Below are 55,180 nucleotides of genomic sequence, written 5' to 3'. Positions count from 1 at the left end.
GACCGGCCTCACCGCCTGCCTGATCAGCCCGGTGACCTGGGTGCACCACCTGGTGTGGGTGTTTCCGGCCCTCGCGGTACTGGTCACCGCCGGTCTCGACCACGACCGGGACGACCCGCGGCGACGCCGGCTGCTGCGCCGGGCCGCCGTGATCTACGTGGTGCTGTGCAGCAGCGTCGTCTGGCTGTGGAGCTGGGACGCCACCGGCATCGACGGGTTCATCGGCAGCAACACGTACGTCTGGATATCGCTGGGCCTGCTGCTGACGCTGCCGGTGCGGGGAGTGACGGCCGAGGTACCCACCGCCCACCCGTCTCTGCAACCGGCGGGGTCTGCCACCATGGGCAGATGCGCGCACGATACGGGATCCCCCTGAAAATCACGGCAGGAATCGCGGCGGTCGGCGCTGCCGGCATCGCCTACGCGGCGGGCTTCGAGGCCCGGTCCTTCCGTCTCCGACGACTCACGGTCCCGGTCCTGCCGAAGGGCATGCGGCCCCTGCGCGTCCTTCAGGTCTCCGACATCCACATGGTGAGTGGCCAGCACAAGAAGCGCGCCTGGCTCCAGTCGCTGGCGGGCCTCCGCCCGGACTTCGTCGTCAACACGGGCGACAACCTCTCGGACCCCCAGGGCGTCCCGGAAGTCCTGGACGCGCTCGGCCCGCTGATGGAGTTCCCCGGCGTCTACGTCTTCGGCTCCAACGACTACTACGGCCCCACGCTCCGCAACCCGGTGCGCTACCTCTTCGAGAGGGCACAGGGCCGGCACGGCCTCAACGGCAACCCACCGGCGGTGGGCGTGGTGCACAACCCGTGGCAGGACCTGCGCGACGCGTTCGACACGGCGGGCTGGGTGGGCCTGAGCAACAGCCGCGGCCGCCTGAAGCTGGAGGGCTTCGAGCTGGCCTTCACCGGCCTGGACGACCCGCACATCAAGCGCGACCGCTACGAGAAGGTCGCGGGCGGCCCGGAGAAGGACGCGGACCTCTCCCTGGCGATCGTGCACGCGCCGTACCTGCGAACCCTGGACGCGTTCACGGCGGACGGCTACCCCCTGATCCTGGCGGGCCACACGCACGGCGGCCAGGTGTGCATCCCCTTCTACGGCGCCCTGGTCACGAACTGCGACCTGGACACGGACCGAGTGAAGGGCCTGTCCACCCACGAGTCGTCGGGCAACACCTCCTTCCTCCACGTCTCGGCGGGCTGCGGCGCGAGCCGCTACACCCCGGTGCGCTTCGCATGCCCGCCGGAGGCGACGCTGCTGACGCTGGTGGAGCGGGAGGAGTAGCCCTGCGGGACGCGCCCGCGCCCCGGCCACCGGGCCCGTGTGACGGACCCGCTCGCGTGGCCGGAGGCCGGGAAAACCGGATTTCGTCTGGGAGCGCGGGTGGGCTAAAGTAATCGATGTCGCCGCGACGCCGGTGACATCGGGGTGTAGCGCAGCTTGGCAGCGCGCTTCGTTCGGGACGAAGAGGTCGTGGGTTCAAATCCCGCCACCCCGACAGTTGAAACACCAGTTCAGGCCCGGTCTTCCGTTGAGGAAGACCGGGCCTGAATTGTTTCCAGGGTCTCCCCGGGAGAAAACTGGGAGAAGATCTTGGAACCCCTCTCCCAGACCGTCTCTGACCACCATGTCGATGAAGATCGTCACGGCAGGAATCGACTCGGCCCGGACACCCCTAGTCCTCCAGGGTGATGGTGGTCAGGGCACGGAAGGCCTCGACGGGGAGGAGCAGGCCTGCCCGCCCGTCGTCGCTACGTGCCGCGACCAGGCCCGTCAGCGCGCCCGTGCTGGAGAACGCCGGGGCGCCGAAGAGGCCGACGACGATTTCGCCGGACACGCGCAGCCAGTCTCCCGAGCGGCCTTTGACGTCGAGGAGGCACGAGTACCGCCCCTGCCTGGCGTGCGCGCTCACCAGGCTCTGCCTCCCGGGCGTATGACGCCAGTCGAAGACCAGCACCTGGTCAGGGAAGTCGACGGGCTCGGTCAGGCGCAGCACCGCGAGGGACGGGCGGACCTCCAAACCATATGATCCGAATCCGGGGAGGTCACAGATCTCGACCTGCTCGGCCCGGACCCTGTGCTCACCGATCACGACTTCCATCACGTGACCCGATGCGCTCTTTCCCAGGGCACGCTCCGGCACTACGCCCATCGTGATCACCGTCTCGGCGTCGAAGAGCAGGCCGTTGCCCACGTGCTCGTCCCCCGCGCACAACCGGGCGCTCACCGAGGCGACGAACTCCTCGTCCACCTGCCAGGTGTCGGTGACGACACTGACGTCGCCGTGGATGTGCCCAAACTGGTACACCGAGTTGAGAGGTGGTGCGCCGGGGGTGTTCACGACCTCGTTCCGTACGTCGGCAGCGGAGCGGAAGGCCTCACCTGACCCGTCAGGGACGGGCGGCAGAAGCTCCGGCAGCAGAGCGGCCTCGCCCTCCCGCTGTGCCGTCTCCTCCGCGCCGGCGAGCTGGCGCTCCAGCTGCTCGCAGCGCTCCTGCGCCTGCCGGTGCAGGGCCCGTACACGTTGCAGCTCTGCCTGCAGTTCACGCATCTCCGCGCTCAGCCGGGCGTGTTCGTCGGCCCCATCGCCGGACGGGGCACCGGTCACCGGCTCTGTCAGCGGGGACGCCGGCATCGCCTGCAGCTCGCGAAAGCGCATTTGAAGGTCACGGATGCGGTGTTCGCGGTCCTGGAGGGTGTCCTCCAGCCAGCGTTCTCGCGCAGCGGCCCGCCGTGCCTCCTGATCGGCTTCCGCGAGCTTCCGTTCCAGCAACTGCACCTTGTGGACCGGACTGTTGCCCGCCTGCACCGCGGCGGTGTGCAGCGCGCGGAGCATGCCGATGGTTTCCTCGGTCGGTACGGTGCCCCGTTCCTCGGCAACGTCGTGCAACAGGTTAAGGACGAACTCCCACGGCGGCAGGCGGTGTCCGCCGAGAAAGCGGGACACGGTGGAGGAGTCGTACGTGCGACGGGCCGCGTAGCGGCGGGTCGAGATACCCAGGCCCGCGAAAAGATCCCGCAACGCCTGGGCGAGAGCGACTACTTCCGGCGGCAGGCCGTCGTCGACCGGCTTCAGTTCGCTCATCGTGCTCCGCCGCTCCGTTCCCGAACTCGTATCCCGTGCCCGTGCCGTGCTTGTACCCGAGTGTGCTGCCGGTCGTCCGGCAGCACTGCTGCATCTGCCGCAGCACCCCGCCCCTCCGTGAGGGTGGACGTCCATCGTCACAGATGCGATCAGCCGGACAGGCCCTCACCATGAACGGGGAATTACCCATGCCGCAGCGCACCAAGCGGATTCAGGATCTCGTCGTCTTCCTCGCTGTACTCGGCGTCGGCACGCTGCTCGTGCTGCGCGGCGTGCCGGCGGAGTCGCTGGCGACGATCGCCGTCGCCGTCTCCGGCTTGTACGCCGCCTGGCGCGGCCACGGCGGCCCTCCGCAGCCGCCGGCCTCCCGTTGACATCCCCGACCCGACCGCGAGACGTCCCCAATCTCTCGAGGCCTGTTTGATCTACTGCGGTAGGGCCTGTGGTGCTACGTAGCTGGGAGAAATCTGGGAGAAGATCTTCTCCCGACGTCTCCCAGATGCCTGGCGAGACCAAGTCACACCAAAGCCCTGGCCTGCGCAAATACCTTGAGTGCCAGATACGGATCTTGCCCTGACCTTATTCGGGACGAAGAGGTCGTGGGTTGAAATCCCGCCACCCCGACAGCTGAAACACCAGGTCAGGCACCTACTGACGTGGCGACTGCCCCAGCCCCGGGGGCGCGAAGCCGCATCCGTCCCCGAGTCGGGTCAACCGCCACCGCCGGCAGCAGCCGCCTCCGTCTCGTCCAAAGCACGGCGCGCCGCCAGGGTGAACCCGCCGATGCGTTCAGCGAGTCTGGTCACCTCCACAGCATGGCGCTCCACAAACGGGACGTTGTGGTCAGGGGCTCCCTCCGCGGAGTCACGCCAGGCGAGAAGAGTCGTGTGCATCGAGTTGAGCCCGGTCTTCACACCGTGGGCGGCTTGTTCCACCGATTCCGGGCCTTCCACTGCAAGGCTCGCCCGGGCCGCCTGCACCGCACGTAAGTGATCTTGGGCGACGTGGAGTTTGCGATCGGCCTCCTCGACGTCCACTTCGCCGATCAATGCGCGCGCAGCTGCCTTGAGGGCGGTCCGAGACTCGTTGGCGGGAGCCAGGAATGCGCTGTACGCATCACGGCGGACCTGTCTGCGCCAATGAGCGTGATCGACTCGCGCCTGTGTCTGCACCTGTCGGCGGTTCGACCAACCGGATATCGCTGAAGCGGCGACCGTGCCGAGAACCCCAACCGCCGCCCCGAGTAATGCCGCGACTCCTTGGTCCATAGGAGGATTGTGCACCGTCGGGCGTTCTCGAACGGCCTCTCCGCGAGAGGGGTTCGCCGTCCTGAGAGATCGACCCGCAGTGTCCTGAGAGATCGACCCGCAGTGTCCGCTTGACCGACCACGTGACGGATGGTCGCAGCTCACCCACGCCTGCGATTCCGCAGCCGGACGCGCGGCGCCGGCCGGACCGTCGTGACCTGACCGCCTCTCTTCCAGCGCAGGTTGAGGCGATCGCGACCCCGGCTACTGCGCCGGCGTGTGGACGTCCAGGTCGGCGACGAGGCTCCCGCCTCCCGCGTCGAGGATTCCGCACAGACGGTTGACCGGCGTGTACAGAGGCCTGGCGTCGGATTCGATGCCGTCCTCGTCCTCGAAGTCGAAGAGCCGGTCGAACGGCACGGTGACGAACGGCCACACCGCCGGATCCGCGTCGGCCGAGTCGGGGTGGAACTGCCACTGGGTGCCGCACGTGCGGTTGTGGACCTCACCGACGTACCAGGCAGCTGTCTGGAGGAAGTCGCTGCCGCGTTCGTCCCATGCCTGGTCGCTGCCGGCGTAGCGGGAGCGAACAAGGACCTCCACGCGCTCGAGCGAGGCGGGGGTGAAGTCCCAGTCCCCATCGTGCTGCTGGGCCCATGCGGGGAACTCTTGCTGCTGGATCTGGAGCCAGGCGTCCAGGACGGGGTTGCCGGCGCGTACGCGGTCCAGCTCAGCCAGTTCCTGGTATTCGTCGTCGGTCATCTCCATACCGGCCGACCCTACCCGGCGACCCCGACAGGGCAGCGGCGGCTTGTACGACGCGCCCTCAATTGGCTTGCGTAAACGGAGAGTTCGGGTACTAGGCTGCCTCGCTGACGGTGTCATGTCACGGGGGCTCACACCGCTCACACACATGTCCCCAAGCCCCCGCAGGTAAGGGACAAAGCACGTGAAATCCATACGTTTACGCGTGAGGGCACGCCTGGCATCCGCTGTCGCGGTCGCCGCAGCTGCAACCCTCGCGTTCACCGGCCTTCCGGGCCTGACCTCCAACGCAGATGCCGCACCGGGGAAGCCACCGAACCCGGGCATGCTCTGCCGCGACTACTTCGATCTCGCGGAAGACCTCGCCGCCATCGTCGAGATGCCCGACGGCGATGCGTCGCGAGCGAAGTCCCAGTGGGACACCTACGACTACGAGAACCCGGGCAAGAAGTGGGACGGCCTTCAGGCGCCGTCCGACGCGGACTACAAGCGCCTGGAGCTGGAGGCCAAGGAGCCTCCGAAGTCCCGGCCGGTCGACCGGGTCTGGTGGAAGTGGATCCGGGCCAGCAAGAACAACCCGAACGCGTTCGGGGACTTCACCTACTGGCGCGACATCATCCTGATCAAGAACGCCGGGAACGACCCGCGCGGCAAGGCGTTCGAGAAGAAGATCATCAAGGAGCACGGTCTCGTCAGTGACGACTGGATCTGCCAGAAGGAGTTCGACTACACCGACCCCGACACCGGCAAGACTCACCGGCGTCAGGCGGATGCGTGGAACAAGAGGACCGGACAGGCTCTGGAGATCAAGTCCAACGGGCATCCGGATCCGAAGCAGAAGCCGGGTGACATCGCCTGGTCGAAGCAGAAGGAATCCCCGGTCAAGTCGCTGAAGTACGTCTTCGCCGAGCCGCAGGAGAAGGCCGCCAAGGACCACCTGAACGAGCTGAAGAAGAACGCTCCGGGCAAGGTCACCGAGTACAACTACCGCTCTCGTAGGGTGGAGTTGGCCCCCGGCGGCGGCGTACGGGACAAGTCGACCACCATGCAGCCCCCCGGATCCAAGGGCGTGACCGGCGGCGGCGCGCAGGATCTGATCCGTGAGTCGCGGCCGAACCCGAAGGACATGAAGGAGTTCCTGGACCGCAAGAACGCGGCCGACCCCAATCGGCTCCAGCCCAAGGGGCCCGGCGGGGTGGACTTCACCACCCTGGACCTGCGGTACATCGGCAAGCCGGTCAAGGGCAAGGGCGTCGACTACAGCTTCTCCGCCAAGGAGGTCGCCGAGGACACCGCCGGCTGGGGAGGCAAGGAAAAGGCACAGCTCATCAACGACGCGTTCTTCACCTGGCTCGCCCTGAGCCCGGAGAAGTTCTGGGTCAACCTCAACCCGGACCAGCCCGACAAGATCATGGACAGCGCGTTCGGGAAGACGGACGCCGGACGGGTCCTGCTGGAAGCCGACCTGGAGCTGAAGAGGGACTTCGCCGATGCGATGAACCCGAAGAAGCGTCCGGAGGCCGACCAGTACTGGAAGTCGCTGCCCCGTAACGCCGAGGGCGTGCCCTGCTGGTTCCAGGTCCGCAACTGGATCGAGCCGGGCACCGCGGTCGTCCGCGAGGAGAACGGCGGCATCCACATCCTGGACACGCCCCTGAAGGTCAAGGCCCAGTACCTGAAGATCGACAACATGCCGGGCGACCCGTACCTGTGCGAGTTCAACGAGGCCGAGAAGAAGGCCACCGAGGACCGCATGAACCGGCTGATCATGCCCGAAGTCGAAAGGCGCGTGAACAACGACCCGCGCTACGCCGACCTGCGCCGCACCTACACGGCCCGGGTGGCGGCGGAGTTCATCCGCCAGCAGGATGCCAAGGCCCCCACTGACTACCGCAAGGTCATCAACAGCAACGACGTCTCCTCGTGGCCGCTGCGCGGCGAGAACAAGGACTGGACGCGGGAGAGCGTGTACCAGGCCTACTTGAAGTCGCTGCGTGAGGGCGAACAGCAGTGGGAGCACGACGCCGGCGGCGGTCCCTACACCATGAGCGTGGGCGGAGTCGACTTCTCCAAGCAGCCCAAGCAGAACATGACCAAGGTCCGCTTCGAGGCCGAGCACCGCTACCTTCCTCGCGAGACGAAGTCATCGGTGCGCACGCTGACGGACAATGCCAAGGACGGCGACGCGAACCTTCTGCTTCTGGGCGGTAACACCGTCTCCTCCGACATCTCCGGCGGCGACGACACTCCGGGCCCGAAGCCGACTCCGACGCCGACCAAGCCGGGTGAGCCGACGGACAAGCCCACCGACCCGACCGATCCCGCCACGCCTCCGGCTACCGGCAGCAGCGGCGGCACGGGCGGGAAGGACGCGCAAGGCGACCTCGCCGACACGGGCTCCAGCACGCCGTTCGGACTGATCGCCGGAATCGCCGCGGCTCTCGCAGCCGTCGGTGGCGGCATGGTGTGGTGGAAGCGCCGCCGCACCACCGCCGGACAGGAGTAGTCGACCACGGCGCTCTGATGACGACTTCGGCCTCGCACCCTACGACTGGGTGCGGGGCCGAAGCGGTCCATCTGTCCACCCCCGCGGTGCTGGACGGACCGTCGGCGTCACCCGCTTCACGCCTCCGCCGGTGTTGTTCCGGGTCGGTCAAGCCGTCGTCGCCCGGTGGGGTGCCTGACTCTGCGCCGGGCGGCGCCTCACTTCGATGGCCGTCGCTTCACGTCTCCGACTCGCAGCGCCCCTTCAGGCTCCGCAGCTCCGTCTCCATGTAGCGGCGCGTCAGCGACGAGGTGAACAGGCCGATCAGTCCGGCCAGAGGGCCTCGCTGATCGAGGGCGAGCGTCACCTCGACGGGCGCGCCGTCAGTGGCGGGGACGCTCAAGGCGTGGCCTGCTTTGGTGGTGACGCCGGGGGCGTGGGCCACCCAGGTGAACGACGCGTTCCGGCGCAGCTGGGTGACCTCCCAGACCGCGACGCGCAGTTGGGGCTGCTTGATGCGCACCTTGCTGCCGACCGCGAACTCACCCTGGTCCAGGCGGTGCAGGGTGGTCACCGTCGGCGTCCACTCCGGCCAGCGTTCGACGTCCGTCAGTACCGACCAGATCCGGTCGGGGGCGGCGTTGATCGGTAATGACGTCGAATACTTCACGGCCGAGCCATACCCAGCGCGGACCGCGGGCACGCCGACACGCCGGTGCGTGTCGGGTGGTCGCCACCGGTTCCGGCGCCTCAGGTGCTCGGCGGCGGTTCCGGCGCCTCAGGCACTCGGTGGCGGTTCGGGTGCCTCAGGTGTTCGTCGGCGGTTCGGGCGCGTAGCCCTCCGTCGTGGCGCTGACAGCCGCGGCCACCTGATCGGCCGGCGCGCCCGACGCGCGATACGCCACGCCCCAGGCCTCGCTGCTGCGGGTCATGAACGCACGCGCCTCATCCGTGGTCTGCCAGGCCGACAGATCGTCGATCATGTCGCCCTCCAGATACAGGCCGAGGCCCAGCAGTCCCAGGTCCCAGCCGACGCCGACCGCTCCCGGGCCGAACCGGTCCCACATCTCCGGCGGTACGACGGCCACATGCTCCAGTTCGAACACGGTGCGCTCGTCGGCCTCGGGCGTCAGCCGCACCTGCACCTCGCTGAAGCCGGGGTTCTCGCCGAACAGCCAGCTCACCTTGAGCAGTTCCGGCGGCTCGCAGCGCAGGATCTCGCCGCCCGCGTTGCCTTCCAGCTGGTACTGACCGCCCAGGCGGAGGTCGCCGCTGACGGGCAGGAACCAGCGGCTGATCCGCTCCGGGTCGGTGCAGGCGTCCCACACGTCCTCGACGGCGGCGTCGTACGTGCGCCGCAGCACGACCGTGCGCGCCTCGCCCGACGGCACGGTCCTGGAGCCGACTTCACGGTGGATGTCGTTGATCCGGTCGACGATGTCGCTCATCACTGCTCCTGACTAGTGGTGTGGTGCCGCTCGGTCATTCGTTGCTTCACTGTCCGGCGGCGGGTGGGCCGCTTCTCGCGCGGTGCCACTTCCGCGGCGCTCGCGCCTGCCGCGCGCCAGCTCGGTGCCGAGCGCGTCCAGTCGCTGTTCCCAGAAGCCTCGGAACCGGTCCAGCCACGCGTCCACTTCACGCAGCGGCCCGGCGTCGACGGCGTAGAGCCGGCGGGCGCCCTCGGCGCGTACGGAGGCGAAGCCCGCTTCTCTCAGCACCCGCAGATGCTGCGAGACGGCGGGCTGCGAGATCCCGAATTCCTTCTGGATCACCGCGCCGACCGTTCCCGACGGCTGCTCCCCTTCGGCAAGGAGCTCCAGGATCCGGCGCCGTACGGGGTCCCCCAGAACATCGAATGCGTGCACGTCACCCACTTTGCAGCCATCGCTTATATAAGTCAAAGCTTATGCGAAGTTTGGGGAACCGACACCCCTGGTCGCTCGTTGCCCTCGTGGGCAAAGGAATCGTCAAGAGAGGCGCGGCCCGCGCCGGATTGCGCAGGGGATTTCCATGGGTGTCAGCCTGTCCAAGGGCGGCAATGTCTCGCTCAGCAAGGAGGCCCCGGGCCTGTCTGCGGTGGTCGTGGGCCTCGGCTGGGACGTACGCAGCACGACCGGCACGGACTTCGACCTGGACGCCAGCGCGCTGCTGGTGGACGCCAACGGCAAGGTGCTCACCGACTCGCACTTCGTCTTCTTCAACAACCTGAAGAGCCCGGACGGCTCCGTCGAGCACACCGGTGACAACCTCACCGGTGAGGGCGAGGGCGACGACGAGCAGATCAAGGTGAACCTGGCGGGCGTGCCCGCCGAGGTCGACAAGATCGTGTTCCCGGTCTCGATCCACGAGGGCGAGAGCCGCCAGCAGTCCTTCGGCCAGGTGCGTAACGCGTTCATCCGCGTCATCAACCAGGCCGGCGGCGCCGAGCTCGCGCGCTACGACCTGAGCGAGGACGCCTCGACGGAGACCGCGATGGTCTTCGGCGAGCTGTACCGCAACGCTGCGGAGTGGAAGTTCCGCGCGGTGGGCCAGGGCTACGCCTCCGGCCTGCGCGGCATCGCGCAGGACTTCGGCGTCAACATCTGAGCCTGAGCCGAAATCGCCGCGGCATCCGCGGCACCTGCACGAGCCGAGGGCCCGATCCCCGCGCGGGGGTCGGGCCCTCGTCGTGCGTCCGAGGGCTTTCGTCGTACGTCCGAGGGCTTTCGCCGTACCTCGCCGGGCCGTCGTCGTATGTCCCGGCCCCGTCGTACACCCCAGGGACCTCGCCGCAGGTCGGGGGCGCTCGTCGTATGTCAGCGAGCTCCAGGATCGTCCACGACATACACCCCCGCGCGGGCGGCCGCCTCCGCCGCGGCCGCGGCCCGGTCCGCCGTCGCTTCGTCGAGCGGGTCACCGCTGGCGAGCAGGCGGTAGTAGAGCGGGGCGGACACGGCGCGGATCACTTCCCGCGCGTCGGTGCCCGCCGGGAGTTCACCGCGCGTCACGGCCGCGTCGACGCACGGCGCCCACTCCTCGATGCGGGTGGCGTAGAAGCGGTTCAGGGCCTGTGTCGTACGGTCGTCGCAGGTGGCGGCGGCGATCACCGCCTTGAACAGGGCGCCCTGACGGGGATCGGTGAGGGTTTCCACGACGAGGCGGGCGTTGGCGCGGAGGTCGTCGGAGAGGTTCCCCGTGTCCGTACGAGCCACGGACTGCTCGGCCATGTCCTCCAGCAGATCGGCGACGAGCCCTGTGACCGTGGACCAGCGCCGGTAGACCGTCGTCTTGCCGACGTTCGCCCGCCGGGCCACATCGGCGAGGTCGAGACCGTGGAACCCGTGCTCGACGAGAGCGTCGCCCGCGGCCTCCAGCGCAGCGGTCCGGACGCGGGCGGTGCGGCCACCCGGACGAACGGTCCCCGGGGTCCCGGCCATCTCCGCGAACGGTGTGCCGGCACCGTCCGACGGCGCATCCTCGGTCGCCATGTCGGCCGCCTTCGCGGTCGCCTTGTCGGGCGTCATCCCGGGCCCTCCTTCGCTTCGACGGGCCACCTCGATGAAGTGCGGCGATCGGCCGCGGCGATGACCGCCGGCGATCACCTCCCCATCCTAACGGCACCAAAGGTCCGTTAGTTCTGGACGATCGCTTGGCTACGCTTACTGGCCTGAGGAAGGGGACTTCATGTCGACGGGGATACCGACCGACCGCGATCCGGTGGCACCGCCCCCGGGTGTGGAGCTGCTGTGGTCCGGCAGGGTCGCGGAGCACACCGAGGACGCGCTCGCCCATCGCCACCTCCTCGACGCCGAGGAGTCCGCGCGGCTCGACGGCTTCTTCCGGCCGGCGGACCGGGACGCCTACGCCGTCGCCCATGTGGCCCTGCGCCGGATCCTCGGTGAGCGCCTCGGGCTCGCGCCGGAAGCGGTCACGATGGACCGCGAACCGTGCGCCCACTGCGGCGGCCCGCACGGGCGGCCCGTCGTCCCCGGCGGCGAGGTGCACTTCTCGCTCTCGCACACCAGCGGCATGGTGCTGCTCGCCCTCGCGTCCGCGCCGGTCGGGGTCGACGTCGAGATCGTCCCGAACGACGGCACGATCACCGATGTCGCGACGCAGCTGCACCCGCGGGAGCGTACGGAACTCGCCGCCCTTCCCGCCGGTGAACGCGCCTTCGGCTTCACGCGCTGCTGGACCCGCAAGGAAGCCGTGCTGAAGGCGGCCGGAGTCGGCCTCACCGAGGACGTGTCCGTCACCTATGTGGGGGCCGGGCCCCGACCGGCCGAGCTGGCCGACTGGCTGCTCACGGACCTGCCGGTCGACACCGGCTATGCGGCGGCGGTCGCGGTCCGCGCCGGCGGGCCGGACGCCCGACTGCCCTGAGTCACCGGCCGGGTGGCGCTCCGGTACCCGTTCAGTAGCGCTCGACCAAGTGCTCGCGGCCCGGCGGAGGCTCGTACGCCTCCGGCCAGAAGTCGGTGACCGTCGTGATCCTGCCGGCGTCGTCACCCGTGAAGAACGTGACCGCGTGTATCTCCTCCAGGCCCACCACGGCATGCACCCAGGTCGCCACATGGTCGCTCCCGGCGTCGGCGACCAGGCGGTGGACGCTGATGTGCCAGGTGTCCGGGTACTCGCGGTTGAACCGGACGTACGCGTCCTTGCCGCGTATTCGCTCACGGGTCTGCGGCAGCTCGTAGACGACGTCGTCGCTGAGGGTCGTCGCGAACGTCGACCAGTCCCGGGCCTCCGCGGCCGACCAGTAGGTCTCGACTGTCCTGCGCAGTTCGGTCATACGGGGAGTGTGCACCGGGGCACTGACAATCGGCCCGAGTCCTCGAACGAGTGGCCGGGGTGTCCACATGCGCCGCGTTGTCCACAGGCCGCGGGGGACGCCGACGGTTTGTGGAAGGTCCGGCGCAGAATGGGGTCATGACTGAGATCACTGACTCGATGCCCGACTGGGAGAAGCGCTTCCGTGCGCCGCGCGTCTCCCTGCCCGACTGGGCCGAGGACGCACCCCACCACGCACTCTTCGTGTCGAACGCCACCGGGACGTACGAGCTGTACGCCTGGGACCGCTCGACCGGCGAGCAACGGCAGGCGACCGACCGGCCGAACGGCACGACGGACGGTGTGCTGTCGCCCGACGGTGCGTCGCTGTGGTGGTTCTCGGACACCGACGGGGACGAGTTCGGCATATGGATGCGGCAGCCCTTCGCCGGCGGGGAGGACGAGCCCGCGGCGCCGGGTCTCGCGCCCTCCTATCCGGCGGGGCTGGCGATCGGCCGCCACGGTGCCTCGGTGATCGGCCGGTCGACCGACGAGGACGGTACGACGATCCATGTCGTCCGGGACGGCGAGGAGCCGGTGGAGATCTACCGGCACCGGGAGTCGGCCGGGGTCGGAGATCTGTCCCACGACGGGACAGTCGTCGCGATCGAGCACACCGAGCACGGGGACGCGATGCATTCGGCGCTGCGCGTCGTACGCATCGACGGCAGCCCGGTCGCCGAGCTGGACGACACCGAGGGAGGCACGAAGGAGCTCGGCCTCGAAGTCCTCGGCTTCGCTCCGGTGGACGGGGACACCCGGCTGCTCGTGGGGCATCAGCGGCGAGGCCGCTGGGAGCCGATGATCTGGGACGTGGCATCGGGCGAGGAGACCGATCTCGCGATCGACCTGCCGGGCGATGTGAACGCCGAGTGGTATCCCGACGGCTCCGGACTGCTGGTCGCGCACAGCTTCGAGGCCCGCGGCGAGCTGTGGCGCTACGACCTCGCGACACGCGAGCTGGTACGGATCGAGACCCCGGCGGGTTCGGTCTCCGGTGCGACGGCCCGCCCGGACGGCGAGGCGGAGTACCTCTGGTCGTCGGCCGCGCAGCCGCCGCAGGTGCGTTCCACCGCCGGCGGAGTGGTGCTCGACCCTCCGGGCATGAAGGCGCCCGAGTCGGTGCCGGTGGAGGACGCGTGGGTGGAGGGACCCGGCGGCCGTGTCCACGCGCTGGTGCAGCGTCCCATCGGCACCACGGGCCCGGTGCCGACCGTGTTCGAGATCCACGGCGGCCCGACCTGGCACGACAGCGACGCCTTCGCGGCCGGTCCCGCCGCATGGATCGACCACGGCTACGCCGTCGTGCGGGTCAACTACCGCGGTTCGACGGGATACGGGCGGGCGTGGACCGACGCGCTCAAGCACCGCGTCGGGCTGATCGAGTTGGAGGACATCGCCGCGGTCCGCGAATGGGCCGTGACCTCCGGGCTCGCCGACCCCGCGAAGCTGATCCTGGCGGGCGGCTCCTGGGGCGGGTATCTCACACTGCTGGGCCTCGGCATCCAGCCCGAGGCCTGGGCGGTCGGGCTGGCGGCGGTGCCGGTCGCGGACTATGTCACGGCCTACCACGACGAGATGGAGGCGCTGAAGGCAATGGACCGCACCCTCCTGGGCGGTACGCCGGAGGAGGTGCCCGAGCGGTTCGAGGCATCCTCCCCCCTGACGTACGTGGACGCGGTCCGCGCTCCGGTCTACATCTCGGCGGGCGTCAACGACCCGCGCTGCCCCATCCGTCAGGTGGAGAACTATGTGGACAGGCTGGCGGCGCGCGGAGCGGTCCACGAGGTGTACCGGTACGACGCCGGGCACGGATCGCTCGTGGTGGAGGAGCGGATCAAGCAGGTCGGCCTGGAGATCGCTTTCGCCGCCGCGCATCTGGGGGATGCGACCGCGCCTCTCGGAGAGGGGGTCGCGACGGAGTAGCCGCGACGGGTTCCGTACCGTGGAGGGGTGTACCGGTTCCTGCTGACTCCCCGCTGGTGGGGCATCAACGTCTTCGTCGTGCTGGCGATCCCTTTCTGCGTCTTCATGGGGTCCTGGCAGCTCGGGAAGTTCGAGGACCGGGTCGACACCCATCAGGAGGCCGAAAGCAGGCCCGCTCCCGGTGAACAGGTGGCAGCTCCGCTCGAGCAGTTGCTGCCCGTGGACCAGGAGACGTCGGGGCGGCCCGCCACCGCCACCGGGGTCTACGGGAAGCAGTTCCTGGTGCCGGACCGGGAGTTGGACGGCCGGAACGGCTCGTACGTGCTGACCCTGCTGAAGACCGACGGCGGTCGGACGCTGCCCGTCGTCCGGGGCTGGCTGGCCAGTGGCAAGCCGGCGCCGGCGGCCCCGGGCGGGCAGGTGACGGTGACCGGCGCGCTCCAGGCGTCCGAAACGTCGGGCACGGACGGGGTGCACACGGCCGGCGGGCTGCCGAGCGGGCAGCTGGGGATGATCAGTGCGGCCTCACTGGTCAACCTCGTGCCGGACGACGTGTACGACGGCTGGGTCACCCTGACCGCGGCGGACAGCGGGCTCGTCCCGGTGCCGGCGTCGGTGCCGGAGGGCAGTGGGCTGGACCTGAAGGCGTTCCAGAACCTGGGCTACACCGGGGAGTGGTTCGTGTTCGCGGCCTTCGTGCTGTTCATGTGGTTCCGGCTGCTGCGCCGCGAGGCGGAAGCGGCGAGGGACCGCGCACTGGGCCTGGAGCCCGAGCCGGTCTGACCCGCACCGAGCGGTCCGAGCCACACCGAGCCCGAGCCGCACCGAGGCGCACCGAGCGGTCCCAGCCACGCCGAGGCCCAAGCCGCACCGAGGCGCACCGAGCTGTCCCAGCCACGCCGAGCCCGAGCCGCCCGAGCCGGTTCGACCCGCGCCGAGCCAACCCGGTTCCTTGGGCGCGGCTCAGACCAGCTCGCTCAGACCCGCTAACTCAGACCGACTGGTGTCCCGCGCGGCTCAGACCGGCTCGCTCGCACCGGCTGGTGTCCGGCGTGGCTGGTGTCCGGCGTGGCTCGTGTCCGGCGTGGCTCAGACCGACTGGTGTCCCGCGCGGCTCAGACCGGCTCGCTCGCACCGGCTGGTGTCCGGCGTGGCTCGTGTCCGGCGTGGCTCGGACCGGCTGGAAACGCCACCGTCGCTGACATGCCTGTGGGCCCGCTCCCCTGACCGGAACAGGCCCACAGAGTCCATGGCCCGCCGCCCCTGCCGCCCGTCGGGGCACCGGGGCACAGCCACCGCACGCCGACCTACGACGCGTTCAGCAGGCCCGTCCGGTAGATCGTGCCCGCGCACGCGTTCGGGACCGTCACGCCCGCGCCCGGGGCGCCCGCCTCCGGGACGTGGGTCACCTCGACGCTGCCGTCCGAGACACCGTCCTCGGTGAGGAGCTGCGTCTGGGCGTTCTCCGCGGACGCGCCCGTACCTGTGGTCGTCGCCCCGGAGCCGCCGTCCGTGGGCGTCGGCTCGGGCGAGCCGGGGGTGGGACAGGTATCGCTCGGGACCCAGGCGAACTTCACCTCGTACGCGGCGGAGGGCGCGAGCAGCAGCTCGGGGGCCTCCTGCGAGGGGTCGGGAAGGCCGCTCGCCGCGTCGCCCGTGGTGTGGGCCTGGACCTGGATCTTGTCACGTTCGGCCGCGCCCATGGCCTGGTAGCCGACGTTGCCCTGGCCGTTGATCATGCACTCGGCGGTCGAGACGTTCGCGACCCGGAAGGTGCCGTAGACCTTGCCGTCGGCGTCCGGGGAGCTCACGGTCGAGGTGCCGCCGAGCTGGGCGGGGTCGCAGAGCGGGAGGTCGGAGGCGTTGACCCCCGGCGGGACCGCCGTGTCGCCCGTGCCGCCGTCCGCGGTGCCCGTGCCGGGCCGGGGACCGACCGCGGGGCTGGAGCCGGGCGCGCTGGTCGGCGTGCCGTCCGGTCCGCCGGTGGGGTGGTCCGTGCCCTTCTCGCCTCCGGCATCACCCGTCTCGGCGCCGGTACCGCCCTGCGCCTGCTCGCCGTGTCCGGCATTGACGGGGTTCGCGCTCTCGCTGTTGCCCGAGCTCGCGACGTGCACGAAGGTGGGGACCGCCGTGCCCATCAGCACTGCCGCGGCGGCCACACCGACGAGGGCCTGCCGCTTGCGCGCACGTCGGGCGGGGACCGCCTTGCGCAGATGGTCGAGGGTTCCCTCGGAAGGCTCGAGGTCCTGCACTGCGCCCTGCATCAGCCGGCGCAGGGCCTGTTCGTCGCCGCCCAGCGCCTCTCCGAGGCCGCCGAGCTCGTTGTCCGGCCCGTTGCTCACAATTCCGTTTCCAGTCCGGTCGTCAAACGGCCCGTCCGGCCCGTACCGCTCAAACCTGTTCCCGTGCCCGCTCATGCCGTCGCCTCCATGGCGACGCGCAGTGCGGCGATGCCGCGCGAACCGTACGCCTTCACCGATCCGAGAGATATGCCCAGCGTCTCGGCGACCTGGGCTTCCGTCATGTCGGCGAAGTACCGCAGCACGAGCACCTCGCGCTGGCGGCGCTGGAGTCCGCGCATCGCCTTGATCAGCGCGTCGCGCTCCAGCTGGTCGTACGCCCCTTCCTCGGCGCTCGCCATGTCCGGCATCGGCTTGGAGAGCAGCTTGAGTCCGAGGATGCGGCGGCGCAGCGCGGAGCGGGAGAGGTTGACGACCGTCTGCCGCAGATAGGCGAGGGTCTTCTCCGGCTCGCGCACACGGTTGCGCGCCGAGTGGACACGGATGAACGCCTCCTGCACGACGTCCTCGCAGGAGGCCGTGTCGTCCAGGAGCAGCGCGGCGAGACCCAGCAGCGACCGGTAGTGGGCGCGGTAGGTCTCGGTGAGGTGATCGACGGTCGTACCCGCAGCCATGACCTCTTCAGCGCTCTCGCGCTGGGACGTGATGCGGCCGGCTCGTGGCGCGGGCATGGGGGCGATCACCGGCATGCCGCCGGACGGGCGGGGTCTGCGGAGCGGGCGCACTGTTGCGCCGCGAACCGGGACCACCCCTGCGATGTCGAGAACCTCTGCCACGCCTGTTGGACACGCTTCCCCCCGTCAGGGTTGTACGCGTACGCCACCGCTTTTGACGGTGATCGGTTTGCCCTCATGCGTACTCGCTCTTCCCCAATGCCCCATTTTTTCGCGGTACCGAACAGGGGCGACCGCAAAGACGCTTCCCGCCCTGCTGCCGGTTGCAGGTGGCGGGAAGCGAATAGTCGAACATTCACACACCCGAGGACAAGTGGTACAGACCTTCGACTTGATCACAGGGCGTTCACAGATCCTACAAAGATCCGGAGCGGCCTCGCACCGGATTGCCCGGGGAAGCGGGGGAAGCGAGTTCGGCGGCCACGGCTTCGGCGATCTGCGCGGAGTTCAGCGCGGCGCCCTTGCGGAGGTTGTCGGCGCAGAGGAAGAGGTCCAGCGCACAGGGATCGTCCATCGCCCGGCGCACCCGGCCCACCCAGGTGGGGTCGGTCCCGACCACATCGGCCGGCGTGGGGAAGTCCGCGGCCTCGGGATCGTCGTAGAGCACGACCGCCGGCGAGGTGGCCAGGATGTCGTGCGCCCGTTCCACCGTCACCTCGCTCTCGAAGCGCGCGTGTACCGCAAGGGAGTGTGTGGTGATCACCGGCACGCGGACGAACGTCGCCGACACCCGCAGGGACGGCAGGCCGAGGATCTTCCGCGTCTCGGCCCGCAGCCCGAGCTCCTCGGACGACCAGCCGCCGTCTTCCACCGTCCCGGACCACGGCACGACATTCAGCGCGAGCGGTGCCGCGAAGGGGCCGAGTTCGTCGCCGACGGCCCGGCGGACGTCGCCCGGGCCCGTGCCCAGCTCCGTACCGGCGACCAGAGACATTTGCGTACGCAGCGCGGCCACGGCGTCCCGGCCGGCACCGCTGACGGCCTGGTAGGAGGAGACGACCAGTTCGTCGAGCCCGAACTCGGCGTGCAGCGCACCGATCGCCGGGATCATCGCCAGCGTGGTGTCGTGCGGGCTCGCCACGATGCCCCGCGGGCGCACCCGCAGGGCATGGGGGTTGATCTCGGGAACGACCAGCGGGACCTCGGCGTCCGCCCGGAAGGCGGCGGAGCTGTCCACGACCACCGCGCCCTTGGCGGCGGCGATCGGCGCCCACTGTGCGGAGACCTCCGCGGGCACCAGGAAGAGCGCGACGTCGATGCCCTCCAGGGCCTCTTCGCTCAGCGCAACGACCTCGGTCTCCTCCCCGCGCACGGCCAGCTTGCGACCGGCGGAGCGCGGGGAGGCGACGAGTCGTACGTCGCCCCAGACGTCCTCGTGCTGCGAGACGATCTGGAGCATCACCGCGCCGACGGCTCCGGTCGCTCCGACGACCGCGAGTGCCGGCTTGCGGATCATCGCCCGGTGCCCCCGTAGACGACCGCCTCGTCGGAGTCGGAGTCGAGGCCGAAGGCGGTGTGCACCGCGCGGACGGCTTCGTTCACGTCGTCGGCGCGCGTGACGACCGAGATACGGATCTCGGAGGTCGAGATCAGCTCGATGTTCACGCCCGCGTCGGAGAGCGCCTCGAAGAAGGAGGCCGTGACACCGGGGTTGGTCTTCATCCCGGCGCCGACCAGCGAGATCTTGCCGATCTGGTCGTCGTAGCGCAGGGACTCGAAGCCGATCGCGCTCTTCGCCTTCTCCAGGGCGTCGATGGCCTTGGCGCCATCGGTCTTGGGGAGGGTGAAGGAGATGTCGGTCAGGGCGGTGGTGGCCGCCGAGACGTTCTGCACGACCATGTCGATGTTGATCTCGGAGTTGGCGATCGTGCGGAAGATGGCCGCGGCCTCGCCCGGCTTGTCCGGCACTCCGACGACCGTGACCTTGGCCTCGGACACGTCGTGGGCGACTCCGGAGATGATGGCGTGCTCCACCTGCTGGTCTCCCTGCGGCTCGTTGCTGACCCAGGTACCGCGCAGTCCGGAGAAGGACGAGCGGACGTGGATCGGAATGTTGTATCGGCGTGCGTACTCGACGCAGCGGTGCAGCAGCACCTTGGAGCCGGAAGCGGCGAGCTCCAGCATGTCCTCGAAGGCGATCCAGTCGATCTTCCGGGCCTTCTTCACCACACGCGGGTCGGCGGTGAAGACGCCGTCCACGTCGGTGTAGATCTCGCACACCTCGGCGTCCAGCGCCGCGGCGAGGGCTACGGCGGTGGTGTCCGAACCGCCACGGCCGAGGGTGGTGATGTCCTTCTTGTCCTGGGACACACCCTGGAAGCCGGCGACGATGGCGATGTTGCCCTCGTCGAGCGCCGTACGGATCCGGCCCGGCGTCACATCGATGATGCGCGCTTTGTTGTGCACCGAGTCGGTGATGACGCCGGCCTGGCTGCCGGTGAACGACTGGGCCTCGTGGCCCAGGTTTTTGATCGCCATGGCCAGCAGGGCCATCGAGATCCGCTCTCCTGCGGTCAGCAGCATGTCGAATTCGCGTCCGGCAGGGATCGGGGATACCTGCTCGGCGAGATCGATCAGCTCGTCCGTCGTGTCGCCCATCGCGGATACCACGACGACCACCTGGTGGCCGTTCTTCTTGGCATCCACGATTCGCTTGGCGACGCGCTTGATGCCTTCGGCATCGGCAACGGAGGAACCTCCGTACTTCTGCACGACAAGGCCCACGTGCGCTCCTCGCTCGGTTTCTGCACCACAGTCATTACTGCGGTCGGCTCAGTTTAACGAGCGGCCGCACTCCGACCCGGGGCAATCACATCGTGAGATGTCCCGCTCACTGTGTGATCACCACGAGGGGGCTGCGGCCGCTCGGATCGACTCCTGCCCGACCGGACGCCGGGTACGCGGGATGTGGGGCGGCTCACACGAACCGCCCGCGCTCCCCCGACCAGGCACTCAGAGCTCAGGCGCTCGGGCGTGTCAGGTGACGGTGCGCAGTCCCAGCGGGCCGGCGATCTCCTCGGCCATGACCTTCCCGGCCTCCTCCGCCAGCGCGTCCTCGGCGAGGTCCTCGTCCGTGTCCAGACCGTCCAGCTCGTCCAGCGGCTGGTCGAGGCGGACGTGGGAGACCAGCGACTGGAGGGCGCGCAGGGTCGCGGACGCGGTCGGGCCCCAGTTGGAGAAGTAGGAGAACTGCCACCACCACAGCGCCTCACTGGTCCGCCCGGCGCGGTAGTGCGCGAGGCCGTGGCGCAGATCGGTGACGACGTCCGCGAGGTTGTCGGAGATCCGGTACGCGACCGGGGCCTTGCGGGGCTCGTACGGGTCGAAGACCTCGGAGAAGACGTCCACCGGGTCGAGCAGCACGGCGAAACGCTCGCGCAGATCGTCCACGTCCAGGTCGGGTCCCGTGTCCGGCTCGTAGCGCTCGTCCGGGACGATGTCCTCGTGCGCGCCCAGCCGCCCACCGGTCAGCAGGAGTTGGGAAACCTCCAGCAGCAGGAAGGGCACAGCGCTGTCGGGCTCGTCGCCCTTGGCGACTTCCGTGGTGGCGACGATGAAGGACTCGATCGAGTCGGCGATCTGGACCGCGAAGGAGTCGGGGTCCTGGCTCGTTGCGTGCAGTGCGGCGTCAGACATCGAGAAGTCGTCTCCCCTCGAAGGCACGCCCCAGCGTGACCTCGTCGGCGTATTCCAAGTCTCCCCCCACGGGCAGACCACTGGCCAGCCGGGTGACCTTCAGGCCCATCGGCTTGATCATGCGCGCCAGATACGTGGCGGTGGCCTCGCCCTCCAGATTGGGGTCCGTGGCCAGGATCAGCTCGGTGATCGTGCCGTCCGCCAGGCGGGTCAGCAGCTCACGGATCCGCAGGTCGTCGGGGCCGACGCCCTCGATGGGGCTGATGGCCCCGCCGAGTACGTGATAGCGGCCCCGGAACTCCCGGGTCCGCTCGATCGCGACGACATCCTTCGGCTCCTCCACCACGCAGATGACCGACAGGTCACGGCGCGGGTCGCGGCAGATGTTGCACTGCTCCTGCTGTGCGACGTTGCCGCACACCGCGCAGAAGCGGACCTTGTCCTTCACCTCGAGCAGTGCGTGCGCGAGGCGGCGGACATCGGTCGGTTCTGCCTGAAGGATGTGGAAGGCGATCCGCTGCGCGCTCTTGGGACCGACGCCGGGCAGCCTGCCCAGTTCGTCGATGAGGTCCTGAACCACGCCTTCGTACAACGGACGCCTTCCTTCTTCTGTGGCTCTACGTACGGTAGTTGGTGCGCCCCGGCCTTAGAAGCCCAGTCCCGGCATGCCGCCGAGACCCTGGGTGAGCGGGCCGAGCTTCTGCTGCTGGAGCTGCTGCGCGTTCTCGTTGGCGGCCTGGACGGCGGCGACGACGAGGTCGGCCAGGGTCTCGGTGTCCTCGGGGTCGACGGCCTTGGGGTCGATCACCAGGCCCCGCAGTTCGCCGGAGCCGGTGACGGTGGCCTTCACCAGCCCGCCGCCCGCCTGGCCCTCGACCTCGGTCTGCGCCAGCTCTTCCTGCGCCTGTGCGAGGTCCTGCTGCATCTTCTGGGCCTGCTGAAGGAGCTGCTGCATATTGGGCTGGCCACCACCGGGAATCACGGTCACTCCAGGCACTTCGACGACGGTTGTTCGGTAAGCCGAGCCTACGTGGTCACCGGGCGGCGCGCCGCACCCTGTCGTGACAACTCTTTCGAGTGACCAGGGCGTGGCACCCCTAGCTGATCAAGGACCTCGTAGGGGCGGAAATACCAGGATTTCCGGCACACAGCCCACCATTCGGCGGTAGGAAGAGCATGCGCATCGGCGCATCACCGTGCACCGGGTGCACGTGCGCACCGTCCGTCACGCAGTGTCACGCCGCCATCACGTCGTAGAGGAGTGCCCCGGTGAGCCAGCCGGAGATGCAGCCCGGGGGGCCGGCCCGGGAGGAACGCGGCGAGGTACCGCGCGGTGACCTGACCGGCCGGGTGTTTCCGCTCGGCGACTGGGGAGAGCCCGCGGAACGACTCGACGAGCTGTACCGCTGGGTGGAGACGGGCGCGCTGCGCACGGCGGAGTGGTACCTCCACGACCGGGTCCGCAAGCGGCTCGCGGGACGAGTGCTGCGGATCGGTACGGCGGCGGGGGCCGTCGCCGGGGCGGCGCTCCCGCTCCTCGACCTCACCGGCGCGCTGCCCGGGGCGGCCGGGTGGGGCTATGTGCTGCTGTTACTCGGCGCCGCATGTCTGGGCTGCGACCGGTACTTCGGGGTGACCTCCGGCTGGATGCGCGACGTGGCGACCGCGCAGGCGGTGCAACGCAGGCTCCAGGCACTTCAGTTCGACTGGGCGTCGGAGTGTGTACGGGAAGTGCTCGGCCCCGCGGAGGGCACGGCCGGTGAGGCGGCGGACCGGTGCCTGGGAGTACTGCGGCGGTTCTCCGAGGACGTGACGGAGCTGGTGCGGGGGGAGACGGCGGACTGGATGGTGGAGTTCCGGGGGGCGCCGGGGCCGCTGGTGCAGTCGGTGGGGGTGCCGGGGGGCGGCGGGGTCGGAGCGGGGCGGGAGGCGGGGCTGGGGCGGATGCCGTTGCCGCCGGGGACGCGGCCGAACATGCCGCGGCAGCGGCCACCGGAGTCGCCGCGCTGACGCCTGGGGGTTGGCCCCAGGGCCCCGCGGCCGTGTGCGCGTGTGCGCGTGTGCGCGTGTGCCCGTGTGCCCGTGTGCCCGTGTGCCCGTGTGCCCGTGTGCCCGTGTGCCCGTGTGCCCGTGTGCCCGTGTGCCCGTGTGCCCGTGTGCCCGTGTGCCCGTGTGCAGCTGTACCGCCTGCGGCGGTGTCCTCAATCGCCGGACGGGCTGAGTATGCGCACCCTCCTTGCGGGGCTCCGCCCCGGACCGCGCGCCTCAATCGCCGGCGGGGCTTGAAGTGCGGCCCCACGCCAGGACGCCTCAATCGCCGGCGGGGCTGAATGTGGCCGTCGTATCAAGCCCGTCCGGCGATTGAGGACACGGCCGCAGGCCGTGCCGGCAGCGAGCCGGGCGCACACGCACCCCGACCGGCCGCAGGCTCGTGCCGGCAGGGTGCCGGGCGCACCCACATCTGCCGGGCCGCACAGCGGACTACGGACGCCGCGACGTCAGCGCCCTCGTCACCACCGGCGGCAGCAGGTCCTTCGCCAGGCGGCGGGTCCGGGAAGGGCGGGGGCGGACCGGGAGCGGGGGGGCCGTCAGCGTGGGCGGGGCCGGTTCCGGGGGCGGGAGCGGCTCGTGGCGGGACTTCGGGTGGCTCGGGGGCGTCGTCTTGTTGCCCTTGATCCGGATCAGGGGCAGGCCCGCCACCTCCTCCACCCCGTGCCACAGGTCCGTCCGGTCCGCCAGGAAGTCCAGGAGCGCCGCCGTCAGCGGTGCCGGGTCGCCCCAGGTGCCGTACAGCTTCGTTCCGGTGATCACGACCGGCTTCAGGCCCGAGGTCGCCACCGCGCCCCACACCGCCGCCGAGACCCCGGGGCAGTGCTCCGCCCGGAAGTCGTCGAAGGACACGATGCCCTCGGGCTGCAGCAGTTCCTTCGCCGCCGCGATGTCCCCGTGGACGTGCTCGTACAGGTGCGACGCGTCGACGTGGACGAAGCGGCAGCTGCCCGGACGTACCTTCGAGGTGATCACCGAGGTCGGCGCCTGCACCATGCGCGGCAGCTCGTCGTGGAAGGACAGGTAGTTCGCCTCGAAGGCGCGCCGGGTGAGGGTCGCGTACGACCGGTTCATCTCCGCGCTGTTGGGATCGTCCGGCGCCGGTGAGTCCCACAGGTCGCAGACCGTGTACTCCTCACCGTCGCGCAGATAACTCGCGGTGAAGATCGCGCTCTTGCCGAGGTACGCGCCGAGCTCCAGCAGGTCCCCCCGGCCATCGGGGTCCGTGTCGCGCTGATGGCCGAGGAACCAGTCGAAGAGCAGCTGGTCCACCGGCCAGAACCAGCCCTTGACGTCCGCGAAACTCGTCGGCCGAGGGAGAACTTCGTCCGCGTTCTCCCCCGTCACCGGGGTGCTCGTCTGTGACATGCACCGGTCCTACCGGCCGGAGGTGTCGCGCAGCTTACGGCTGCCCGTTCAGTACATGTGCTGCGGATGTGCGTCGGTGGATGCGTCCCGGCTGAAGATCTCGGCCGGGACGCTCAGCTGAAAATGATCATCGAGCCCTGGCCGAGGCTCCGCGTCGCCGCCGCGTGCAGACCCAGCCACACGTGCCGCTCCCGGGCGAAGGGACTCTCGTCGTACGGAATGGGGCCCGCCGGTTCCTCCAGGGAGGTCGGACGGTCCGGTGGCTGCGGCGCGGCCGGCGGGTTCGCCGCGTCGATGCCGATCGCGGGCGCGACGAATTCCAGTTCCCGCAGCAGGCCCTGGGTGGAGCCGAGGGGGCCGCCGCCCGCGAGCAGTTCCTCGTTGAACAGCGGGGACGCGAAGTCCACCGGGACGTACGCCCCGGCGTGGTCGTAGTGCCACACCAGGTGCGACTGCTGGGCCGTCGACTCGAACATCTCCAGCAACTGCTCGTAGTCACCGCCCAGTTCGTCGACCGGGGTGACCGCGAGCCCGCACAGCTGGAGCAGATAGGCGCGCCGCAGGAAGTGCAGCGCGTCGTAGTCGAAGCCGGCGACCGGGGCGACATCGCCCGACAGGCCCGGCATGTAGGCGAAGACGGGCACCGTCGGCAGACCGGAGTCGGTCAGCGCCTTGTCGTACGACGCGATCTCTTCGGCGAAGGGGTTGTCGGGGCTGTGGCACAGCACATCGACGAGGGGGACCAGCCACAGGTCACAGGCCAAGGGAAGGCTCGCTCTCCAGCAGGATCGGGCACGGTCGGCGCGACAGTCGTGCGATGGTCGGGACAGAGTAGTGCCACGGACACGTTCGGCGAAGGGGGCCGGTCACCTGCCGTCACCGCTCCCCTGCGCCAGTGTCCCTGGACGTTCCCACATCCCATACCCATACGCCGCCCACTCGCCTGCCCGGCTTTCCGAGCAGTTTCTCCACCGTCGCATGGAGCGCCTCGGCGTTGTACTGCGGCTGGAGCACCACCACACCCGCCCGCCACGCCTCCAGGTCCGCGCGGGCCTGGGCCTGCCAGTTGGGGCCGATCACCGGGACCTGTCCGGAGGTGCGGACCTCGCTGAAGAGGTTGGAGGTGTGCCGGGGGGTGGCGCCGTAGATGCCGATGCGGTCCGGTCCCCAGGGGCCGTTGAAGTAGCCGCCCGCGACGGGGAAGTCCAGTGTGGTGGCCGACTGCCAGTGCAGCGCCTCCGCGGCGGCGGGCGACGGCAGCGGCACGGTGACCATGGATTCGCCCTCGGAGAGGTACGCGCGGTACATGCCCCGGGTGATGAACTCCGGCACGTCCTGCCGTTCGCGCACCGGGTACGGCGTCGGCAGTACCGGCAGCAGCGCCGCTGCCACCGCCGCGAGACCCACGACCTGATGGACCCGATCCTTCGTGACGGCCAGCCGGTCGACGGCGAGGGCGAGAAGGATGCCGAGCACCGGCGCGCAGATCATCGCGAACCGCGACTCGATGACGGACTCGAAGAGCGGCTGGTGGGCGAGCGCCCGCCAGGGGCCGGTCAGCACGATGTCGGTGTACGGGATGCGGAACTTCGAGCCGAGCGAGAGGAAGGCCGCAGCGAACGCCGTGAACGCCAGCGCCTTCACCGCCGCGAGCCGCCACAGCCGCACCACGATCGCCGTCGTGAGCGCGACGAGCGGCCAGCCGAAGAAGGCGTTCTGCTCGGTGCGGTTCATGGCGAACCGGTCAGCGCGCTCGTCCGTGCCCATCAGCGAGCGTCCCGCGAACTCCAGGAAGGCGCGCGGTCCGTTGGCGGTGTTGTCGCCGTGCAGCACGTTCGTGTAGCTCTGCGGTCCGAAGAACTGCCAGCCCAGCGGGAACGCGACCAGCGGCAGGCACACCGCGAGCGCGACCGTGATCCCGCGCAGCAGCGGCCGCCAGGCCGTCCGGGCCACATCACGCCGCACGAGCGCGTACGCGAGGGCGAAGAAGAGCATGCCCATCGCCGCGAGCAGCAGCGGCTCCTCGCCGAGGAAGATCTGGTACGTCGCGAAGAGGCCGAGGAGCACGCCGTCGCGCACGACCGCGCGGCCCTCGCACAGCCGCAGGGCCCGGTCCACGATCACCGGGATCATGAACAGCACAAGGAAGTTGGGGTGCGCGTTGCCGTGCGAGATCATCGGTGGCGCGAAGGCGGCGAGGGCCGCTCCGAGCGCCGCGGCGCACCGGTTGTCGACGAGCCGGCGGACGATCAGCCAGTACCAGGACGTGGCGGTCGCGGCGAGGCCGAGCGTGAGCACGAGGGCCCAGGTGACGGTCGGGCCCAGCAGCAGGGTCACCGGGGTGAGCGGGACGGAGAGCCCGAGCATCACGGTGTTCGCCATCAGGTTCACGCCGTCGGGATGCCCCTGGAGGGTCGTGAACAGCGGATTGCGCAGATGGATCACGTTGTCGGCGGTGACGGCGAAGAACCACTCCCACTGGTTCTGGTCCTGTCCCGCGTCGTCGAGGTAGCCGTGGCCGAGGTCGGCCCACAGGTCCTTGTAGAGAAGGAGTGCCGCGACGAGGAAGAGGCCGACGACCAGGAGGTCGGTACGCCGCAGCGCCCGGGCCCGCAGATGCACGAGTTCCAGCAGGACCTTGCCGTAGTCCAGCGGTCTGACCTTGGAGCCCTCCTGGTGCGACCAGCGCACCGGGACCTCCGTGACCGGCCAGCCCTCGCGCCGGAAGTGGCGCAGTATCTCGACGTCGATGCCCCACCCGTCGAGCCGTGAGTCGGCGAAGGCGGCGCGCGCCTTGTCGCCGTCGAAGAGCTTGAATCCGCACTGGGTGTCGTGGATCCCGGGGACGGCGACCGTGCGTATGAGGCGGTTGCCCATCCGGCCGAGCCACTCGCGGGTCCGCCGCTGGTGGACCTCGATCGTGGAGTCGGGGTGGGCGCGCGAGCCGATCGCCGCCGCGCTGTCCTCGGCGGCGAGCTGCTTGTCGAGGCGGTCCAGTTCCTCGATGGGCGTCGCGAGATCCGCGTCGGTGACCAGCACCCGCCGGCCGTACGAGGCCAGTACGCCCTGCCGCAGGGCGTTGCCCTTGCCGCGGTTGTCCTCACTCGCGATCACATGGATCCGCGGCTCGTCGGCCGCGGCATCCCGGGCGATCTTGGCAGTGGAATCGGTGGAGCCGTCGTCGACGACGATCAGCTCCCACTCCCCCCAGCGTCCGGGCTCCGCACGCAGATGGGTGCAGATCGCCTCCAGGGTGGGCCGGAGTCTGCCCTCCTCGTTGTACGCCGGGACGACGACGCTCAGGTCCACGCTCACTGCTCCAGCCGATCCGCCCAGGCGAGCGCATGGTCGTTGTAACTGTCGACGACGGTGCGGGCGGCCGCCAGGTCGCCCGCGGTGATGGCGTCGATGAGGTCCTCGTGCCCGTTCCACAGCCAGTCCCGCAGCTCGGGGTCCGCCCGCAGGAACGGGACGGCGAACACCCAGGCCTGGACGCGCAGCCGGTGCAGGAACTCGGAGATGTAGCTGTTGGCGACGACGGCGCCGAGCTCGTTCCAAAAGCGCAGGTCGTAGCCGATGAGGATGTCGAGGTCCCCGCCGCGGGCGGCGCGTGCGGCCTCCTCGGCACGGCGGCGCACCGCCACCAGCGCCTTGCCGGGCACGGTGCTGCGGCCCTGGCGCTCCGCCTGGCGGAAGATGCCGTCGATGACGAGCGAACGGGCGTCGACCATGCGGCGGTAGTCGTCGACGGTGAACCGGTGCACGCGGAAGCCGCGGTGCTGGTCCGAGTCGAGCAGGCCCTGGGCGGACAGATCGACGAGCGCCTCGCGCACCGGTGTGGCCGAGACGCCGTACTGGTCGGCGATCAGCTTGACGGTGAACTCCTGACCGGGCTTCAGGCGTCCCGCGAGCACCTCGTCACGCAGCGCGTCCGCGATCTGTTGCCGCAGGGTGCTGCGGGTGACAGCGGTACTGCCGGTGCCGCGCATCGATGGCTTCTCCTTCGCCGGGGGTCCCGGACACGATAGGCCAGTGCCGACGAACCGGGTGAGGCACGGGTGAATGACCTGCGACGGGACCAAGCGTCCAGGACGGCCCGCACGGGACAGGCGGGATCCGAACGGCGGAGTCACAAGGGAGACGGAACATGCCCACAGGGAGGCGGACGTGACCGACGTCTTCGAGGCGGCCACGGGAGACGGCCCGGCAGAGCTGCTCGCGGGCCGGGACCGGGCCGCGCAGGTGCAAACGGCGTACCAGGGTCTGCTGCAGATACGCAGCCTGACGGGCGCGGCGCCGGCGGAGTGGGAGCTGCGTCGGACGGTCCGTGCGGTGGCGCTGGCGCTGGAGGCGGGCGGCCTGGCGCCGTCGGCGACGGACGCGGAGGGTGCGCGCACGGCCACGGGGTACCGGGTGCGCGCGGGGGACCGGGCGGCCGCGGTGTGCGTGGACTGGCTGGGCCCGCCGGGCAGCGGCGCCGCCCAGGAGGAGGAGCAGCGGCTGTCGCAGTGCGCGCGGGTGCTGACATCGGCGGGCTGGGAGGCGCTTCTCTACAAGGGCCCGCGCAACCGCAGGTTCCTGGAGGTGGAGCCACCGATGGCGCCGCCCGGCGGGTGACGCGTGCAGTGCCGGACCCGGGCACGGGGCCGGGGCCGGGGCGCGCTCGACTGTCGCACAGGCCGCAAGCCCCGCCCCGCGGTGGGCTCGACCGTGCGAAGAGGCGCAAACCCTGCCCCACCGCCGGCCCGACCGAGCGAACAGGCCGGAAGTCCCGGCCCCGCCGGCGATGGAGGCGCGGGGTCCGGGGCGGAGGCGCGGGGTCCGGGGCGGAGCCCCGGGTACGGCCCACGGCCGTGTCCTCAACCGCCGGACGGGCTGACCGGGCCTCGCCGCACAGGGTCCGGGGCCGAGCCCCGGCACAGCCCGAAGCCGTGGCCGGGGCCGGAACGCCCGCCCTCAGGCCACGCGTTCGTCCGCCACCGACAGCGCCACGTCCAGCGCCGCCAGCCCCTCCTTCGCCTCCGCCTCGCTCACATTGCACGGCGGCACCGCGTGCGTCCGGTTCATGTTCACGAAGGGCCACAGGCCGTTCGCCTTGCACGCCGCCGCGAACGCTCCCATCGGCGCCGCCGCCGAACCCGTCGCGTTGTACGGCACCAGCGGCTCACGCGTCTCGCGGTCGCGGACCAGGTCCAGCGCCCAGAACACGCCCGTGCCCCGCACCTCGCCCACGCTCGGGTGGCGTTCGGCCAGGTCGCGCAGGCCCGGGCCGAGGACCGTCTCGCCGATGTGGGCCGCGTGCTCGACGACCTTCTCGTCCTCCATCACCTGGATCGTCGCGACGGCCGCCGCGCAGGCCAGCGGGTGGCCGGAGTAGGTGAGGCCGCCGGGGTACGGCCGGGTCTCGAAGGTCGCCGCGATCTCCGCGGAGATGGCGACACCGCCCAGCGGCACATACCCGGAGTTGACGCCCTTGGCGAAGGTCAGCAGGTCGGGCACCACGTCGAAGTGGTCCGCCGCGAACCACGTGCCGGTCCGGCCGAAGCCCGCCATCACCTCGTCCAGGACGAACACGATGCCGTGGCGGTCACAGATCTCGCGGACACCCGCGAGGTAGCCGGGCGGCGGGACCATGATTCCGGCCGTACCCGGGATCGTCTCCAGGATGATCGCCGCGATCGTGGACGGGCCCTCGAACGCGATGGTGTCCTCGAGGTGCTGGAGCGCCCGTGCGCACTCCTCGGCCTCGGTCGACGCGTAGAACGGGGAGCGGTAGAGGAAGGGTCCCCAGAAGTGGACGACTCCCGCCGTGCCGTTGTCGTTCGCCCAGCGCCGGGGGTCGCCGGTGACATTGATCGCGGTCGCGGTGCCGCCGTGGTACGAGCGGTAGGCCGAGAGCACCTTCGGGCGGCCCGTGTGCAGACGGGCCATCCGGATCGCGTTCTCGACGGCCTCGGCGCCGCCGTTGGTGAAGAAGATCTTGTCGAGGTCGCCGGGGGTGCGCTCGGCGATCAGCCGGGCAGCCTCGGAACGCGCCTCGACGGCGAAGGCGGGCGCGAAGGTCGTCAGCCTGCCCGCCTGTTCCTGGATCGCGGCGACGACCTTCGGGTGCTGGTACCCGATGTTGGTGTAGACGAGGCCGCTGGTGAAGTCGAGATAGCGGTTCCCGTCGTAGTCCCAGAAGTACGAACCCTCGGCGCCGGCGACGGCGAGCGGGTCGATCAGGCCCTGGGCGGACCACGAGTGGAAGACGTGCGCACGGTCGGCCGCCTTGACGGCGGCGCCGGCCTGGGGATCGGCATCGGCATGAGGGGTCATGCGGCCCAGCGTAAGGACGCGCAGGTGAGGGCCGACATGGCCACCCTGTATGGCCTCGGCCACTTTCATGGGCGTTCTGTCGGGTGGTTCGGCACCCTCGGAGGAGATTGACAGCATCCTGTCGACATGACAGTCTTCTGTCATACTGAACGAGGAGGGCACCATGACCCGCACCACCGTTCATCTCGCCGTCTACGACACCTTCGCCGACTGGGAGACGGGCCACACGACCGCCCATCTGACCCAGCACGGCTTCACGGTCCGGACGGTCGGCCTGACCACCGCCCCCGTCACCACCATGGGCGGCGTCCGTATCCAGCCCGACCTCGCACTCGCGGACCTGGACCCCGCGGACAGCGCGCTGCTGATCCTCACCGGCGCCCACCTCTGGGACGCCGGCGACGACCTCGCCCCCTTCGCCGCCACGGCGCGCACCTTCCTCGACGCGGGCGTCCCGGTCGCCGCCATCTGCGGCGCCACCGCCGGACTGGCGCGCGAGGGTCTGCTGGACGACCGCGACCACACCAGCGCCGTCTCGTTCTACCTCGCCGCCACCGGCTACCAGGGCGGCGAGCGCTACCGGGAGACCGATGCCGTCACCGACGGCGACCTGATCACCGCGGGCCCGACCGAGCCCGTCGCCCTCGCCCGCGAGGTCTTCGCCAAGCTCGGTGTGTACGAGGGCGAGAAGCTGGACGCCTGGTACCGGCTGTTCCACGACTCGGACGCCTCCGCCTTCGCGGTCCTCGAATCGTGAGCCGCGAAGAACAGGATCTGCTCACCCGTACCGCGCTGGGCGTCTTCCGGCTGAACGGCCAGTTCCTCACGGTCTCCGACGAGTTGGCGAAGGACGTCGGACTGACCGCCTCCTGGTGGCAGGTCCTCGGAGCGGTGGTGCGGGTGCCGCAGCCGGTCGCCGGGATCGCCCGGGACATGGGCATCACGCGCCAGAGCGTGCAGCGGATCGCCGACCTCCTGGTCGAGCGGGGCCTCGCGGTCTACGAGCCCAACCCCGCGCACCGCCGGGCCAAACTGCTGCGTCCGACCGACGAGGGCCGCTCGGCGATCACCCGGATCGACCCGGGCCATGCCGAGCTGGCCGGCGCTCTCGCCGAGGCACTGGGTCCCGAGCGGTTCGCCGAGACGGCGAGAGTCCTGGAGGAGCTGTCCACGGCGCTGGAGGGCATCAGCGGGTCCCGGGAAAGAAGTCCGCGCTCGTGACGTAGTCCATCGCCTCGGTGAAGACGGGGTCGCCGAGGCGGCGCTCCATCTCCTCCTCGCTCACGTCCTCGATGTGCGTCTGGATCCAGTAGAGGTTGCCGAAGGGGTCGCGCACCCGGCCCACCCGGTCGCCGAAGAAGAGGTGCGTCACCTCGGTCACCGACTGTCCGCCGGCCTCGACCGCCCTGCGGTGCACGGCCGCCGCGTCCTCGACGTACAGCCGCAGGAAGGCGGGCGTCGGCGGCCAGTCGGCCCCCGGGGCGTCGAAGAGCATCACCACCGCGTCCCCGATCCGCACCTCGGCGTGGCCGATGCGGCCGTTCTCGTCCGTCATCCTGCCGAGCTCCACCGCTCCGAACGCCGCCTTGAGGAAGTCGATGACGCCCGCGGTGTCCTGGCCGATGATCCATGGCGTGACGCTGGTGTATCCCTCGGGAACCGGCTTGACGGTCATGGCAGTCTCCTCGCATACGGGTCGCGTGCACCGGACGTCGTGCACCGGGGCGCTCGGGGTGCGCTTGCGCGAGAGCGACCGTAGGCGGCATGCAGGTCGGATACTGACCTACTTGCCGTGGCACGGACCGCACTATTCTCGGTCCGTCCAACAGAAGACTTCGGGGGAGGCGCGCGGCGATGGACCAGCTGGCACCAGGGGATCCGCAGCACATCGGTGAGTACAGGCTGCTCGCCCGGCTCGGAGCGGGCGGCATGGGCCAGGTGTACCTCGCGCGCAACGACCGGGGCCGCACGGTCGCCGTGAAGCTCGTACGCCAGGAACTCGCCGAACAGGAGGAGTTCCGGGCACGCTTCCGCCAGGAGGTCCGGGCCGCCCTGCGGGTCGGCGGGCAGTGGACGGCACCCGTGCTCGACGCCGACACCGAGGCGCCCGTGCCGTGGGTCGCCACCGGCTATGTCGCGGGTCCCTCGCTGCACTCGGTCGTCTCCGGCGGCCACGGCCCGCTCCCCGTACGGTCGGTCCGCATCCTCGCGTCCGGTCTCGCGCACGCCCTGCGCAGCATCCACGGCGCGGACCTCATCCACCGCGACCTGAAGCCGTCCAACATTCTGATCACCATCGACGGCCCCCGGGTCATCGACTTCGGGATAGCCCGGGCGCTGGAGACGGTCACCGACGGCGGTCTCACCCGGACCGGTGCGCTCGTCGGCTCCCCCGGCTTCATGGCGCCCGAGCAGGTACGCGGCGACCGGGTCACCGCGGCGTGCGACATCTTCTGCCTCGGCGCGGTCCTCGCCTTCACCGCGACGGGCCGGCTCCCCTTCGGCTCGGCCGACAGCGGTGTGCACGCACTGATGTTCCGTATCGCGCAGGAGGAACCGGAGCTCGAAGGCCTTCCCGAGGACCTCGACGAACTCGTCCGGGCCTGCCTGAACAAGGATCCCGAGGCGCGGCCGTGTCTCGACGAGATCCTGGAGCGCACGGTCACCGACGAGGACGACGAACCCTGGCTGCCGGGTGCGCTGATCGCCCAGCTCGGCCGTCACGCGGTCCAGTTGCTGGAGGTCGAGCAGCCCGCCGACCCGGCGAAGGCGGCGCCCGAGCACCCGCCGACGGTCACGGCCGCTCCGAAGCCGCCCACGTCGACCCCGCCGCCCACTCCCCCGCCCCCGCTGCCGTACGGCTACCCGCAGCAGCACCCCGGGCCGCAGCAGACACCGCCGTATGCGCACTACCAGCAGCCCCCGCCGTACCACCAGACGCCGCCGTACCAGCAGACTCCGCCCCCGTACGTGCTGACGCCTCCGCCGGCGCCCCCGGCCAGGAGCAATCGCGGGACAGCGGCCCTCATCGTGGTGGCGCTCATCGTCGCGGTCGGCGCCGGCGGGTCCGTCTACGCCTTCATGGGCGACAAGGACAAGAAGACGACAGCGGACCCCAAGCCGGGACCGGCGTCCTCGGGGCCGGAGAGCCCCGGCTCGGCCACCCCGTCCGAGTCCGACAGTCCGTCGAGCACGCCGTCGAACAGCCCGAGCACCGCCGAGGGCGGTGTCCCGGCCGAGTACGTCGGCACCTGGACGTCCTCGTTCGACACCGCCGACGGCACCAACACCCGGACCATGACGATCACCCAGGGCTCCTCGGGCGAACAGGTCATGACCCTCTCCGGTATCGGCCCCACCTACGACTGCCGCTGGTCGGCCACGCTCCAGGCCTCGGGCCCGCCGCTCGAACTGGGCCCCACCCAGGTCACCTTCGGCGACCGGACGAAGTGCTCACCGGGCCAGTGGAGCCGGCTGGAGCTGTCGAACGGCACGATCGTCCGCGAACTGGTCGGCTCGGGCGGCGCGCCGCTCACGTACCGGAAGACCGGCTGAGCACCACCGTCGCGGCGTGCCACAGCAACAGGGGATGGACGAACCGCCCGGCCGCGGTGGGCGGAAACCGCCAGGACAGCGGCCAGGTGCGGCCTCGTAGAGCGGGCACGGGGATGAAACTGACGTGCGCCGGACCCGAGTTGAGTCGCGTGACACCGCGCGGCCACGGCCGGTGCGCGATGCTGCCCACCGGTACGAGGAAGTACACGGACCGCCGTCCGTAGGCCTCGGCGACCACGGGGCCGGGGTCGCCGTTCGTCATCACCTCCAGCAGATCGGCGAGCCGGCGGCCGTCCTCGTCGTCGACGCGGGCCGCGTCGAATTGCACACCTGCTTTGCGGAGCTGGAATCCGGAAGCCGGAATCCAGTCCAGGTTTACTTGGCGACTTTGCGTATCCACGACGACATCCTCGGTGACCGCGGATAGCGTTTTCCAGAGCCTGAAGGAGCCGTTGCGCACGTCTTGACCTGCATCAACGCCCCTTGAGGCGGGTTGAATTCGACGAGTTCCGGTTGAGACCGGTTGAGTCCGGTCGAGTCGAAGTGGTGATCGCAAATGGCGCGAGCGGAAAACAAGGAAACGGCGGGTCCGGCGACGCGTTTGGTGGCGAACGTCGCCAAGAACCTGCGTATCCGGCAAGGACTGACGCAGGAACAACTGGGAAGCGAACTCGGCTACTCGGGGGCTGCGGTGAGCGCGATGGAGACCTTCGCGCAGCCGGCGAGCGACGACATGCTGGTGCAGCTGGAGCGGGTGCTCGGCAGCGGGACGGGGATCTTCGAGCAGGCACGGGAGTACGTACGACTGGACAAGTACCCAGCGCAGTTCAAGGACTACGTCCTGCTGGAGCAGAAGGCGGTGGGCCTGTCGCTGTACGCGACGCTGGTGGTCCACGGCCTGTTCCAGACCGAGGCGTACGCACGAGCGCTGATCGGCGGCGGCTACCCACCCCTGCCCGAGCCCCGCGTCGAGGAACTGGTCGAGGCCAGGCTCGCCCGCAGGGTGCTGTTCGACCGGGAGCCGGTGGCACTGATCGAACTGATCGTGGAGGAGTCGGTGTTACGGCGGGGGATCGGGAGCCCGGAGGTGATGCGGGAGCAGTTGCTGCACCTGGCGGAGTGTGCGAGGCGGCGGAATGTGACGTTGCAGGTGCTGCCGCTGGACTGTGGGTTCGCTGGTGAACATGCGGGTGCCCGCGGCGGCATGACGCTCGTGGAGACGCCGGAACACGACCGCCTCGTCTACCTAGAACTCCAAGGCGAGAGCCTGCTGATCAAGGACCCGGCAAAGGTGAGTACGTTGAGCCAGCGGTATGCGAGGATCCGAGCACAGGCCCTGGGTCCTCGTGAATCGCTGGGCCTCATCGAGAGGTTGGCGGGAGACCAGCAATGAGCAGCGTTCTGCGGTGGTTCAAGTCCAGCTACAGCGACGACAGCGGCGGCGAATGCATCGAGGTCGCCTTCGACTGGCGCAAGTCGTCGTACAGCGACGACAGCGGCGGCAACTGCATCGAGGTCGCCACCTGCCCCGACGCCGTCCACGTCCGCGACTCCAAGAACCCCGAAGGCCCCGCCTTCACCGTCGCACCTGACGCCTGGTCGCAGTTCGTCCGCTGGACCGAGTAGAAGAAGACCGGTGCGGACCGGGCCTTGCGCCCGGACCGCACCGGTCCCTTTTCCTTCGCCGCTACCCCTCGCGCGTCACGTGACGGCCGAGCAGTTCCTCGGCCTTCCTCTCGAACTCCTCCTCCGGCACGAGAGGCCGCAGGTCGTCGTCGAGGTACTCCAGCAGGCCGTCCCGGAACTGCGGCCAGGGGAGCCCCACCGCTTCCTGGAAGACCCACATCAGGCGCACCGGCGTCAGCCTGAAGGACTCGTCACGCCTCAGCGCCTCGATCATCACGAGGAAGCCGGCGCCCTCCGCTCTCATCTTCCGGAGGGTCTCCACGGTCTCTTCCACATCGGACATCGGACCTACTTCTTCCGCCTGTAGACGACCTCGACGTTCGTATACTGCCCGGCCGCGCCCTCGGTCTTCTTGATCTCGACCTCGGTGAAGCCGTACCTCGCCGCGTTCCTGCCGGTGAAGGCGCCGGCCGCGGGCGACACGTTCGGCGCCGTCAGCCAATAGCGGGCGGCAACGGCCGGGCGTGCGAGCCGGGCCGGCGAACGGACCAAGGGCGGTCACCTGTCGGTGACCGCCCTTGGCGGTGCCGGACGTGGGCGTGGGTGCCCGGCGCCTGGCTCAGCAGTACAGGTTGCCGCCGGGCGTGACGCCCAGGATCTGGGTGAACTGCTGGTACTTGGTGACCCGGCTCTGCACCTGGCCGGGGTTGCCTCCGTTGCACTCCAGCGATCCGTTGATGCTGCGGATCGTCTCACCGAAGCCCCGGCTGTTGACCATGGCGTTGTGCGGGGTCATCGTGCCGGGGCCGTTCTGGGTGTTCCAGTACCAGAGGCCGGTCTTCCAGGCGACGGCCGACTCGCGCTCCACGCGCCAGGGATCGGCGAGCAGGTTGATGCCCAGCGCGTCACCGGCCGCCTTGTAGTTGAAGTTCCAGCTGAGCTGGATCGGTCCGCGGCCGTAGTAGGCGGCCTGGCCGGCCGGGCAGCCGTAGGGCTGGCTGCGGTCGCAGTAGTGCGGGTAGTTGGCGGTGTTCTGCTCCACGATGTGGACCAGTCCGCCGGTCTCGTGGCTGACGTTGGCGAGGAAGGCGGCGGCTTCCTGCTTCTTCACCGTGTCGCTTCCGGTCTTCGCGAACGCCGGGTACGCACTGAGCGCGGCGGTCAGACCGCTGTAGCTGTAGAAGGAATTCCGGCCCGGGAACATCTGGTTGAACTGCGCCTCGCTGACCACGAAGCCCGACGGCTGCGGGTTCCCGCCGCCTCCGCCCGTACAGGTGCCCTGGTCCGCCCAGACGTCCGCGGAGCCCGGACGCTCGTTCTGGGTCCACCACTTGGCCTGGTAGTTGCGGCCGTTGTACGAGGCGGACATGCCGCCCGTGTAGACGGACGAGGAGTTCCACGCGGCAGCGCAGGCCGCCGCGGACGCGGTGCTGGGGATGAAGACGGCGAGCCCGATGGCCATGGCGAATGCCGCGAGCAGGGTGGTGACGCGTCTCAGCATGAGTTCCGTCCTTCCGTGGGGGTCACCCACACGGAAGGGCATTGGTCTGGACCTGTCAAGGTCTAGACCAAGGGTTGTTACGGACGAGGACGCCCCCCGGGACCGCGGTCCCGGGGGGCGTCCTCGTGTACAGCCGGTGCTACGACAGGAACGAGTTGATCTCGATCGTCTCCGTGCGGCCCGGGCCCACGCCGATCGCCGAGATCGGCGCGCCCGACATCGACTCCAGCGCCTTCACGTAGTCCTGCGCGTTCTTCGGGAGGTCGGCGAAGGTCTTCGCCTTCGTGATGTCCTCCGACCAGCCCGGCAGGTACTCGTAGATGGGCTTCGCGTGGTGGAAGTCCGTCTGCGAGTACGGCAGCTCCTCGACGCGCTTGCCGTCGATCTCGTACGCCACGCAGACCGGGATCTGCTCCCAGCCCGTCAGCACGTCCAGCTTCGTCAGGAAGAAGTCCGTCAGACCGTTCACGCGCGTCGCGTAGCGCGCGATCACGGCGTCGAACCAGCCGCAGCGGCGGTCACGGCCGGTGGTCACACCCCGCTCGCCGCCGATGCGGCGCAGCGCCTCGCCGTCCTCGTCGAACAGCTCCGTCGGGAAGGGGCCCGCGCCCACCCGCGTCGTGTACGCCTTGAGGATGCCGATCACCCGGCTGATCTTCGTCGGGCCGACACCCGCACCCGTGCACGCGCCGCCGGCCGTGGGGTTCGAGGAGGTGACGAAGGGATACGTGCCGTGGTCCACGTCCAGCAGCGTGCCCTGGCCGCCCTCGAAGAGGACGACCTTGCCCTCGTCGATCGCGTTGTTCAGCAGCAGCGTCGTGTCGGCGACGTACGGCCGGAGCTTCTCCGCGTACTGGAGCATCTCCTCGACGATCTTCTCCGCCTCGATCGCCCGGCGGTTGTAGACCTTGGCCAGCAGCTGGTTCTTGGACTCCAGCGCGGCCTCGACCTTCTGCTGGAGGATCGACTCGTCGTAGAGGTCCTGGACGCGGATGCCGACGCGGTTGATCTTGTCGGCGTACGTCGGGCCGATTCCCCGGCCGGTGGTGCCGATCTTCCGCTTACCGAGGAACCGTTCCGTCACCTTGTCGAGAGTGACGTTGTACGGGGTGATCAAATGAGCGTTGCCGCTGATCAGCAGCTTGGACGTGTCGACGCCACGGTCGTTCAGCCCGCTCAGCTCGGAGAGCAGGACAGCCGGGTCGACGACGACCCCGTTGCCGATGACCGGGGTACACCCCGGCGAGAGGATTCCGGAAGGGAGGAGATGGAGCGCATACTTCTGGTCGCCGACCACGACCGTGTGGCCGGCATTGTTGCCGCCCTGGTAACGCACCACATAGTCCACGGATCCACCGAGCAGGTCGGTGGCCTTTCCCTTGCCCTCGTCACCCCACTGAGCACCGAGCAGCACAAGTGCGGGCACAGGCGTACACCCCTTCCGGGCGGGGCATGTCCAAGGTCAGGGGGCGTGTGCCGTGCCTGAGTCTGCGGACCTGTTGCCCCGGAATAGACGAAGCCCCTGGCGCAATAGCGCAAGGGGCTCTTGCACAAAGATGCTACCCGAGGAAGGACCGAGGTGTCGGCTCACGACCAGCTGCTGGTGGTCATCGACCCGGTCGCCCGCCGAAGTGACGGCGAGTCCGTGCGGATCGCGAAAGATGTGCTGTGCGGTGGCTCTGAGGCGAAAATCTGCCTTCCGGAGGGACCCGAGGAATTCGCGCGGGCGCTGGCCCGCAGGGGCTCGCGGCGCCCCGTGGTGATCGGTGACGACCGGACGCTGCTGCGCGCGGTGTCGCTGCTGCACCGGGACCGGTGGCTCGGCGACGGCGCCCTGTCGATGGTGCCGGTCGGCCCATCGGTGGATCTCGCGCATTCGCTGGGCGTGCCCCGCAGTGCGGTGGCCGCGGCCCGGGCGGTGCTGGACGGCGTCGTACGGCGGCTGGATCTGCTGGTGGACGAGAGCGACGGGGTGGTGCTGGGGGACCTGTCCATCCCGGCCGTCGCGGGACCCGGGTCGGGGGCGAACGGCGCCTCGGTGTGGAACGCCTGCCGCTCGCTGGTGCGCACCCTGGTCAGACCCGTGCCGCCGACGGTGGTCCGCACCCACCGGCTGCGGGTGGAGGCAGACGGCGTCCTGCTGTCGGACCTGGACCACCTGGTGGAGGCCGTGACGGTGCGCACGGGCGGCGGGCGGGCGGAGGTCACGGTCCGCGCATCGGCCTCCGGGGACCCGCTGATCGCGAAGGCGCTGACGGTGACGGTCTCGGGCCCGGACTTCCGGTACCGGGCTGACACACTGATCACGGGCCCGGTGCGGACGCGGACCTGGACCCTGCGGCCGGGGGCGTGGGGGCTGACGCTGCCGTCGGCGGCGACGACGTCGGGGGGCTGAGGCCGCCGTCGAGCACGGCCGCCCAGCAGTGCCGGCACCCGCGTGCTGGGCCACGGGGCCGATAATCATTGGGCCCACCACGTATCCGCCAGCAGAATGCTGCCCATGGACGACCAGCGCGACGACACCCCCCACACCCCCACGGCGGACCCGGCGACGGACTGGACCACCACCCCCGTCACCGCCGACCTCCTGCGCGGCGCGCTGGAGCTGGAGCGCACCGAGCAGGGGTGGCTGCCGCACCGGCTGCCCGCCCGGGCCCGCGCACAGAACACCGACGGTCAGCTGGCCATGGCGGAGGCCCAGCCCTCGGGCGTACGGCTGACCTTCCGCACCCGGGCCGGCGTCGTCGAGCTCGACACGCTGCGCACCAAGAACGCCTACCGGGGCGCCCCGCCCCGGCCCGACGGCGTGTACGACCTGCTCGTCGACGGCGCGCTGACCCGGCAGGCCGGTGTGCCCGGCGGCAACGTCCTGATGATCGACATGACCACCGGCTCCGCGGAGACGCTGCCCGGCCCGGTCGGCACCGTGCGGTTCTCCGGACTCCCGGGCCGCGACAAGGTCGTCGAGATCTGGCTGCCGCACAACGAGATCACCGAACTGGTCGCCCTGCGCACCGACGCGCCCGTCGAGGCCGTGCCGGACACCGGCCGCAGGACGTGGCTGCACCACGGCAGTTCGATCAGTCACGGCTCGAACGCCGCAAGCCCCACCACCACCTGGCCCGCGCTCGCGAGCTCCCTCGGCGGCGTGGAGCTGACGAACCTGGGCTTCAGCGGCAGCGCCCTGCTCGACCCGTTCACGGCGCGCGCCCTGCGGGACACCCCCGCGGACCTGATCAGCGTCAAGATCGGCATCAATCTCGTCAACACCGACCTGATGCGGCTGCGCGCCTTCGGTCCCGCGGTGCACGGCTTCCTCGACACGATCCGCGAGGGCCACCCCACCACTCCGCTGCTGGTCGTCTCGCCGGTCCTGTGCCCGATCCACGAGGACACACCCGGCCCGAGCGTCCCGGACTTCAGCGGCGTCGGCGAAGGGCAGCTCCGCTTCCGGGCCGCGGGCGACCCCGACGAACGGGCCGACGGAAAGCTGACGCTGGGCGTCATCCGGGACGAGTTGGCCCGCATCGTGAAGCAGCGGGCGGTCGACGACCCGAACCTGCACCATCTCGACGGGCGCGAGCTCTACGGCGAGGAGGACTCCGCCGAACTGCCGCTGCCGGACGAGCTCCACCCGGACGCCGCCACCCACCGCCGCATGGGCGAACGGTTCGCGGCGCTTGCCTTCGGCGCCGGCGGCGCGTTCGCGGGCGAGGGTTCCTGACGGGCGGCCTCACCCAGGTCTCTGTGGCCACCGGGCCGGGCGCGATTGCCGCGAGCGCATGTCAGGGCGCCGGGATGCCGCGCTCCTCGCGGTAGACGCGCCAGCGGTCCATCATCCCCTCGAGCTCATGCTGGAGAAAGCCGAAGAACTCGGCTGTCTGCGTGACCCGCGCCCCCGCCGCCGTGTCCGGGCCCAGCGTCGCCGCGCCGTCGCGCAGTGCCTTCTCCCACCGGGTCAGCAGCTGGTCGCGACGGGTGAAGGTCTCGTACCAGAGCTCGTTGTGCAGGACGTAACGGTCCCGGCGTGAGCCGGGGTCGCGCTCGCGGCTGACCATGTCGACCTGGCTGAGGTAGCGCACGGCCCCCGACACGGCCGCCGGGCTGATCCGCAGCTGCTCCCCCAGCTCGGCGGAGGTCATGCTGCCCTTCTCCGAGGACAGCAGCGCGGCGAAGACCCGCGCGGCCATCCGCTGCATGCCGGCCTCGGTCAGTTCGGCCGCGAACCGCTCCACGAAGCGCGAGACCGCCTCGTCACCGGCCCGCTCGTTCGCGCTGTTGTCGCCGCTCATGACCTCATCGTCTCCCCTCGTCCGGCCTGCCCACCCGAGTTTATACGCTTCCTTAACTTCACAAATTTGTGAAAGCAGCGTACGTTCCGAAGCATGACGAAGGCCATCACCGTCTCCGGACTCCACAAGTCGTTCGGGCGGACACACGCGCTGGACGGCCTCGACCTCGCGGTCGAGACCGGTGAGGTCCACGGCTTCCTCGGCCCCAACGGCGCGGGCAAGTCCACGACCATCCGGGTCCTGCTGGGACTGCTGCGCGCCGACTCCGGCGCCGCCCAGCTCCTCGGCAGAGACCCCTGGCGCGACGCGGTCGAACTGCACCGCCGTATCGCGTACGTGCCCGGAGACGTCACCCTGTGGCGCAACCTCTCCGGCGGCGAGGTCATCGACCTCTACGGCCGGCTGCGCGGGGGCCTCGACCGGGCACGCCGGGCCGACCTGCTCGAACGGTTCGAACTCGACCCCACCAAGAAGGGGCGCACCTACTCCAAGGGGAACCGCCAGAAGGTCGCCCTGGTCGCCGCCTTCGCCTCCGACGTGGACCTGCTGATCCTCGACGAGCCCACCTCCGGACTCGACCCGCTGATGGAGGAGGTCTTCCAGACCTGCGTCGAGGAGGAGCGCCGCCGCGGCCGTACCGTCCTGCTCTCCTCGCACATCCTCAGCGAGGTCGAGAGCCTCTGCGACCGGGTCAGCATCATCCGCAGCGGGCGCACCGTGGAGACGGGGTCGCTCGCCGAACTGCGCCACCTCACCCGGACGAGCGTCACCGCCGAACTCGCCGGGCCGCCGAACGGGCTCGCCCACCTCCCCGGCGTGCACGACCTGGACGTCCAGGGGACGCGCGTGAAGCTCCAGGTGGACACCGACCGGCTCGACGCCGTACTGCGCTCGCTGAGCCGGACCGGCGTCAGGTCGCTGACCAGCACCCCGCCCACCCTGGAAGAGCTCTTCCTCCGCCACTACGCGCCGGGGGAGGCGATGTCGCGATGACCGCGGTGGCCGACACCGGATTCACCCCGGCGCGCGGGGGCGGGTCGCGGCCCCTCGCGGGGACGGGCACGCTCCTGCGGCTCGGTCTGCGCCGCGACCGCGTGATGGTGCCGCTGTGGGTCCTGGCGATCGGCGGGACGACCGCAAGCGCGGGCAACACGCTCGGCAAGGTCTACGAGACCCCCGCCCAGCGGGCGGGCGTGGTCGACTCGATGGTCGCCAACAGCTCCCTGCGCTCCCTCTACGGGCCGGTCTTCGACGACTCCCTCGGCGGGATCGTGGCCTGGCGGTACACCGTCTTCATGGCCGCCTTCGCCGCGGTCATGAGCCTGCTCGTCGTGGTCAGGCACACCCGCGAGGAGGAGGAGACCGGCCGCCAGGAGATGCTGTCCGCCGCCATGGTGGGCCGCCGCGCGCCGCTCACCTCGGCGCTGCTCGTGGCCCTCGTCGCCAACACCGCACTCGCCCTGCTGGTGACGGCGGGGCTGGCCGGCGAGGGCGCGGCCGGGGCGCTCGCGCTCGGCCTCGGCATCGGCGCCGTGGGCATGGTCTTCGCCACGACGGCCGCGATGGTCGCGCAGTTCACCGAGACCGCGCGGCTCGCCAAGGGCCTGACGGCCGCGGCGCTCGGACTGGCCTTCGCGCTGCGGGCCGCGGGCGACGCGGCGAGCGACGACGGCTCGCACGTGCTGACCTGGCTCTCGCCCATCGGCTGGGCGGAGAACCTGCGGCCCTTCGCGGCCGAACGCTGGTGGGTGCTGCTCCTGTTCGCCGCGGCCGTCGTGATCCAGGGCGCCGTCGCCTACGGCCTCGCCGGGCGGCGCGACATCGGCATGAGCTTCCTGGCGGCCCGGCCCGGGCCTGCCGAGGGCCGCCTCGCGACCGCGTCCGGCCTCGCCTGGCGCCTCCAGCGCGGCAGCCTCGCGGGCTGGGGCGCCGGGTTCCTGCTCGCCGGGCTGATGTTCGGCGGGATGGCGGAAGGGGCCGCCGATCTGGTCGGCGACAACGAGCGGACCCGACAGATGCTGGAGCGGATGGGCGGTCAGTCCGGCATCACGGACGCCTTCCTCGCCGCGATGGTGGGGATGCTCGGCATGGTCGCCGCGATGTACATCGTGCAGTCGGTGCTCCGGCTGCACGGCGAGGAGACCTCACAGCGTGCGGAACCGGTCCTGGCGGCGGCGGTCGGCCGGGTGCGATGGGCGGCCGGCCACCTCCTCGTCGCCTTCGGCGGCGCCGCGCTGATCATGCTGCTCGGCGGCCTCGGTCTCGCGCTGGGCCACGGCGGGAACGCCGGTCCGGTGCTGGGCGCGAGCCTGGTGCAGGTGGCCGCGGTGTGGCTGCTGGGCGCGGTGGCGGTCGCGGTCTACGGGATCGTCCCGCGGGCCGCGGGGCTGGCCTGGGCCTACGCGGGCCTGTCGCTGGCGCTGGGCTGGGTGGGCGCGGCCCTGAATCTTCCCGACGCGGCGCTGAAGGTGTCACCGTTCGAGCATCTGCCGAAGCTGCCGGGCGACGACATGGTGTGGGGGCCGGTGGCGGTGCTGGTGGCGCTCGCGGCGGTGTTCACGGCGGCGGGTCTGGCGGGGCTGCGGCGGCGCGACATCCTGACGTAGCCGGGGCGCGGGCCGGGCATGGCGTCAGAGCCGGGGCGCGGGCCGGTATCAGAGTCGGCCGGGGGCGCGGGCCGGCTCGGCGTCAGAGCTCGACCCGCAGTTCCCGCAGCCCTCTGATCACAAAGCCGCCCTGCCACTGCGGCTCCGCCGCCAGCCGCATGGCCGGTGCCTCCCGCAGCAGTTCCCCGAACGACGCCATCAGCTCGATGCGGGCCAGCGGCGCGCCCAGGCAGTAGTGGATGCCCGCCCCGAAGCTGACGTGCGGATTGTCCTCACGGGCGAGGTCGAGGGTGCCGGGGTCCGTGAAGCGGGCCGGGTCGCGGTTGGCCGAGCCGAAGAGCAGGGCCAGTTCCGCGCCCCGCGGGATCAACGTGCCGTCGATCTCGATGTCGTCGAGCACCCAGCGCTCGAAGAGCTGGAGCGGGGTGTCGTACCGCATCAGCTCCTCCACAGCTGTGGACAACAGTCCGTGGTCCGCCCGCAGGGCGGCCAGCTGCTCGGGGTGGCGCAGCAGCGTCCACCAGCCGTTCGCCGTGGTGTTGACCGTCGCCTCGTGCCCCGCGTTCAGCAGCAGCACGCAGGTGGAGACCATCTCCTGCTCGTTCAGCCGGTCGCCCTCGTCGTACGCGGCGATCAGCGCCGAGATCAGGTCCTCCCCCGGCGCCTTCCGGCGCTGCGCGATCAGTTCCCGCAGATACCCGGAGAACTCGCGCGACGCCCGTACCGCCCGCGCCGCCGCCTCCTGCGTGGGGTTCAGCTCGTACATCCCGCAGATGTCCGCCGACCAGGGCCTCAGCTGCCCGCGGTCCGACTCCGGGATGCCCAGCATCTCCGCGATCACCGCCACCGGCAGCGGTTCGGCGACCTCGGCCAGCAGATCACCGCCGCCCGCCTTCCTCAGATCCGCGACCAGCTCCGCCGCAAGCCTCCTGACCGTCGGCTCCAGCGCCGCCACCGTCCGCGGGGTGAACGCCTTGGTCACCAGCCGCCGGATCCGCGTGTGGTCCGGCGCCTCCAGGTCGAGCAGGCCGTTGTCGTTGAGGGTGGTGAACGGCTCGTGGGACGCCGGGGGCGGCGTCCGCCCGAACTCCTCGTGCGTGAACCGGTGCAGATACGTACGCCCCAGCCGCCGGTCCCGCAGCAGCGCCGACACATCCGCGTGGTGCGGCACCAGCCACTGCCGGGTCGGCTCGAACCAGTGCACCCGCCCGGCGTCCCGCAGCCGGTCGAAGACGGGGTACGGGTCGGCGACGAAGTCCGGCGACCCGGGGGCGAAACCAGCTTCCACGGCAGCGTCCATCCCCGGACGCTAGCCCGGCCACGAGGCGGTGACCAGCCTCCCGGCCCGGCTACGAGGGGGTGACCAGCCTCGCCTCGTACGCGAACACCGCCGCCTGGGTGCGGTCCCGCAGCCCGAGCTTCACCAGGACCCGGCTCACATGCGTCTTGATCGTGGACTCGGCGACCACCAGGTGGGAGGCGATCTCCGCGTTCGACAGTCCCTGCGCGATGAGCACCAGCACCTCGGTCTCGCGCTCGGTGAGCTCACCGACCTGGGACAGGGCGGGCGGCTTCGGGGCCTGGCTGATCTTGGAGAACTCCGTGATCAGCCGGCGCGTCACGGTCGGCGCGAGAAGGGCCTCGCCGGCCGCCACGACCCGTACCCCGTCGGCCAGTTGACGCGCGGACGCGTCCTTGAGCAGAAAGCCCGACGCCCCGGCGCGCAGCGCCTGGTAGACGTACTCGTCCAGATCGAAGGTGGTCAGCACGAGCACCTTCGACTCGGCGTGCGAGGCGACGATCTCCCGGGTGGCCTCGATGCCGTTCAGCTCCGGCATACGGATGTCCATCAGGACCACGTCCGGTGCCAGCTCGGCGACCTTGGAGACCGCCTCGCGGCCGTTCACCGCCTCGCCGATCACCTCGATGTCGGGCATCGCGTTCAGCAGGACGGAGAAGCCTTCACGGACCATCACCTGGTCGTCGACGACAAGGACCCGGATGGTCATGACTGCTCCTCGGTGGCCTGTGCGGGCACAGGGCTCGCGACGGGGATGAACGCGGTGACCTCGTAGCCGCCGTCCTCGGTGGGCTCGGCGGTCATCTCGCCGCTCAGCATGGTCACACGCTCGCGCATGCCCGTGATCCCGTGGCCCGCGCCCGGCGAGGGCTTGACCAGGCCCTGCGGCGGAGTGTTCACGATCCGCAGGCCGATCCCGCCGAGGACGTAAGAGACCTCCACCTTCGCCGAGGCGCCCGGTGCGTGGCGCAGCGCGTTGCTGAGCGCCTCCTGGATGATCCGGTACGCGGAGAGCTCGACGCCCTGCGGCAGCGGCCGCACCGCGCCCGTGATCGTCTTGTCCGCCTCCAGGCCCGCCTCGCGGACGTTGCGGAGCAGGTTGTCCAGATCGCCGAGGACGGGCTGCGGGGCGTCGGGCGCCTCGTAGTCCTCGGCCCGGACGACACCGAGGATCCGGCGCAGCTCGGTCAGCGCCGCCACCGCGTTCTCCCGGATGGTCGCGAACGCCTTCTCCAGCTCGGGCGGCGGGTTCTCCACCCGGTACGGCGCGGCCTCCGCCTGGATCGCCACGACCGACATGTGGTGGGCGACGACGTCGTGCAGCTCCCGGGCGATGGTGGTGCGCTCCTCCAGCAGCGTGCGCTTGTCCCGCTCGACGGCGGTGACACTCTGCTGGACCGCGACCTCCTCGCGTGCCTCGCGGCGGACGTGCAGCACGGTCACGACCAGCAGGGCGAGGGCCGAGAAGAAGAGCATCTGCGGGGTGTCCGTACCCGCATTGGTGCCCAGGAAGATCTCGGCGAACAGCGCGTAGCCGGCCGTCACCGCCCACATCCAGCCCGCGGTGCGCGGCCGGGTCCGGGCCGCGACCACCGTCATCACGACGAGATGCGCGATGAACGAGCTCGGTCCCCACGGCCAGCCGTCGCCGTACGAGCCCACCACGGTGACCACGGGGGTCGACAGCAGCGAGAGCCAGAACGCGGCGACCGGGCGCACCAGGGTGAGCAGCACCGCGACGGCCGGCACGAACCCGCTGATCGCGAAGTACGCCTGATTGCCGTTGCTGTCGGCCACGAGGTATCCGACCATCACCACGAACAGCGCCGCACCGACGATCACGGCGTGCGGGAACCAGCCCGCACGGTCCCGTATCCGCCGCGGCAGCAGGCGTCCGACGAGGCCCCCGCCCGCCCGGGGCGGCAGCGGCCGGTAGGCGAGTACGTCGTCGAGGAGATCGGTGCGCAGCCCCGTGAACGCGTCCATGGCGAGGCGGAACTCGGGACTGCGGCTGTCGGAATCGGCGGCGGTGCGCGGTGTGCGCTGCGGGTTCTGCGAATCGGTCACAGCAGCCAAGGTACGGGGACGGGCGGACGCGGTCGTCACCAGCGATATGGATCCTGCCGCGTCCGTCCTGAGTACGACATGAGGCCTCGCAGGGCGTACGTCCGTTACGCGCGGAAGGCGTCCGCGTGCTCCTCGGCCCACTCCGTGAAGGTCCGGGCGGGCCGGCCGGTGACCTTCTCGACCGTGCCGGAGACGGTCCTGCCGGCGAGCGGGGTGTTGCCGTAGACCTCCAGCAGGAAGTCGATCACGTCCTGGGGCATACCGCCCTCACGCCACTGAGCGACGGCCTCCTCCTCGGTCAGCTCCTCCAGCCGGATCTCCCGGCCGCGGGCCGCCGCCAGCGCTTCCGTCTTGTCCCTGAGGGTCAGCGCCTCGGGGCCGGTGACGACGTACTCCTGCCCTGCGTGGCCGTCCTCGGTCAGCGTGACCGCGACGACCGCGCCGATGTCGGCCTCGTGCACCATCGCGCTGAGTCGGCCGGTGAACGGTTCGCGCACCCGGTCGTCGGTGCGGATGCCGTCCGCCCACTCCAGCGCGTTCGCCATGAACTCGACCGGCATCACGACGGTCCACGCGAAGGTCCCGCCCGAGCCGCGCACCGCGTCCTCCAGCGGGGTCGGGCCGCCGCCGTGCAGCACGGTGATCCGGCGTACGCCGGCCTCGCGGGCCAGCTCCAGGATGCGCGGACCGCTCTCCAGCGGGGTGAAGTACGGGCCGCCGAAAGTGATCAGATGCAGCCCGGTCACGCCCTCCAGGGCGGCGGCGAGGGACTCGGGTTCGGTGAGATCGCCGCGGACGACCTCCACCCCGGCGGGGAAGTCCGCCGTGGCGGGGTCGCGGGTCAGGGCGCGGACGGGGAGGCCACGGCGGAGGAGCTCCGCGACGACCTGGCGGCCAACGGTTCCGGTGGCTCCGGTCACGAGATTCGTCATGGGAAGAACGTAGAAAGGCTTGCGGTCAGGTTCTGTCCGCAAGCCTCCGGCGTCTTCTCACTGCTTCCGGGCGCAGGCCGGTCACCAGGCGAGCTGGGCGATCTCCTCCGCGACGACGGCGCAGGCATCGGCCGCCGGGTCGATGAGCGGGAAGTGCCCGACCTCCTCCAGGAGCGTCAGCCCCACGGTCTCCCCGGCCTTCGCCGCGGCGTCCACGTACGACTCGACGACGGAATACGGCACGGTGGTGTCGGTCCGCCCCTGTACGACGGCGGTGGCGATCCCCGTGGGCAGCAGCAGCGCGGGATCGACGTGCGGCCTGCGCTCCTCGAACTCGCCCTCCCCGCCGAGGAGTTGGTGCACCGCACCGCCGCACACATCGAGCTCCACCGCCCGCGCGAAGTCCGCGATCGGCGCGAGGGCGACCACACCGCGCAGCGCGGGCGGGCCGGGCAGCCGCCACGGCGACCCCTCGGGCAGCACATGGCGGGCCGCGGCCCAGAGCGCCAGGTGCCCGCCGGCGGAGTGCCCGGTCAGCACCGTGCGCCGGACGTCCGCCTCCGGCAGCGCCTTGCGCGCGAGGTCCGGCAGCGCGTCCAGCACGGCCGCCACATCGTCGAAGGTCTCCGGCCAGCGACCGGCCACCGGACTGCTCCCGCCCTGCTGCGGGATCTCCCGCCCGCGGCGGTACTCGACGTTGGCGACGGCGAGGCCGCGGCGGGCCAGGAAGTCCGCGAACGGCGTGACATGCCGGCGGTCGTACGCTCCCCGCCAGGCGCCCCCGTGCAGCACGACGACGAGCGGCACCGCGGCCTGCCCGCCGCGGGGCGCGTAGAAGTCGACGACCTGGTCGGGATGGTCGCCGTACGGGACGGAGGCGTCGGGATCGACGGCGGGATGCGAGAACGCCGACGCTTCCTCTGCGGCGTCACGGGCGACAGGGTCGGGCATGCGGTGCCAACCTTCCGATGCAGTCACGGAATTGACCTGACCAGCGGGGACGGTACCAGCACGGCCGGCCCCGCCGGATATCGAGGCGCGGGTCGGCGCCGAAGCCCGCCGGCGTCCGGGACGTGGGGCCCGCGAAGGAGCGGCGACCGGCCGCGTTGATCACGCGGCCGGTCGCCGGACCTGTCGCCCGGCCCCAAGAAGCCTCAGGCCGCGAGGATCTCCGCCAGCGTCGCCGCCGCCCTCTCCGCGTCCCCGAACCCGACGTACAGCGGCGTGAACCCGAACCGCAGCACGTCCGGCCTGCGCAGGTCACCCACCACTCCGCGGGCGATCAGCTTCTCCATCACGGCCGGCGCCTCCTCGCACCGCAGCGCGACCTGACTGCCCCGCGCCGCGTGGTCCTCCGGAGTCAGCGAGGTGACCCTGCCCTCGGGGACGTAGGCGGCGACGCACTTCAGGAAGAAGTCCGTGAGCGCCAGGCTCTTGGCCCGTACGGCCTCGATCCCGACCCCGTCCCAGACCTCCAGCGCCGCCTCCAGCGCCAGCATGGACAGGATGTCGGGCGTCCCGACCCGGCCGCGCAGCGCGCCGTCCGCCGCCGTGAACTCGCGGGTCATCGCGAACGGGTCCGCGTGCGAGGTCCAGCCCGGCAGGGGCGAGTCGAAGGCCGGCTGATGACGCTCGGCGACATAGAGGTACGCGGGTGAACCCGGCCCGCCGTTGAGGTACTTGTAGGTGCAGCCGACCGCCAGGTCCACGCCGTTCGCGTCGAGCCCGACGGGCAGAGCGCCCGCGCTGTGGCACAGGTCCCAGACCACCAGCGCGCCCGCCTCGTGCACCGCCGCGGTCAGCGCGGGCAGGTCGTGGAGGCGGCCGGTGCGGTAGTCGACGTGATTGACCAGGACGGCGGCCGTGGTGGGCCCGAGCGCCGACGGCAGGTCCGCCGGGGCGACGGGCACCAGCCGCCGGCCGGTCATCCGGGCCGCCGACTCCGCGATGTAGCCGTCGGTGGGGAAGGTCGTGGCGTCGACGACGATGTCCGTACGGGCGGGGTCGTCGCACAGCCGGACCGCGCCCACCACCGCCTTGAACACGTTGACGCTGGTGGAGTCGCCGACCACGATCTGCCCCGGCGCGGCCCCGACGAGCGGTGCTATGCGGTCGCCGATACGTTCCGGCGCGGTCCACCAGCCGCTCTCGCCCCAGGAGCGGATGCGCAGTTCGCCCCACTGCCGCTGCACGACATCGGCGACGCGCGCCGGCACATGGGCCGGCAGCGCGCCCAGCGAGTTGCCGTCCAGATAGACGCCGTCGTCCAGCGCGAACAGCTTGCGCAGACCGGCCAGTTCGTCTGCGGCGTCGAGCGCCGCGGCCTCGTGGGCCAGGGACTCAGACATGGCTGCGCGCCGTCCACAGCTCGGGGAAAACGTTCTTGCGGGCCCGCTTCTCCAGCCAGGCCACACCGGCGGAACCACCGGTGCCCGTCTTGGAGCCCATCGCGCGGCGCGTCGCCACCAGATGGTCGTTGCGCCAGCGCCACACGAGCTCGCCGACGTCCGTCAACGCCTCGCCGAGCAGCACCAGTTCGGAGTCGGGCTCGCCGATGTCCTGTCCGCCGTAGACCGTCGCCCAGACCTTCTCGATCTCGGGGGACGGCTCGTACTTCTGCGACAGGTCGCGCTCCAGCACCGCCTCCGGGACCGGCAGCCCGCGCCGGGCCAGCAGCCGCAGCACCTCGTCGTACAGGCTCGGCTCGTGCAGCGCCTTCTCCAGCTCGGCGTACACACGCGGCGCGCCGCGGTGCGGCACCAGCATCGACGCCGCCTTGTCGCCGAGCAGGAACTCCATCCGCCGGTACATCGCCGACTGGAAGCCGGAGCCCTCGCCGAGGGCGCTGCGGTAGGAGTTGAACTGTGCGGGCGTCAGCTGGGCGAGCGGCCTCCACGAGGCGTTCAGCGCCTCCAGCTCACGCACCGACCGCTTCAGCGCGTCCCTCGCCACCTGCACCCGGTCCTCGCGCAGGGCGCGGGTCGCGGTCTCCCACTCGTGGACGATGACGGTGAACCACAGCTCCATGACCTGGGTGGTGACCAGGAAGACCATCTCTCCCGGGTCATCCGAGAGCGGGTGCTGGAGGTGGGTCAGGACGTCCGCCTGGACGTAGTCCTCGTACGGAGTGGTACCCGCGAAATCCAGATTCGGGGTCGCGTCATGTGACATCGCTGTCTCCTCGACGTGTCCGGGTAGCGGTCCGCCCCTTCCTCTTGGTGTGGGAGCCCCGGTCCCCACCGGCATCATAAGCCGAAGGTCAGTCGATCACCGGGCCGGTGAGATACGTCCCGTCCTCGTCGTAGGGCCAGGCGTTCGAGCGGCACCCGTCGAGGCCCTTGATCTGCTGCATCATGACCGGTGCCGGCTCGCCCGGGCCCGGGCAGCCCATGTGGGTACGCAGACCGATCTCGTGCCCGACCTCGTGGTTGATGATCAGATGCCGGTACTCGGCGGGCGTCCCGGCGAAGGTGGGCGAGCCCAGCATCCAGCGGCGCAGATTGACCACGACGCCGTCCGTCGTCTCGCAGTTCAGTTCACCGCGGGTGTTGAGCCCCTGCCGCCGGCACAGGGCGTCGGCGGTGGCCGGGGTGGCGATCCGTATGACGAAGTCGGCGTCCCCGGTGACGAGCTGGAAGGAGCCCTTGCCGTTCGCGGCCCAGCCCTGTGGATGGGCGAGTATGCGCTCGATCTCGGTGGCGGCCTCCTCGGCGGAGACGTCGATGCCGTTCTCGACCTGGACGCGGTAGCGGCGCACCTGGCCCGCGCCGACCGGGCTGCCCGTCGACCGGGCGGTGGCGAAGGTCCCGGGTCCGGAGGCGGGGACGGCGGGCGGCGCCGCCTTGCGCGAGGGCTTCGCGGGCTTCGGGACCTTGGTGGAGGGTGTGACCCCGGGCTTCGGATCACTCGGCGGCTCGGCCTCGGCGGACGGGCTTCTGCGATCCCGGCCGGGCGGGGAGGCGTCGCTCCCATCGGCCTGCGGGTCCGGTACGAGGGCCGGGGAGCCGGGCGGTGTGGCCGGGTCGGCGGCAGCCCGTGGTGCGCCGCGGGCGGCGCCCCAGTGGGCGACGGCCGCGCCGGAGGCGATGACCAGGACGGCGAGGGCCGCGCCGGGCAGCAGGAGACGGCGGGCGAGCGGGCGGGGCACCGGCCGTCTTCGACGACTGCGTGCCCGGGACTGGTTCCCCCTGCGTCTGCGGCCGCTCAACAGAGCCCCCCACTTTGTAAATCGCCCATGCGTGCGATCGTAGCGGGCCGGAAGACCCGCACCCCCTGTTCAGACGGGGGATGCGGGCCTTCGGTTCATCCGAGGGTGTCTGCGGCCGTCTCGGAGGAGTCGCGCAGGAAGGTCGCGCAGCGCTCGTACTCCTCCTGCTCACCGATCGCCTGCGCGGCGCGGGCCAGCGCGTGCAGGGCGCGCAGGAAGCCTCGGTTCGGCTCGTGCTCCCACGGCACGGGGCCGTGCCCCTTCCAGCCGCTGCGGCGCAGGGAGTCGAGTCCGCGGTGGTAGCCGGTGCGCGCGTAGGCGTACGACTCCACGACACTGCCGTTCTCGAAGGCGTCGTCGGCGAGCCGTGCCCAGGCCAGCGAGGAGGTGGGGTACTTGGCGGCGACGTCCGCGGGTGCTGTCCCGGCGGCGAGCAGCTCGCGCGGCTCGGGGTCGTCGGGGAGGTGGGTCGGGGGCGGTCCCCCCAGCAGATTTTCATGGATGGCCATGGGTTCCAGTGTCACAGGTCCATGGGGAATCCGTGGAAGGGGTGCGGGGATCGGGAGCCGGAGGCGATCCTCTTTCTCATGGGCTGGGTGAGAGCTGCGGGGGTCCTGGCGGCGGTGTGCCTGCTGGCCGGATGTGCTTCCGCCGACAAAGGCGAGCGACACGAGGCGTGGGAGGGGCCGTCGGCCCCTCCGTCGCTGTCGGCCCCGCCGTCCGCGTCGGCGTCCCGATCGGCGTCACCGTCGCCGTCGCCGAGCGCCGCCACGTCGGCGCCGACGGCACCCGGGACGTCCGCGCCGCTCCCCACGGTGCCGCCGGCCAGGCCTCCCGCCTCCCCCGGCGGCGGGATCGGGGGCGGAAACGGCAGTGGCGGCGGGAGCGGTGGGGGCGGCGGCACGAGCGGCGGCGGGCAGCCCGAACCCCCGGTCGCGCCCGCTCCCCCGTCCCAGGAGGCGCCCGCGGGCGGCACGGACGGTTTTCCGTACGACGGCGACCTCTGCGCCGACACGGACCACGGCCCGTACGTCCGGATCACGTCCGCGACCGGCACAGGCACCGCGGCACGGGTGACGGGCCGGGCGGGCTACTTCAGCTGCGACGCCCGCGGTGAGCCGAGCTGGACCTCCACGCCCGAAACGGTGTCGTACCCGCTGAACCCCGACGCCCACATCACGGTGACCACTCCGTTCGTACCGGCGGGGCAGCGCAGGGCGATGAGCGCGGCGGAGTTCCTGCGCCGGGTGAACGCGCAGGCGGGCACGCGGTCGCTGGTCTTCCACTACCAGACCGACCCGGAAGCGCTGTGGATCGTCAACCAGATCGACCCGGCGCAGTACTGAGGGCTGTCCCGGAGCCGTACTAGGGCGTGTCCGGGCGGGTCGGGTCGACCTTCGGTCCGGGCACCTGCCGCGCCGAGGGCTCCAGCGGCGGCGCCCCCACCCCGCAGTTGATCCTGCATTCCGGCCGCGCCCGCTCCGGCACGTGCTCCGGCTTGCGGACCCGCCACAGCGCGATCAGCGACCCCACCACCAGCACACCCGCGCACATCGGCATCGCCTTGCGGAACGTCTCCCCGAACTCCACCGCCGACCGGTACGCCTCCGGGCCCATCCCCGCCAGCATCGGGAGCGCCGCCACCGCGAGCAGGCCCGCGGCCCGCGCCGCCGCGTTGTTGATGCCGCTGGCGATACCGGCACGGGCCATGTCCACGGAGCCGAGCACCGTCGCCGTCAGGGGCGCGACCACCGTCACCATGCCCAGCCCCATGACCAGCAGCGCGGGCAGCACATCGGCCGGGTACGACGCGTTCTCGCCGACGCGCAGCATCAGCAGCATGCCCGCCGCGCAGAACAGCGGACCGACCGTGAGCGGAATGCGCGGGCCGATCTTGTCGCCCAACTCGCCCGACTTCGCGGAGAAGAGCAGCATCATCAGGGTCGTCGGCAGCAGCGCGAGACCCGCGCCGAGCGCCGAGTAACCCGCGACCACCTGGAGTTGCAGCGCGACCAGGAAGAAGAAGCCGCCGAACGCCGCGTACACGCACACGGTCACCATGTTGACCGCGGCGAACAGCCGGGACTTGAAGAGCGACAGCGGCAGCATGGCGTCGGGCCGTCGCCGCTCCAGCAGGATGAAGGCGGTGCCGACGAGGACACCCGCGATGCCCGCCCACACGTGCGAGGCGATGAGCGCGTAGGTCACCAGGGCCAGTGTGGCCGCGCCGAGCACCGCACCGAGGATGTCGAACCGGCCATGAGCCTTCGGGTTGCGCGACTCCGGCACATGGCGCAGCGCCACGGGAACACACAGCAGCGCGAGCGGGATGTTGAGCAGGAAGACCCAGCGCCAGCCCGGCCCGTCGACCAGCCAGCCGCCGACGAACGGGCCGATGGCGGCCCCGATGCCGCCGAACCCGG

Annotated in this window: 57 protein-coding genes and 1 tRNA gene (2 of these 58 only partly in view); 21 read left to right on the top strand and 37 right to left on the bottom strand. The window is 70.8% G+C overall.

Annotation, left to right across the window (positions count from 1 at the left end; genetic code table 11):
• The 3 genes from ACQPWZ_RS19610 to ACQPWZ_RS19600 form a co-directional block, all read left to right on the top strand.
• Positions 1-376, top strand: the 3' portion of a protein-coding gene (locus ACQPWZ_RS19610) for a glycosyltransferase 87 family protein (RefSeq protein WP_433572004.1). It extends 902 nt beyond the left edge of the window; the window shows 376 of its 1,278 coding nt (coding positions 903-1,278); its start codon lies off the left edge, out of view; its stop codon occupies positions 374-376.
• Positions 349-1,290 carry a metallophosphoesterase gene (locus tag ACQPWZ_RS19605; protein ID WP_383242622.1) on the top strand — a complete coding sequence of 314 codons (942 nt, stop codon included), beginning with the start codon at positions 349-351 and terminating at the stop codon, positions 1,288-1,290. Before ACQPWZ_RS19610 ends, ACQPWZ_RS19605 begins: the two co-directional genes overlap by 28 nt.
• 140 nt (positions 1,291-1,430) lie before the next feature.
• Positions 1,431-1,504 (top strand) — tRNA-Pro (locus ACQPWZ_RS19600).
• Positions 1,505-1,681: 177 nt separating this feature from the next.
• Here the strand turns inward: ACQPWZ_RS19600 and ACQPWZ_RS19595 are convergent.
• Complete coding sequence (locus ACQPWZ_RS19595; protein ID WP_433572003.1) at positions 1,682-3,091, bottom strand: hypothetical protein; 1,410 nt, start codon at positions 3,089-3,091, stop codon at positions 1,682-1,684.
• Positions 3,092-3,279: 188 nt separating this feature from the next.
• On the opposite strand from ACQPWZ_RS19595, the gene ACQPWZ_RS19590 reads away from it, so the two are divergent.
• A complete protein-coding gene (locus ACQPWZ_RS19590; protein ID WP_340474391.1) occupies positions 3,280-3,465 on the top strand; it encodes a hypothetical protein in 186 nt (61 codons plus the stop codon).
• 336 nt (positions 3,466-3,801) lie between these two features.
• Here ACQPWZ_RS19590 and ACQPWZ_RS19585 read toward each other — a convergent pair whose 3' ends face one another.
• On the bottom strand, positions 3,802-4,359 hold the full coding sequence (locus ACQPWZ_RS19585; protein WP_433572002.1) for a hypothetical protein: 558 nt from the start codon (positions 4,357-4,359) through the stop codon (positions 3,802-3,804).
• A gap of 243 nt (positions 4,360-4,602) precedes the next feature.
• Complete coding sequence (locus ACQPWZ_RS19580; RefSeq protein ID WP_383232721.1) at positions 4,603-5,106, bottom strand: hypothetical protein; 504 nt, start codon at positions 5,104-5,106, stop codon at positions 4,603-4,605.
• Positions 5,107-5,308: 202 nt separating this feature from the next.
• Between ACQPWZ_RS19580 and ACQPWZ_RS19575 the strand changes: the two genes are divergently transcribed.
• Positions 5,309-7,609 (top strand): LAETG motif-containing sortase-dependent surface protein, encoded by a 2,301-nt coding sequence (locus tag ACQPWZ_RS19575; protein WP_433572001.1) that lies wholly within the window; start codon positions 5,309-5,311, stop codon positions 7,607-7,609.
• Between the two features lie 217 nt (positions 7,610-7,826).
• Here ACQPWZ_RS19575 and ACQPWZ_RS19570 read toward each other — a convergent pair whose 3' ends face one another.
• From ACQPWZ_RS19570 to ACQPWZ_RS19560, 3 genes are all read right to left on the bottom strand, one after another.
• A complete protein-coding gene (locus tag ACQPWZ_RS19570; RefSeq protein ID WP_340474386.1) occupies positions 7,827-8,258 on the bottom strand; it encodes an SRPBCC family protein in 432 nt (143 codons plus the stop codon).
• Positions 8,259-8,394: 136 nt separating this feature from the next.
• Positions 8,395-9,036 (bottom strand): SRPBCC family protein, encoded by a 642-nt coding sequence (locus tag ACQPWZ_RS19565; RefSeq protein WP_433572000.1) that lies wholly within the window; start codon positions 9,034-9,036, stop codon positions 8,395-8,397.
• 12 nt (positions 9,037-9,048) lie between these two features.
• Positions 9,049-9,462, bottom strand: a complete 414-nt coding sequence (locus ACQPWZ_RS19560) for an ArsR/SmtB family transcription factor (RefSeq protein ID WP_383232733.1) — start codon at positions 9,460-9,462, stop codon at positions 9,049-9,051.
• A 136-nt stretch (positions 9,463-9,598) separates the two neighbouring features.
• Between ACQPWZ_RS19560 and ACQPWZ_RS19555 the strand changes: the two genes are divergently transcribed.
• Positions 9,599-10,174 carry a TerD family protein gene (locus ACQPWZ_RS19555; protein ID WP_327681936.1) on the top strand — a complete coding sequence of 192 codons (576 nt, stop codon included), beginning with the start codon at positions 9,599-9,601 and terminating at the stop codon, positions 10,172-10,174.
• A gap of 209 nt (positions 10,175-10,383) precedes the next feature.
• Here the strand turns inward: ACQPWZ_RS19555 and ACQPWZ_RS19550 are convergent, their stop codons facing one another.
• A complete protein-coding gene (locus ACQPWZ_RS19550; protein ID WP_433573840.1) occupies positions 10,384-11,004 on the bottom strand; it encodes a TetR/AcrR family transcriptional regulator in 621 nt (206 codons plus the stop codon).
• Positions 11,005-11,251: 247 nt separating this feature from the next.
• Between ACQPWZ_RS19550 and ACQPWZ_RS19545 the strand changes: the two genes are divergently transcribed.
• A complete protein-coding gene (locus tag ACQPWZ_RS19545) occupies positions 11,252-11,950 on the top strand; it encodes a 4'-phosphopantetheinyl transferase family protein (protein ID WP_433571999.1) in 699 nt (232 codons plus the stop codon).
• 31 nt (positions 11,951-11,981) lie between these two features.
• On the opposite strand, the gene ACQPWZ_RS19540 is transcribed toward ACQPWZ_RS19545, so the two are convergent.
• Complete coding sequence (locus tag ACQPWZ_RS19540) at positions 11,982-12,362, bottom strand: nuclear transport factor 2 family protein (protein WP_433571998.1); 381 nt, start codon at positions 12,360-12,362, stop codon at positions 11,982-11,984.
• A 137-nt stretch (positions 12,363-12,499) separates the two neighbouring features.
• Between ACQPWZ_RS19540 and ACQPWZ_RS19535 the strand changes: the two genes are divergently transcribed.
• Together ACQPWZ_RS19535 and ACQPWZ_RS19530 are read left to right on the top strand one after the other, a co-directional pair.
• Entirely contained in the window at positions 12,500-14,326 is a 1,827-nt protein-coding gene (locus ACQPWZ_RS19535) for a S9 family peptidase (RefSeq protein ID WP_433571997.1), read from the top strand.
• A gap of 27 nt (positions 14,327-14,353) precedes the next feature.
• Positions 14,354-15,109: an SURF1 family protein gene (locus tag ACQPWZ_RS19530; protein ID WP_433571996.1), complete on the top strand. Its 756-nt coding sequence runs from the start codon at positions 14,354-14,356 to the stop codon at positions 15,107-15,109.
• A gap of 524 nt (positions 15,110-15,633) precedes the next feature.
• Here the strand turns inward: ACQPWZ_RS19530 and ACQPWZ_RS19525 are convergent.
• The 7 genes from ACQPWZ_RS19525 to ACQPWZ_RS19495 form a co-directional block, all read right to left on the bottom strand.
• Positions 15,634-16,668 carry a hypothetical protein gene (locus ACQPWZ_RS19525; protein WP_433571995.1) on the bottom strand — a complete coding sequence of 345 codons (1,035 nt, stop codon included), beginning with the start codon at positions 16,666-16,668 and terminating at the stop codon, positions 15,634-15,636.
• Between the two features lie 71 nt (positions 16,669-16,739).
• Positions 16,740-17,402 carry a SigE family RNA polymerase sigma factor gene (locus ACQPWZ_RS19520; RefSeq protein ID WP_340474375.1) on the bottom strand — a complete coding sequence of 221 codons (663 nt, stop codon included), beginning with the start codon at positions 17,400-17,402 and terminating at the stop codon, positions 16,740-16,742.
• Positions 17,403-17,655: 253 nt separating this feature from the next.
• Positions 17,656-18,756 (bottom strand): aspartate-semialdehyde dehydrogenase, encoded by a 1,101-nt coding sequence (locus ACQPWZ_RS19515; protein ID WP_340474374.1) that lies wholly within the window; start codon positions 18,754-18,756, stop codon positions 17,656-17,658.
• Positions 18,753-20,024, bottom strand: coding sequence for an aspartate kinase (locus tag ACQPWZ_RS19510; RefSeq protein WP_313945051.1), 1,272 nt, complete (start codon positions 20,022-20,024; stop codon positions 18,753-18,755). The genes ACQPWZ_RS19515 and ACQPWZ_RS19510 overlap by 4 nt, the downstream gene beginning before the upstream one ends.
• A gap of 252 nt (positions 20,025-20,276) precedes the next feature.
• On the bottom strand, positions 20,277-20,936 hold the full coding sequence (locus ACQPWZ_RS19505; RefSeq protein WP_340474373.1) for a DUF5063 domain-containing protein: 660 nt from the start codon (positions 20,934-20,936) through the stop codon (positions 20,277-20,279).
• The gene (gene recR / locus ACQPWZ_RS19500) at positions 20,929-21,528 is read right to left on the bottom strand and encodes a recombination mediator RecR (RefSeq protein ID WP_313945053.1); all 600 of its coding nucleotides are present in this window, start codon (positions 21,526-21,528) and stop codon (positions 20,929-20,931) included. Before recR ends, ACQPWZ_RS19505 begins: the two co-directional genes overlap by 8 nt.
• Before the next feature lie 54 nt (positions 21,529-21,582).
• Complete coding sequence (locus ACQPWZ_RS19495) at positions 21,583-21,918, bottom strand: YbaB/EbfC family nucleoid-associated protein (RefSeq protein ID WP_340477931.1); 336 nt, start codon at positions 21,916-21,918, stop codon at positions 21,583-21,585.
• Positions 21,919-22,205: 287 nt separating this feature from the next.
• Between ACQPWZ_RS19495 and ACQPWZ_RS19490 the strand changes: the two genes are divergently transcribed.
• Positions 22,206-22,946 carry an SLATT domain-containing protein gene (locus ACQPWZ_RS19490; protein ID WP_356703683.1) on the top strand — a complete coding sequence of 247 codons (741 nt, stop codon included), beginning with the start codon at positions 22,206-22,208 and terminating at the stop codon, positions 22,944-22,946.
• Positions 22,947-23,417: 471 nt separating this feature from the next.
• Here the strand turns inward: ACQPWZ_RS19490 and ACQPWZ_RS19485 are convergent, their stop codons facing one another.
• From ACQPWZ_RS19485 to ACQPWZ_RS19470, 4 genes are all read right to left on the bottom strand, one after another.
• Positions 23,418-24,353, bottom strand: coding sequence for a class I SAM-dependent methyltransferase (locus ACQPWZ_RS19485; RefSeq protein ID WP_433571994.1), 936 nt, complete (start codon positions 24,351-24,353; stop codon positions 23,418-23,420).
• A 113-nt stretch (positions 24,354-24,466) separates the two neighbouring features.
• Complete coding sequence (locus ACQPWZ_RS19480; RefSeq protein ID WP_313945056.1) at positions 24,467-25,117, bottom strand: hypothetical protein; 651 nt, start codon at positions 25,115-25,117, stop codon at positions 24,467-24,469.
• A 112-nt stretch (positions 25,118-25,229) separates the two neighbouring features.
• Entirely contained in the window at positions 25,230-27,668 is a 2,439-nt protein-coding gene (locus ACQPWZ_RS19475) for a dolichyl-phosphate beta-glucosyltransferase (protein ID WP_433571993.1), read from the bottom strand.
• On the bottom strand, positions 27,665-28,342 hold the full coding sequence (locus ACQPWZ_RS19470; RefSeq protein WP_340474368.1) for a GntR family transcriptional regulator: 678 nt from the start codon (positions 28,340-28,342) through the stop codon (positions 27,665-27,667). Before ACQPWZ_RS19470 ends, ACQPWZ_RS19475 begins: the two co-directional genes overlap by 4 nt.
• Before the next feature lie 178 nt (positions 28,343-28,520).
• Here ACQPWZ_RS19470 and ACQPWZ_RS19465 point away from each other — a divergent pair, with 178 nt between their 5' ends.
• The gene (locus tag ACQPWZ_RS19465) at positions 28,521-28,970 is read left to right on the top strand and encodes a hypothetical protein (protein WP_433571992.1); all 450 of its coding nucleotides are present in this window, start codon (positions 28,521-28,523) and stop codon (positions 28,968-28,970) included.
• 339 nt (positions 28,971-29,309) lie between these two features.
• On the opposite strand, the gene ACQPWZ_RS19460 is transcribed toward ACQPWZ_RS19465, so the two are convergent.
• On the bottom strand, positions 29,310-30,671 hold the full coding sequence (locus ACQPWZ_RS19460) for an aspartate aminotransferase family protein (RefSeq protein ID WP_433571991.1): 1,362 nt from the start codon (positions 30,669-30,671) through the stop codon (positions 29,310-29,312).
• A 163-nt stretch (positions 30,672-30,834) separates the two neighbouring features.
• Between ACQPWZ_RS19460 and ACQPWZ_RS19455 the strand changes: the two genes are divergently transcribed.
• Together ACQPWZ_RS19455 and ACQPWZ_RS19450 are read left to right on the top strand one after the other, a co-directional pair.
• Positions 30,835-31,428 carry a DJ-1/PfpI family protein gene (locus tag ACQPWZ_RS19455; protein WP_433571990.1) on the top strand — a complete coding sequence of 198 codons (594 nt, stop codon included), beginning with the start codon at positions 30,835-30,837 and terminating at the stop codon, positions 31,426-31,428.
• On the top strand, positions 31,425-31,892 hold the full coding sequence (locus ACQPWZ_RS19450) for a MarR family winged helix-turn-helix transcriptional regulator (protein ID WP_340474363.1): 468 nt from the start codon (positions 31,425-31,427) through the stop codon (positions 31,890-31,892). Before ACQPWZ_RS19455 ends, ACQPWZ_RS19450 begins: the two co-directional genes overlap by 4 nt.
• On the opposite strand, the gene ACQPWZ_RS19445 is transcribed toward ACQPWZ_RS19450, so the two are convergent.
• Positions 31,858-32,346 (bottom strand): VOC family protein, encoded by a 489-nt coding sequence (locus ACQPWZ_RS19445; protein ID WP_340474362.1) that lies wholly within the window; start codon positions 32,344-32,346, stop codon positions 31,858-31,860. The genes ACQPWZ_RS19450 and ACQPWZ_RS19445 overlap by 35 nt on opposite strands.
• Before the next feature lie 179 nt (positions 32,347-32,525).
• On the opposite strand from ACQPWZ_RS19445, the gene ACQPWZ_RS19440 reads away from it, so the two are divergent.
• A complete protein-coding gene (locus tag ACQPWZ_RS19440) occupies positions 32,526-34,226 on the top strand; it encodes a protein kinase domain-containing protein (protein ID WP_433571989.1) in 1,701 nt (566 codons plus the stop codon).
• On the opposite strand, the gene ACQPWZ_RS19435 is transcribed toward ACQPWZ_RS19440, so the two are convergent.
• Positions 34,204-34,626: a hypothetical protein gene (locus ACQPWZ_RS19435; protein ID WP_433571988.1), complete on the bottom strand. Its 423-nt coding sequence runs from the start codon at positions 34,624-34,626 to the stop codon at positions 34,204-34,206. The two genes, ACQPWZ_RS19440 and ACQPWZ_RS19435, sit on opposite strands and share 23 nt — an antisense overlap.
• Positions 34,627-34,782: 156 nt before the next feature.
• Between ACQPWZ_RS19435 and ACQPWZ_RS19430 the strand changes: the two genes are divergently transcribed.
• Both ACQPWZ_RS19430 and ACQPWZ_RS19425 read left to right on the top strand, forming a co-directional pair.
• Positions 34,783-35,619, top strand: a complete 837-nt coding sequence (locus ACQPWZ_RS19430; protein ID WP_433571987.1) for a helix-turn-helix domain-containing protein — start codon at positions 34,783-34,785, stop codon at positions 35,617-35,619.
• Positions 35,616-35,852 (top strand): DUF397 domain-containing protein, encoded by a 237-nt coding sequence (locus ACQPWZ_RS19425; protein WP_433571986.1) that lies wholly within the window; start codon positions 35,616-35,618, stop codon positions 35,850-35,852. Before ACQPWZ_RS19430 ends, ACQPWZ_RS19425 begins: the two co-directional genes overlap by 4 nt.
• Before the next feature lie 61 nt (positions 35,853-35,913).
• On the opposite strand, the gene ACQPWZ_RS19420 is transcribed toward ACQPWZ_RS19425, so the two are convergent.
• The 4 genes from ACQPWZ_RS19420 to ACQPWZ_RS19405 form a co-directional block, all read right to left on the bottom strand.
• A complete protein-coding gene (locus ACQPWZ_RS19420; RefSeq protein WP_433571985.1) occupies positions 35,914-36,195 on the bottom strand; it encodes a hypothetical protein in 282 nt (93 codons plus the stop codon).
• Between the two features lie 5 nt (positions 36,196-36,200).
• Positions 36,201-36,404: a hypothetical protein gene (locus tag ACQPWZ_RS19415; protein ID WP_433571984.1), complete on the bottom strand. Its 204-nt coding sequence runs from the start codon at positions 36,402-36,404 to the stop codon at positions 36,201-36,203.
• 67 nt (positions 36,405-36,471) lie between these two features.
• Positions 36,472-37,353: a glycoside hydrolase family 19 protein gene (locus tag ACQPWZ_RS19410; protein ID WP_340474351.1), complete on the bottom strand. Its 882-nt coding sequence runs from the start codon at positions 37,351-37,353 to the stop codon at positions 36,472-36,474.
• Positions 37,354-37,492: 139 nt separating this feature from the next.
• Complete coding sequence (locus ACQPWZ_RS19405; RefSeq protein ID WP_313945074.1) at positions 37,493-38,779, bottom strand: adenylosuccinate synthase; 1,287 nt, start codon at positions 38,777-38,779, stop codon at positions 37,493-37,495.
• 153 nt (positions 38,780-38,932) lie between these two features.
• Between ACQPWZ_RS19405 and ACQPWZ_RS19400 the strand changes: the two genes are divergently transcribed.
• Both ACQPWZ_RS19400 and ACQPWZ_RS19395 read left to right on the top strand, forming a co-directional pair.
• Positions 38,933-39,748, top strand: coding sequence for a diacylglycerol kinase (locus ACQPWZ_RS19400; RefSeq protein ID WP_433571983.1), 816 nt, complete (start codon positions 38,933-38,935; stop codon positions 39,746-39,748).
• A 105-nt stretch (positions 39,749-39,853) separates the two neighbouring features.
• Positions 39,854-41,077, top strand: a complete 1,224-nt coding sequence (locus tag ACQPWZ_RS19395) for a GDSL-type esterase/lipase family protein (protein ID WP_433571982.1) — start codon at positions 39,854-39,856, stop codon at positions 41,075-41,077.
• 61 nt (positions 41,078-41,138) lie between these two features.
• Here ACQPWZ_RS19395 and ACQPWZ_RS19390 read toward each other — a convergent pair whose 3' ends face one another.
• Entirely contained in the window at positions 41,139-41,645 is a 507-nt protein-coding gene (locus ACQPWZ_RS19390; protein WP_340474347.1) for a GbsR/MarR family transcriptional regulator, read from the bottom strand.
• A gap of 93 nt (positions 41,646-41,738) precedes the next feature.
• Here ACQPWZ_RS19390 and ACQPWZ_RS19385 point away from each other — a divergent pair, with 93 nt between their 5' ends.
• Positions 41,739-42,638 (top strand): ABC transporter ATP-binding protein, encoded by a 900-nt coding sequence (locus ACQPWZ_RS19385; protein ID WP_433571981.1) that lies wholly within the window; start codon positions 41,739-41,741, stop codon positions 42,636-42,638.
• Complete coding sequence (locus tag ACQPWZ_RS19380) at positions 42,635-44,251, top strand: ABC transporter permease (RefSeq protein ID WP_433571980.1); 1,617 nt, start codon at positions 42,635-42,637, stop codon at positions 44,249-44,251. Before ACQPWZ_RS19385 ends, ACQPWZ_RS19380 begins: the two co-directional genes overlap by 4 nt.
• Positions 44,252-44,333: 82 nt before the next feature.
• Here the strand turns inward: ACQPWZ_RS19380 and ACQPWZ_RS19375 are convergent, their stop codons facing one another.
• The 9 genes from ACQPWZ_RS19375 to ACQPWZ_RS19335 form a co-directional block, all read right to left on the bottom strand.
• Positions 44,334-45,551 (bottom strand): cytochrome P450, encoded by a 1,218-nt coding sequence (locus tag ACQPWZ_RS19375; RefSeq protein WP_433571979.1) that lies wholly within the window; start codon positions 45,549-45,551, stop codon positions 44,334-44,336.
• Between the two features lie 49 nt (positions 45,552-45,600).
• Entirely contained in the window at positions 45,601-46,260 is a 660-nt protein-coding gene (locus tag ACQPWZ_RS19370; protein ID WP_340474343.1) for a response regulator transcription factor, read from the bottom strand.
• A complete protein-coding gene (locus ACQPWZ_RS19365; protein WP_383239587.1) occupies positions 46,257-47,618 on the bottom strand; it encodes a sensor histidine kinase in 1,362 nt (453 codons plus the stop codon). Before ACQPWZ_RS19365 ends, ACQPWZ_RS19370 begins: the two co-directional genes overlap by 4 nt.
• Before the next feature lie 104 nt (positions 47,619-47,722).
• Positions 47,723-48,550 carry an NAD(P)H-binding protein gene (locus ACQPWZ_RS19360; RefSeq protein WP_433571978.1) on the bottom strand — a complete coding sequence of 276 codons (828 nt, stop codon included), beginning with the start codon at positions 48,548-48,550 and terminating at the stop codon, positions 47,723-47,725.
• Positions 48,551-48,631: 81 nt separating this feature from the next.
• Positions 48,632-49,501: an alpha/beta hydrolase family protein gene (locus tag ACQPWZ_RS19355; protein ID WP_433571977.1), complete on the bottom strand. Its 870-nt coding sequence runs from the start codon at positions 49,499-49,501 to the stop codon at positions 48,632-48,634.
• Between the two features lie 203 nt (positions 49,502-49,704).
• The gene (kynU, locus tag ACQPWZ_RS19350) at positions 49,705-50,898 is read right to left on the bottom strand and encodes a kynureninase (protein ID WP_356703664.1); all 1,194 of its coding nucleotides are present in this window, start codon (positions 50,896-50,898) and stop codon (positions 49,705-49,707) included.
• Positions 50,891-51,721: a tryptophan 2,3-dioxygenase family protein gene (locus tag ACQPWZ_RS19345; RefSeq protein ID WP_433571976.1), complete on the bottom strand. Its 831-nt coding sequence runs from the start codon at positions 51,719-51,721 to the stop codon at positions 50,891-50,893. Before ACQPWZ_RS19345 ends, kynU begins: the two co-directional genes overlap by 8 nt.
• An 88-nt stretch (positions 51,722-51,809) precedes the next feature.
• Positions 51,810-52,697 (bottom strand): DUF3152 domain-containing protein, encoded by an 888-nt coding sequence (locus ACQPWZ_RS19340; RefSeq protein WP_433571975.1) that lies wholly within the window; start codon positions 52,695-52,697, stop codon positions 51,810-51,812.
• Positions 52,698-52,852: 155 nt separating this feature from the next.
• Entirely contained in the window at positions 52,853-53,266 is a 414-nt protein-coding gene (locus ACQPWZ_RS19335; RefSeq protein WP_313945086.1) for a DUF3151 domain-containing protein, read from the bottom strand.
• A 306-nt stretch (positions 53,267-53,572) separates the two neighbouring features.
• On the opposite strand from ACQPWZ_RS19335, the gene ACQPWZ_RS19330 reads away from it, so the two are divergent.
• The gene (locus ACQPWZ_RS19330; RefSeq protein WP_433571974.1) at positions 53,573-54,103 is read left to right on the top strand and encodes a hypothetical protein; all 531 of its coding nucleotides are present in this window, start codon (positions 53,573-53,575) and stop codon (positions 54,101-54,103) included.
• A 19-nt stretch (positions 54,104-54,122) separates the two neighbouring features.
• On the opposite strand, the gene ACQPWZ_RS19325 is transcribed toward ACQPWZ_RS19330, so the two are convergent.
• Positions 54,123-55,180, bottom strand: partial view of an MFS transporter gene (locus ACQPWZ_RS19325; protein ID WP_433571973.1) — the 3' portion only. It continues 439 nt past the right edge of the window; the window shows 1,058 of its 1,497 coding nt (coding positions 440-1,497); its start codon lies beyond the right edge, outside the window; it ends in the stop codon at positions 54,123-54,125.

The sequence above is a fragment of the Streptomyces sp. CA-251247 genome (genome assembly GCF_050952975.1).
Classification (GTDB): Bacteria; Actinomycetota; Actinomycetes; order Streptomycetales; family Streptomycetaceae; genus Streptomyces; species Streptomyces achmelvichensis.
The sequence above is the reverse complement of the archived record's forward strand: the minus strand, read 5'-3'. Positions and strand labels throughout refer to the sequence as shown.

Coding starts and splice junctions, on each gene's coding strand:
- kynU (WP_356703664.1), bottom strand. CDS start 50,898: ATGTCTGAGTCCCTGGCCCACGAGGCCGCGGCGCTCGACGCCGCAGAC.
- ACQPWZ_RS19355 (WP_433571977.1), bottom strand. CDS start 49,501: ATGCCCGACCCTGTCGCCCGTGACGCCGCAGAGGAAGCGTCGGCGTTC.
- ACQPWZ_RS19595 (WP_433572003.1), bottom strand. CDS start 3,091: ATGAGCGAACTGAAGCCGGTCGACGACGGCCTGCCGCCGGAAGTAGTC.
- ACQPWZ_RS19515 (WP_340474374.1), bottom strand. CDS start 18,756: ATGATCCGCAAGCCGGCACTCGCGGTCGTCGGAGCGACCGGAGCCGTC.
- ACQPWZ_RS19445 (WP_340474362.1), bottom strand. CDS start 32,346: ATGACCGTCAAGCCGGTTCCCGAGGGATACACCAGCGTCACGCCATGG.
- ACQPWZ_RS19460 (WP_433571991.1), bottom strand. CDS start 30,671: ATGACCCCTCATGCCGATGCCGATCCCCAGGCCGGCGCCGCCGTCAAG.
- ACQPWZ_RS19395 (WP_433571982.1), top strand. CDS start 39,854: ATGGACGACCAGCGCGACGACACCCCCCACACCCCCACGGCGGACCCG.
- ACQPWZ_RS19535 (WP_433571997.1), top strand. CDS start 12,500: ATGACTGAGATCACTGACTCGATGCCCGACTGGGAGAAGCGCTTCCGT.
- ACQPWZ_RS19375 (WP_433571979.1), bottom strand. CDS start 45,551: ATGGACGCTGCCGTGGAAGCTGGTTTCGCCCCCGGGTCGCCGGACTTC.
- ACQPWZ_RS19455 (WP_433571990.1), top strand. CDS start 30,835: ATGACCCGCACCACCGTTCATCTCGCCGTCTACGACACCTTCGCCGAC.
- ACQPWZ_RS19605 (WP_383242622.1), top strand. CDS start 349: ATGCGCGCACGATACGGGATCCCCCTGAAAATCACGGCAGGAATCGCG.
- ACQPWZ_RS19440 (WP_433571989.1), top strand. CDS start 32,526: ATGGACCAGCTGGCACCAGGGGATCCGCAGCACATCGGTGAGTACAGG.
- ACQPWZ_RS19550 (WP_433573840.1), bottom strand. CDS start 11,004: ATGGCCGGGACCCCGGGGACCGTTCGTCCGGGTGGCCGCACCGCCCGC.
- ACQPWZ_RS19370 (WP_340474343.1), bottom strand. CDS start 46,260: ATGACCATCCGGGTCCTTGTCGTCGACGACCAGGTGATGGTCCGTGAA.
- ACQPWZ_RS19385 (WP_433571981.1), top strand. CDS start 41,739: ATGACGAAGGCCATCACCGTCTCCGGACTCCACAAGTCGTTCGGGCGG.
- ACQPWZ_RS19485 (WP_433571994.1), bottom strand. CDS start 24,353: ATGTCACAGACGAGCACCCCGGTGACGGGGGAGAACGCGGACGAAGTT.
- ACQPWZ_RS19555 (WP_327681936.1), top strand. CDS start 9,599: ATGGGTGTCAGCCTGTCCAAGGGCGGCAATGTCTCGCTCAGCAAGGAG.
- ACQPWZ_RS19540 (WP_433571998.1), bottom strand. CDS start 12,362: ATGACCGAACTGCGCAGGACAGTCGAGACCTACTGGTCGGCCGCGGAG.
- ACQPWZ_RS19335 (WP_313945086.1), bottom strand. CDS start 53,266: ATGGCCATCCATGAAAATCTGCTGGGGGGACCGCCCCCGACCCACCTC.
- ACQPWZ_RS19590 (WP_340474391.1), top strand. CDS start 3,280: ATGCCGCAGCGCACCAAGCGGATTCAGGATCTCGTCGTCTTCCTCGCT.
- ACQPWZ_RS19505 (WP_340474373.1), bottom strand. CDS start 20,936: ATGTCTGACGCCGCACTGCACGCAACGAGCCAGGACCCCGACTCCTTC.
- ACQPWZ_RS19390 (WP_340474347.1), bottom strand. CDS start 41,645: ATGAGCGGCGACAACAGCGCGAACGAGCGGGCCGGTGACGAGGCGGTC.
- ACQPWZ_RS19565 (WP_433572000.1), bottom strand. CDS start 9,036: ATGAGCGACATCGTCGACCGGATCAACGACATCCACCGTGAAGTCGGC.
- ACQPWZ_RS19470 (WP_340474368.1), bottom strand. CDS start 28,342: ATGCGCGGCACCGGCAGTACCGCTGTCACCCGCAGCACCCTGCGGCAA.
- ACQPWZ_RS19360 (WP_433571978.1), bottom strand. CDS start 48,550: ATGACGAATCTCGTGACCGGAGCCACCGGAACCGTTGGCCGCCAGGTC.
- ACQPWZ_RS19425 (WP_433571986.1), top strand. CDS start 35,616: ATGAGCAGCGTTCTGCGGTGGTTCAAGTCCAGCTACAGCGACGACAGC.
- ACQPWZ_RS19380 (WP_433571980.1), top strand. CDS start 42,635: ATGACCGCGGTGGCCGACACCGGATTCACCCCGGCGCGCGGGGGCGGG.
- ACQPWZ_RS19430 (WP_433571987.1), top strand. CDS start 34,783: ATGGCGCGAGCGGAAAACAAGGAAACGGCGGGTCCGGCGACGCGTTTG.
- ACQPWZ_RS19420 (WP_433571985.1), bottom strand. CDS start 36,195: ATGTCCGATGTGGAAGAGACCGTGGAGACCCTCCGGAAGATGAGAGCG.
- ACQPWZ_RS19410 (WP_340474351.1), bottom strand. CDS start 37,353: ATGCTGAGACGCGTCACCACCCTGCTCGCGGCATTCGCCATGGCCATC.
- ACQPWZ_RS19580 (WP_383232721.1), bottom strand. CDS start 5,106: ATGGAGATGACCGACGACGAATACCAGGAACTGGCTGAGCTGGACCGC.
- ACQPWZ_RS19345 (WP_433571976.1), bottom strand. CDS start 51,721: ATGTCACATGACGCGACCCCGAATCTGGATTTCGCGGGTACCACTCCG.
- ACQPWZ_RS19585 (WP_433572002.1), bottom strand. CDS start 4,359: ATGGACCAAGGAGTCGCGGCATTACTCGGGGCGGCGGTTGGGGTTCTC.
- ACQPWZ_RS19545 (WP_433571999.1), top strand. CDS start 11,252: ATGTCGACGGGGATACCGACCGACCGCGATCCGGTGGCACCGCCCCCG.